Here is a 55,531-nt window from a genome sequence, read left to right as displayed (position 1 = left end):
TCGGCGGCGGCGGTCCTGTTCGCCGGCGCGCTCGCGGTCACCCTCGCACCGGGGCGCAACACCGCTCCGGTGGAACGGGTGTGCGCCACCGGTACCTCCCTGCACGGCGCGCTGCAGACGGTCCCGGGACAGCTCAACGCGGTGATCTTCCTGCTCCCGTGCCTGCTGCTCGTACTCGCCACCCGACGTCCGCTCACTTCTCTCGGCGTCACCTGCCTGGTCGTTCCCGGCGTGGAGGCCGCTCAGGCGCTGCTGCCGCTCGGGCGCAGTTGCACCTTCATCGACCTCGGCCTCAACTGCCTTGGTGCTGGGGCAGGTTGGGGCGCTGGTGCGCTTCTCCTCGTGGTACGTGATCGGGCCGGGGCCTTCCCCCGTTGCGAGGTCGTACGAGGCGCGGCCTTCACCGCGGGCGGGGCCCTGGCCGTACTGGCACTCTTCCACAGCGCGATCACCCCCGTCACGGGCCTCTCCGACGGCCAGGACCTGACCCCCGCCCAAGCCGACTGGGCCCGGGCGACCTCCACCGCCCTCTTCGGACCGCAGGCCCGCGTCATCAACGTCCAGCAGACTCCGCAGCTCGGCGAGCAGCCGTTGCGGATCGCCGTCTACACCGACAAGGGCCGAACCGAGCTGGACTGGGACCACCGCAGGATCTTCTCGGCCGAGTCCTACGATCACCAGGGCACCCGGGGCTCGCTGAACGTACGTCAACTGCGGGCACGAGCAGCGGAGTTCGGCGCACGCTGGTTTTCCGGGCAGACGCACGGGCTCCAGCCCCGGATCGAACCTCTCGGCCCGGGCAACGGCCCCGTACTGGCCAGCTACCGGCGTTACCGCCACCACGTCCTGATGCCGATGCGCCTCGACTTCACCCTCGCCCGGAACGGGAACCTCATGGCGCTCACCACCCGCTTCGCCCCCGACCCCGCCCTCCCCGCCCCGCGCCTCAGCCGCGCCGAGGCGCAGCGGCGTGCGGAGGCGGCGAGCGGGTGGACCGCCACCGGCCCGGGCTTCCTGCTGGCCGAGCAGGTGGGCGGTCTGTGGCGTCCGCTGTGGCTGGTGAACGTCGGCACGGGCGGCAGGGCCGAGCGGGCGGTACGGGTGGACACGGTGACCGGTGCGGTTGTCGTGCCCGACCCGCCCCGTGACTACTGAGCCGGGCTCGGGACAGTACGCGCTAGCGGAAGGTGTCAGCCTTCACCGCGGTGAGGAAGTCGCCCCAGGCGGCGGGGTCATGGAACTGGGTGTCCCGTACAGCCCGGCCCCCGTCGGCCGTCCGCGCGACCTCCACGCATTCGTCGGCAGAGGCTCCCCCGGAGTGGGTCGACTTCGCGAAGGGGGGTGACGATCTGCTGTTCGCTCACGTTTCCTCGTTCTCCGTGGCGATGCCGTTCATCAACTGCCGGATGAAGGTGAGACTCCGGTCCGGCGTCAGGGCCGCCGACCGCAGCGCCTCGTAGGCGTGCAGGTAGCCCGCCATGTCCTCGTGGTCTTCGAGGTTCACGCTGTTGGCCATGGTGTCCTGCACGACGGCCTCCAGGGCCGTACCCAGCGACGCGGGGTCGCCGAGATCGCCGCGCACGTCGGACTTCGACGCGAGGACTCCCCTACGTCAACCGAGATTGAGGTCAAGTGCCAGCCGGGGTCCCCGCAGGGCCGCCGCCTGACGGTCAGGCGGGCCGGACGATGTCCAGTCGTTCGGGCGACGGCTCGTATCCGGCGGCCCTGTACGTGGCGGCGGCACCCGCGTTCGAGCCCTCGGCGGCGACGAGCGCGCTGCACGCGCCCATCTCGCGCAGCGCCGCCGCGGCGGCGACGCTGATCGCCGTCCCGTGGCCGCGGCCGCGATGGTCGGCGTGCACGCCCATCGGCTCCAGCAGGCCGGGCTTTCCGGGGCCGGCCGACCAGACCGTCGCCGCGGCCACCGCGTCACCCCGGTCGTCGTAGCCGATCAGGCAGCGGGCGTCGGCGTACACCGGTCCGGCCGCCAGGACGTGCCAGACCTCCTCGGTGAACATCGGGCTGCCGAAGGCCGAGCGGTGCACCGCGGTCCGTGTCGCCGCCGTCCGCGGGCCGGCCACCTCGATGCGCAGCCCGGAGTCCTCCACCGGAGCGGTGAGGTCGCGGCGCAGCGGCGTCCACGGTGCGCCCGGATTCCAGCCCGCCTCCAGGAGGACCTCGCGGAGCAGGGCTCCGGTGGGGACCTCGAGACCGGCCTCTCCGGGCGGGAGCACTCCGCGCCCCGGGTCGCTGAAGTCCGCCAGCAGTTGCCGCGCCAGAGCCTCGTCCTGCCGCAGGTCCGGCGCGGTCGTCAGGCGCAGCACATCGGGGCCGTCCAGGTATCCGACGGCGACGATCCGCCCGTCCGCGCTCCAGGTACGGACGGCGGCGGCCACCTTCTCCGCGCCCAGCGCCCACGCCCAGCCGAGGTCTCCCGGGTGGAGCTGGAACGGCGTCCGGTCGTCCTGCCAGGCACGGAGCGCGTCCACGGCTTCGGTCAGCCCGTCGACGCCGGGTTCGTTCACAACGATCGTCATGACTCCGCACCCAACATCACCGGGACGCCCCGCGGCACCCGGTTTTCTCCGGCCGGTCGGCGCGGGAGGGTGTGCTCTAGGCGCACTGCCAGAGGAAGCGGCCCTCGCCTCCGTCCGGGGACAGGAACGCGTAACCGATGCCCGCGTCACCGAAGTCGACGTCCACCGGCAGGGCCGTCGCGTCGAGCTGGACCAGCAGGGTCCATGGTTCCCCCGCTTCCTCCCCCGGTGTCTCCTCGCCCTGGAGCCACAGGGGCTCCACGCCCGGACCGCCGAGGAACTGCCAGGTCTCCCCGTCCTCGTCCGGCTTTCCCGGTACGGCCAGGTGGTCGTCCCCGACGGAGGGGCCGGAGGTCAACTCCCGTACGCCTGCGACGAAGGGCGGCATCCGGCCGCCCGGCTGCACGACCACCGCGTTCTCCCCGCCGTCCGGGGCGAAGGTGTCCGAGGCGTCCCCGGTCATGAAGACGTACGCCAGGCGGTCGCCCGGCAGCTCGAACTGGCCGATGAATTCCATCGGTTCGCCGGACTCCGCGGAGAGCGGCCACTGGGGGGCGTCCAGCCACACCGGCCGGCCGCCCACCTTCGTGACCGGCTCCGCGACCGCCCGGCCCGCGGGCACGAACTCCACCGGAACCGGAACCGGATCTGCCACCACCACGAACCTCCCGCAAAGCGACGAAACGAGCGTTGTCGACCGACCATAGCGGTCGGGTCCGACAACGCCCGTTCCGAGCGGGTGGCGAGGCTACTCGCCGTCGCTCCCGAACATCACCCGCTCCACGTCCCCGTACCCCGCCCCGAAGTCCGTCAGGGCCTCCGAGACGACGCCCGGGCGCACCGTCAGCGTCAGGAGGAGGTGCTCTTCGCCGATGTACTTGTCGCCCCGGCCCAGCGCCACCCTCAGCGACTGCTCCAGCACCTTCTTCGCACCCGGGGTGAACGGCCGGTGGTCCAGCAGTGCCCGCCTGCGCCGCGTCCGGGGGCGGCGGGCGGGTTCGGCCTCGGGGGCGCCCGGGCCGAGCACGCCCGGCCCGTGCGTCTCCTCGACCTTGGCGACGATGGCGTCCACGTCGATCCCGAGGCCGGCGAGTGCGTCCGTGTCGGCCTTCGACATGCCGCCCCTGCGGCGGGCCGCCGCCAGTGCCGCTTCGATGTCGGTGCGGCGGTCGCGCACGCCGAGCGCCGTGAAGGCGAAGTAGGCGCGGCCTTCCGCCGTGTCGAGGAGGGAGAGGAGGAGGTGTTCCTCGGTGACCTGGGGGTGGTCGAGCCGCTCGGCCTGGGCGACCGCGCCGGTCACCGTACGGCGGGCGCTCTCCGTGAACCGTTCGAACATCATCGACCCCCATGCTTCTTGTGCACGGCCTGCTTGCTGACGCCCAGTTCGGCGGCGATCTCCTGCCAGGACCAGCCCTGGTTGCGAGCGCCCCGTACCTGTACGGCCTCCAGTTGCTCCAGCAGGCGTCGCAGGGCGACGACTGCGCGGAGCCCGACCTTGGGGTCCTGGTCTCCCGCCCTGGCGGCGAGATCGGTTGCTTCGCTCATATCCGTCAATGTACGTTGACGACCCTCTCCCGTCAACCCCAGTTGACAAGCCGCCCCGCACCTTCCTTCCGAGCCTCCTTGGGCACCGCAGCCGCCCTCCGCCCCCGCCCCCTTGGGCGACGGGGCCGCCCCAAGGGGGCGAGGGGGGTACCCCCTGCTCGAGCGAAGCCGAGAGCTTGGGGGAGGGCGGGCAAGGGGGCGGCCCCTTCCGCTCCCGGCCCACCCGGGTACCGCCCCCTGCGCAAGCGCCTGCGCCGGACGCGCGACCCTGCCAGAGCTGTGAATCCAACCCCGGTACCGGACGCCTCAGCCTCGTTCTGCTCAGGCAGAGAGGCCCCGGACCCGCCCCTTTCCCTAAAGCGCTCGCCGCGCGGCCAAGGGGAACGGTTCCGTGCAGGTGCGTCGTGGCTGGTCGCGCAGTTCCCCGCGCCCCTGAATGGGGCGCATCGCCGGGTAAGCCCGTGCGGGTGCGTTGGGGTTGGGGGCGTCGACGGTGTGCGGGGGCGCGGTGGTTATCGCTTCTGGACGGTCACCGTGACCTGGCCGCCCGGGAGGCCGTGCACGCGTACCCGCTCCGCCCGGCCCGGCGCGACCCCCCGTGTCGCCGTCCAGCCCCGGCCGCTCACCCGGACCCGCCAGCCCCTCGCGTCCGGCGGCACCGAGATCTCCGCGCCCGCGCCGCCGCGCGCGGACGGCTCGTAGGAGAAGGTGTACGTACCGTTCGCGTACGTCTCCGAGCGCGTCCGGCCCGCGACGGCCGCCGCGTACGGGGCCGCGGTCTGCTGCTTGTGGCCGCGCAGCCTGCCCGACGCGTCGACCGCGCAGTAGCCGCCGCCGTAGCACCAGACGTAGCCCGCCCAGCCGGAGCTGTAGCGGCTGAAGGAGGCGAGGGCGTCGCGGTAGAAGGCGCCCATGTTCGGGCCGTCGTTGTTCAGGGGGCCCCACTCGCCGACGACGACCGGGACGCCGTACCGCTTCGGGTACTGGGTGACGGCGGCCTCGTAGCGTTCGATCCAGCCGTCGGCCGGGTCGTAGTCCGCGCCCGCCTCCATGGCGGTGTTGTAGAAGTGCGGCGCGTACACGACCTTCTTCTTCGGGTCCTTGATCCGGCCGAGGCCCGTCGGCACGCCCTCGCCGACGATCGGGGTCGGTTCGACGAACAGCCACTTCTTCGCGTCCACCGAACGGACCGCCGCCGCGAGGCGGTTGTGCATCGGGGTGATCTGGTCGCGTTCGATACGGCGGGCGGCCGTGGGGAGGTCCTCGCCCTCCTTGAGCTCGCCCATGGGCTCGTTCAGGAAGTCGTAGCCGAAGACGGCGGGGTGGTCGCCGAAGCGGTCGGCGAGCAGCCGCCAGACCTTCGCCTGCGCCTGCTGGAGGTCCTCGTCCTCGTAGAGGTGGGTGAACGCGCGCTGCACGGCGGGCTGGAAGTACTCCGAGAACCAGTCGTCGGGGTTCGGAGTGAAGGGGAGGCCGTCCGTGCGGGTCGCCCATTCCGGGATGCCGCGGTGCCCGAAGGCGGGGCCGAAGACGTCCTGGTGGCCGTCGAGGAGGACCTTCACCCGGTACTTGTGGGCCCAGCCCAGGATGCGGTCGACCTTGCGGAGGTACGCCTCGCTGTACCTGCCGCGCACCGCCTCGATGTCGTCCCAATAGACGAGCAGGCGCGCGAAGTTGAAGCCCTGCGCGCTCATGTCGCGGAAGTGCTTCTCGGTGACGAGGGTGAGGGCCTGGTCGCCCCGGTTGGTCTTGTCCTCGACGTTCCAGCCGCGCAGGGTGATCGTGCGGCCCCGGTCGTCGGTGAGCCGGGGGACGGCGGGCTCGGCCGCCGGCTTCCGCTCCGCCGCGTGCGCGGCGGGGCCGGCCAGCAGGGCCGCACAGCTCGCACCGACAACAAGGGATCTTCCGTACGTGCTGCTGCGCATGGGGGCACTCCTCGGCCGTCCGGCGTCGCCGGTCACTCGCAAGTCAGGTGCCGGCGATCCAAACAGTGCCCCCGGGGACTCTCAAGACCCGGTGAGCACAATCTTTCCGAAGAGTTCGCCGCCCGCCATCCGCTCGAAGCCCTCCCGGGCGCGGTCCAGCGGCAGGACCCGGTCGATCACGGGACGTACACCGGTGGCCGCGCAGAAGTTGAGGAGGTCCTCCAGCTCGTCCTTCGACCCCATCGTCGAGCCGACGACCCTCAGCTCCAGGAAGAAGATCCGGTTCAGCTCGGCGTTGGACGGGGTCTGCCCGCTGGTCGCGCCCGAGATGACCAGTGTGCCGCCCGGGCGGAGGGACTTGACGGAGTGCGACCAGGTGGCCGCCCCCACCGTCTCGATGACGGCATCGACCCGCTGCGGCAGCCGCGCGCCCGGCTCGAAGGCGTCCACCGCGCCCAGCTCCACGGCCCGCTTCCGCTTGGCCTCGTCGCGGCTGGTGGCGTACATCCGCAGACCGGCGGCCTTCCCGAGGACGATCGCGGCGGTGGCGACGCCGCCGCCCGCGCCCTGCACCAGGACCGCGTCGCCGGGGCGCACGCCCGCGTTGGTGAACAGCATCCGGTACGCCGTCAGCCACGCGGTGGGCAGGCAGGCGGCCTCCTCGAAGCTGATGCCGCTCGGCTTGGGGAGGACGTTCCAGGTGGGCACGGTGACGCGCTCGGCGAAGGTGCCCTGGTACTTCTCGGTGAGGATCGAGCGCTTCTCGTACGGGCCGACGCCGTGCCCGGTCTCCCCGATGACGGAGTGGACGACGACCTCGTTGCCGTCCTCGTCGATACCGGCGGCGTCGCAGCCGAGGATCATCGGGAAGGCGTCCTCGGTGATGCCCACCCCCCGCAGCGACCACAGGTCGTGGTGGTTGAGGCTGGCGGCCTTCACTGTCACGGTGGTCCACCCGGGCCGCGCTTCGGGCTCCGGGCGCTCCCCCAGCTCCAGGCCGTTCAGCGGCTGGTCACGGTCGATGCGGGCTGCGTAGGCGGCGAACATGGGGTGACGATAGGCCCCGTCGGGGGCCCGGCGGAACCGCTCCCGGGTGTGACCCGCGCCGCGTCGCGCCGCTCCGACCGTCCTCGTCCGCCGTCGTCCGGCATCGTCCGCTGTCGTCCGTCTTCATCCGCTGTCGTACGGCGTCGTCCGCCGGGCTCGCGTGCTCTTCGCCCGGGCGGCCCGCCCGCCGTGCCCCCGCGCGGACACGGGCCGCGCCCGTGCCCCCCGCACCGGGGACACGGGCGCGGCCCATAACGTAACGCGGCTAGCGGCGCGCCACACCCTCCGCGCGGGCGGCGGCGGCGACGGCGGCCGTGACCGCCGGGGCGACGCGCTCGTCGAACGGGGAGGGGATGACGTAGTCGGCGGCGAGCTTGTCGCCCACGACGTCGGCCAGCGCGTTCGCGGCGGCGATCTTCATGCCCTCGGTGATCGTCGTCGCGCGCACCTGGAGGGCGCCCGCGAAGATGCCCGGGAAGGCGAGGACGTTGTTGATCTGGTTCGGGTAGTCCGAGCGGCCCGTGGCCACGACCGCCGCGTACTTGTGCGCGATGTCGGGGTGGACCTCGGGGTTCGGGTTGGCCATGGCGAACACGCAGGCGTTGGCCGCCATGGAGGCGACGGCGGGCTCGGGGACCGTACCGCCGGAGACGCCGATGAAGACGTCCGCGCCCGCGAGGGCGGACTCCAGGGAGCCGGACAGGTTCGCCTTGTTCGTCAGCTCGGCCAGCTCGCGCTTGACCGGGGTGAGGTCGTCCCGGTCGCGGCTCACGATGCCCTTGCGGTCGGCGACGGCGACGTCGCCGAGGCCGGCCTCCAGGAGGAACTTGGCGATGGCCACGCCCGCCGCGCCCGCGCCCGAGATGACGGCGCGCAGGTCGCTCAGCGAGCGGTTGGTGAGGCGGGCCGCGTTGCGCAGGGCGGCCAGGGTGACGACGGCCGTGCCGTGCTGGTCGTCGTGGAAGACCGGGATGTCGAGGGCTTCCTTGAGCCGGTCCTCGATCTCGAAGCAGCGGGGAGCCGAGATGTCTTCGAGGTTGACCCCGCCGAAGGACGGGGCGAGGCGGACGACGGTCTCCACGATCTCGTCCACGTTGGTGGTCGCCAGCGCGATCGGGACGGCGTCGACGCCGCCGAACTGCTTGAAGAGGATGGCCTTCCCCTCCATGACCGGGAGGGACGCCTCCGGGCCGATGTCACCGAGCCCGAGGACCGCCGTGCCGTCGGTGACGACGGCGACGACGTTCGACTTCCAGGTGTAGTCGTTGACCAGGTCCGGCTGCTCCGCGATCGCGGTGCACACCTTGGCGACACCGGGCGTGTAAGCGAGGGACAGGTCGTCCTTGTCGCGCACGGGGACGGTGGCCTGCACGGCCATCTTTCCGCCCCGGTGGAGCGCGAAGGCCGGGTCGAAGGGCTCATCCAGCCCTGCGCCCGTGCCGGTCTCGGAATTGACGATCTCCGCTGCCATGTTCTTCAGACCCCTTAAGTCTTCATCAGTTGAGGGTGGCCACTCCTGGTTGAGGAGGGGTGGGCGGGTCCGCGTCCGCGCCCTGTCAAGGGGGGCAGGTCCGCTCCGTGAAGAGCGGTCGGCCCCGCCCCGGCCAGGGGGAGGTGCGAACGCGCGGGCGCGCCGCACACGCGCCCTGGGCCCCGGATGAGGGGTGTAAGGATCCTTCTTACCGGACCGAACGCACCGACGACGAGTCCGATTCCGGGTCGGCCGCCCCGCTGTGGCCGATCGCGAGTGCGGCGCGAGGAGGTCTGGGGGGACTCGTACCACCATGTCGGACAAGTTCCGCGGAAGTCCAGGACATGTCCTGTTCTGCGACTTCTTTTGTGTCCGCATCGCGAGACTTGCCGCAGTTTCTCCGGCTGTACGGCCTCTGCTCCGCAGAAGGTCCGGCCTTCAGGTACCGGCCTGTTGAGGTTCGGGGATCACCCGTTATCTGATTTTGACATGGCCAGCCCCCTTCATGACCGGGTCCGAATGGCAAGATGCCGACATCACACCTGGTCGCGTCCGGGTCGTGCCACCCAGAGCCGCGTGCTCAGCCCTCGCGACCTGCCCGAATTCGTCCGGGCACCAGGCGTCCGGGGAAGACCCGGCCGCCCGCACGCTCACCCTCGTCTGCCGGAGGACCCCCATGACCGCTCGCACCCCCCGCCGCTCTGCCGCACGTTCCCGCATGGCCGCGGTCGGCGCCCTCGCGGTCGCCGGAGCCCTGGTACTGACCGGCTGCGGCGACCAGACCAAGGCCAAGGAGCCCGCCGCGGGCGGTGACGGCAAGACCTCCGGGGCCCCGCTGGCCAACCTGCTGCCCAAGGAGATAGCCGCCAAGGGCGTCATCAAGGTCGGCTCCGACATTTCGTACGCCCCGGTGGAATTCAAGGACAAGGACGGCAAGGTCGTCGGCATCGACCCCGACATCGCCGCCGCCCTGGGCAAGCAGCTCGGGGTGAAGTTCGAGTTCCAGAACGGCGACTTCGACGCCCTGGTGACGGGTCTGCGCGCCAAGCGCTACGACATCCTGATGTCGGCGATGACCGACACCAAGGACCGCCAGGAGGGCATGGAGAACGGCAAGAAGGTCGGCGAGGGCGTCGACTTCGTGGACTACTACACCGCCGGCGTCTCCCTGTACACGCAGAAGGGCAAGTCCAACGGCATCAAGACGTGGGACGACCTGTGCGGCAAGAAGCTCGTCGTGCAGCGCACCACCGTCTCCGAGGACCTGGCCAAGACCCAGTCCGAGAAGTGCGAGAAGGGCGGCAAGGGCGCCATCAAGATCGAGGCCTTCACCAACGACCAGCAGGCCCAGACCCGCCTGCGCTCGGGCGGCGCGGACGCCGGTTCCTCGGACTCCCCGGTGACGGCGTACGCGGTGAAGACCTCCGGCGGCGGCAACGACTTCGAGAAGGTCGGCGAGGACGTCGACGCGGCTCCGTACGGCATCGCGGTCTCCAAGCAGAACAAGGAGCTCACGAAGGCCATCGAGGCGGCGCTGAAGGCGATCATCGCCAACGGCGACTACAAGAAGGCGCTCGCGAACTGGGGCGGCGAGGGCGGCGCGATCACCGAGGTCAAGGTCAACGGCGGTTCCTGACCGTCGACGCGCGGGGGCGGTGAGCGGGTCGGGTCCGGGCGGGGCACGGGTCCGGGCGGGGCACGGGTCCGGGCGGGGCCCGGGTCCGGGCGAGGCCCGGGTCCGGGCCGGGCGCGGGCCCGGGCCAGGGTCCATCGGGCGCCCGGAGCTCGTCGCGTGAGCGGCTTCGGAACGACTTCGGAGCAGGCTTCGGAACGGCTTCGGACGCGTTACGGAGCGGCCGCGCGGATCGGGCCCGCCGAGGCCGGCCGCCCGGCCCCCGCCGGCCGGACCCGGCGTCCCGGTTCCGGTGACCGGAGCCGGCCGTTCCGGACCCGGCGTGATCGGAGCCGACCGCTGCGGAGCCGGCGTGACCGGTCCCGGCCGACCCGGACCACGCGTCCCGGGCCCCCCGGGCCCCGCGTTCCGTCGGCCCGGATCTCCCGCCGCCCACGACCCGGCACCGCCCGCGCCCCCCGCACCCCCGCGATCCCGCACCCCCGCACCACCCCGCGATCCCCGTACCACCCGCCCAACGTCCCGTTCGGCGCTGAGAGGCACAACCTGTGACAGCTGACATGAACAAGAAGGGCCCCGAGGACTCCGTACCGTCCCCGGGCGGCCCGGCCACCACCCCCGTGCCGCTGAAGGCGATCCCGGTCCGGCACTACGGGCGGTACGTCTCCGCGGTCGTCGCGCTCGCCCTGCTGGCGGCGATCGTCTCCGCGTTCGCCGGGGGCAGGATCAACTGGGGCGCGATCCCGGACTACTTCTTCGACGACCGGATCCTCAGCGGCATGGGCCAGACCCTGCTGCTGACCTTCCTGTCGATGGCGATCGGCATCGTCGGCGGCATCCTGCTCGCCGTGATGCGCCTGTCGAAGAACCCGGTGACCTCCTCCATCGCCTGGTTCTACATCTGGTTCTTCCGCGGCACGCCCGTCCTCGTACAGCTGATGGTCTGGTTCAACCTGGGCCTGGTCTTCGAGTACATCAACCTGGGTCCGATCTACAAGGACTACTGGTCGGTCTTCATGACCCCGCTGCTCACCGCGCTCCTGGGCCTCGGCCTGAACGAGGCGGCGTACATGGCGGAGATCTGCCGGGCCGGTCTGCTCGCGGTCGACGAGGGCCAGACGGAGGCGTCGCACGCGCTGGGCATGACCCACGCGAAGACGCTGCGCCGGGTGGTCATCCCGCAGGCGATGCGGGTGATCGTGCCGCCGACGGGCAACGAGGTCATCAACATGCTGAAGACGACCTCGCTCGTCTCGGCGGTCCAGTTCGCCGAGCTGCTGCGCCAGGCGCAGGACATCGGGCAGACCTCGGGCGCGGCGGTGGAGATGCTCTTCCTCGCGGCGACCTGGTACCTGATCCTGACCACCCTGTTCTCCATCGGCCAGTTCTACCTGGAGCGGTACTACGGGCGCGGCTCCAGCCGTGCGCTGCCGCTCACCCCGTTCCAGAAGGTCAAGGCGAACCTGGCCTCGCTGGGCAACCGCGCGGGAGCAATGCGATGACCACGACGAAGAACTCCACCGTCCCGATGGTGAAGGCCGAGGGCGTGCACAAGTCCTTCGGCGCCGCGCACATCCTCAAGGGCATCGACCTGGAGGTGGCCCCGCGCGAGGTGTTCTGCCTGATCGGCCCGTCCGGCTCCGGGAAGTCGACCTTCCTCCGCTGCATCAACCACCTGGAGAAGGTCAACGCGGGCCGGCTGTCGGTCGACGGCGAGCTGGTCGGCTACCGGCAGAAGGGCGACAAGCTGTACGAGCTGAAGGACAGCGAGGTCGCCCGCAAGCGGCGCGACATCGGCATGGTCTTCCAGCGGTTCAACCTGTTCCCGCACATGACGGCGATCGAGAACGTCATGGAGGCGCCGATCCAGGTCAAGGGCGAGACGAAGGCCGTCGCCCGGGCCCGCGCCGAGCGCCTGCTGGACCGCGTCGGGCTCTCCGACAAGGCGAGGAACTACCCCTCGCAGCTCTCCGGCGGCCAGCAGCAGCGCGTGGCGATCGCCCGCGCGCTCGCCATGGAGCCGAAGCTGATGCTCTTCGACGAGCCGACCTCCGCGCTCGACCCGGAGCTGGTCGGCGACGTGCTGGACGTGATGCGCGGCCTCGCCGAGGACGGCATGACGATGATCGTCGTGACGCACGAGATGGGCTTCGCCCGGGAGGTCGGCGACTCGCTGGTCTTCATGGACGAGGGCGTGGTCGTCGAGTCCGGCCACCCGCGCGACGTACTGACCAATCCGCAGCACGACCGGACGAAGTCGTTCCTGTCGAAGGTGCTGTAGCGCTCCGCCGGTGCCGGTGTACGAGGAGGGGTGGTGCGGGACCGGTCCCGTACCGCCCCTCCTCGCTGGTCCGACACGTCACCTGCGCGACCCGGGCGACGTGCCCGGCCTACTTGACCGCCAGCACCAGCGCGTCCGACGGCGACGCCCACACCGCCCGCGCCTCGGCGAAGCCGGCCGCGCGCAGGGTGGAGGCGTGCCACTCCGCCGAGGGGGTCTCACCGTCCGCGTGCTCACCGAAGACGGCGAACCGTTCGGCGGTCGGGACGGCCAACTCCGGGTCGGCGGCCGCCAGGCGCCACCAGCCCGCCCAGTCGGTCACGCCCGCGTCCCCCTTCGTGCGCTCCATGAGCGCGTGCCGCTGCGCCCGCTCGGCGGCGTTGATGCGCGGGGTGGTGAGGTCCTTCATGCGGTCCGCGTTCATGAACACCCCGCCCTCGCGCACGAGTTCGGCGACCTGTCCGTAGAGGGTCGCGAGCGGGCCGAGCCTCAGCCAGTGCAGGGCGGTGGCGGTGAGCACCGCGTCGTACCGGTCGTACGGCAGCTTGTCCCGCCACGCCGGGTCGGTGAGGTCGGCGCTCACGAACTCCGCGCGGGAGTCCCCCGCGAAGGTGCCGCGGGCGATGGCGAGCAGCGCCGGGTCGAGGTCGACGCCCGTGCTCCTCGCGTCCGGGAACCGCTCCAGCAGCCTGCCCGTGATACTTCCCGTACCGCATGCGAGGTCGAGCACCCGGGCCTCGCGCCCGACGAACGCCTCCACCATGTCGAGCATGACCCGGAACCGCTCCTCACGGTCCGGCATGTACCACTCCTGCTGCCGGTCCCAGCTCGCCTGCCACTCGCTCCAGCCCTGCGGAATCCGCCCCGCGTCCGCCCCGTCCACCACGAGAACCACCCCTCCGTAATACCCTAGCCTGACAATCGCCCATTACTTTGAGCGCTCGTATCGAGACTAAACCGCCCCGGTAAGGACTACAAGTGGAACTGGCCTATTACGCGGACTACGCCGTGCGCCTGGTGAACACGGAGGAACCCGCCCGCAACAAGGACACGCTCACCTCCGTCGAGGCGGTCCGCGAGCTCTTCGGCTCCAGCCAGCAGGCCGCCCGCCGGGCGACCGACGCCGACGTGACCCGTTTCCGCTCCGTACGCACCCGGCTGCGTGCGATCTTCGAGGCGGCCGACACGGGCGACGAGACCCTCGCCGTGGACCTCCTCAACTCCCTCCTCCTGGAATTCCCGGTGAGCCCGCAGATCTCCGGCCACGAGACCCGTACCTCCGACGGCCGTCCGGACTGGCACATGCATCTCGCCGACCACCCGTCGAACGCGACCGCGGGCTTCGCCGCGACGGCCTCGATGGGCCTGGCCTTCCACGTCACCGAGTACGGCCCGGACCGCCTCGGCCTCTGCCAGGCGGCGCCCTGCCGCAACGCCTACCTGGACACCTCCACCAACCGCTCCCGCCGCTACTGCTCCGACCGGTGCGCCACGCGCGCGAACGTGGCCGCCTACCGCGCCCGCAAGCGCCTGGAGAGCGACCGGTCCGCCCACACCGGCCGCACCGCCCCCGCCAGCCACGACAGCACCACCCCCACCGACCGCTGACGCCCGGCCCGCACGGGCCGGTACCGCGCCCGCACCCGCCCGAGCACCAGGGCGGGCGGCACCACCCCGAACGCCCGGGAGTCCGAGACCTCCTCGTCCTGGTTGTCCCCGAGCACCCACCACCCCCCTTCCCTGCGCTCCACCGCCCTCTTCACCACCAGCAGGTCCTGCCGCAACGGATGCCTCAGCACCACCACGTCACCCGCCCGCACCGCGGCGCCCCAGTGCACCAGCACCTGGTCCCGGTGCCGCAGCGTGGGCACCATGGACAGCCCGGTCACCTCGGCCCTCCCGAACGGCAGCAAGCTCGCGGGCAGCCCCTGCTCGCGCGGCTGCCCCTGCCCGTAGTCCGCCATCTGCGGCACCTCCTCGTCCCGATCCCTGACCGCCCCCGGTCCCATACTGACCCCGGACTTTTGACGTAGGCCCATGGGGGCACTCGCGAAAAGCCACCTTCCACGGAGTAATCTCCCCTCTTGAGAAGACGATCACGAGGAAGGATGCGATTTACATGCTCTCCCGCCTGTTCGCCCCCAAGGTCAAGGTCAGCGCGCACTGCGACCTGCCCTGCGGCGTGTACGACCCCGCCCAGGCCCGCATCGAGGCCGAGTCGGTCAAGGCCGTCCAGGAGAAGATGGCCGCCAACGACGACGCGCACTTCCAGGCGCGCGCCGTCGTCATCAAGGAGCAGCGCGCGGAGCTCGCGAAGCACCACGTCTCGGTGCTGTGGAGCGACTACTTCAAGCCCCCGCACTTCGAGAAGTACCCGCAGCTGCACCAGCTCGTCAACGACACCCTGAAGGCCCTCTCGGCCGCCAAGGCGTCCACGGACCCGAAGACCGGCGAGAAGGCCCTCGAGCTGATCGCCGAGATCGACCGGATCTTCTGGGAGACCAAGAAGGCCTGACGCCTCCCCTCGCCGGCCGGGTTCGCGCCCGGGCCCGGCCGTTTCCCGACCGCACCCGGTCCGCCGTCCGCCCCTCGGGGCGGGCGAGGCGGGCCGGGTGCGGTCGTTCCGGGGCCTTCGGATGTCGAGCCCGGGGCGACGGCCCGCCGCACCTGGCACCCCGGGGGCCGGGCTTGGGGGCCGTCAGGGCGTGGCCTTAGGTTTGCCGGGGGTGAGGCGGGTCCGGGCACGGGCCGCCTCCAGCAGGAGTCCGGGAATCCCACCGCCCGGCCGAGACGCGCAGCCGGACGTGGAGAGGATCGTCGTGGAGTCAGCGGTACGGAGCCCAGGGACCGGACGCATACCGGGGCCCCGGGCCGAGGACGGCCGGGGGGCGCGGGTGCGTGCCGCGCTGCGGACCCGGCTGCCCGGGGCGCGGGCCCTGGGCTGGTCCCTCACCGGGGTGTTCTTCGTGCTCTACTCGGTCGTCGCGGTCCTGCGTCACCGGCAGGGGCTCAACGGCGGCTTCGACATCGGGATATTCGAGCAGGCGGTGCGGGCGTACGCGCACGGGCGGGCGCCGGTCGTGGAGCTGAAGGGACCCGGGTTCAACCTGCTCGGGGACCACTTCCATCCGATCCTGGTGCTGCTCGCGCCCTTCTACCGGGTGTTCCCGAGCCCGTACACCTTGCTGGTGGCGCAGGCGGCGCTGCTCGCGCTCGCCTGTTGGCCGCTGACCCGGTGGGCGCACCGCGCCGTCGGGCCGGTGGCCGCGCTCGTGGTCGGGTGCGGGACGGGCGCCTCGTGGGGGATCGTCTCGGCGGCGGCCAAGGACTTCCACGAGATCGCGTTCGCGGTGCCGATGCTCGCCTTCGGCGCGGTGGCGCTGGGGCAGCGCCGGTGGTGGGCCGCGGTGCTGTGGACGGCGCCGTTGCTGCTGGTCAAGGAGGATCTGGGGCTGACGCTGGCCGCGGTGGGGGCGTACATCGTCTGGCAGGCGGTGCGCGGCGGGCGCAAGGACGCTCCGCTCGGGCTCGGGGTGGCCGTGATGGTGCTCGGGGTCGTCGGCAGCGCGGTGGAGATACTCGTGCTGCTTCCGGCGGTGAACCCGAGCGGCGCCTTCGCGTACTGGGGACAGCTGCCCGGTGAGGAGGGGGCGAGCGGCGGCGGACCGCTGTCGCTGGCGCTGGGGCTGGTGTGGCCGCCGATGAAGTGGCTGCTGGTGTTCATGCTGGCCGCGCCCGTCGCCTTCGTCGGGGTGCGCTCGCCGTTGCTGCTGCTGTGTGCGCCGACGCTGGGGTGGCGGTTCCTCGCGGGCAACGAGCACTACTGGACGCCGGGGTTCCACTACAGCGCGATCCTGATGCCGGTGCTCTTCGCGGGCTTCGTGGACGTGCTGAGCCGGCGCAAGGACCTGCTCCCGGCCCCGCGCAGACGGCGTGCGCTCGGCTTCTGCGCCGCCTTCACCGCCGTGTGCGCCGCCGTCTACCCGCTGCACGACCTGGTACGGCCGTCCGCCTGGCGCACCCCCGGGCACGTCGCCGTCGCCCGGCAGGTCCTGGAGCGCATCCCCGACGGCGACACCGTCGCCTCCTCCAACCGGCTGGCCCCGTTCCTCACCTCGCGGACCACCGTCAGTCTCGTCTGTTACGGGACCGGGCCCGACCCGAAGTCCCTGCCGACCGGCCTTCCGGCTCACCCGCCGCGCTGGGTGGTCTTCGACAGCACCGATCCGACCGTCAAGGTGCCGTGCCCCGTGGAGCGTTCGCGGCACATGCTCGGGCTGTACCGGCAGCACGGGTACGTCGAGGTCGTGCGCCAGGACGGGATCACCCTGCTGCGCAGGCCCTGACGTACGGAGCGCCGGGCCCCGGCGCGCAGCCGGCTCAGCGGGCCGGGGTCCGCCCGGTCACGCGCGCCGCGCACAGGCCCACCAGGGCGCAGGCCCCGCCGACGGCGAACCCCTCCTGCCACGTCCGTCCCATCAGGTCGTGCTGGAAGACCGCCATCAGCTCCACCAGCACGGCCAGCCACATCAGCAACCGCATTCCATTCGCCTTCATGACACTCGCGGCTACCCCGCACCCGGCGGGATCAACGGGCCGGGCGGGAGCGGGAAGTTCTCCGTCGAGCCGCGCATGACTCCGCCGGAGGCCGGGCACCTGCCTGTACGAGGGCCCCGCCACGTTCCCCCGTCGTGGCGGGGCCCCGTTCACGTACGCGCGGCGCCCACCCCGGTCCACGCCCCCACCAGCGGGCTCCCCGCCCGCTCCAGCCATTCCCGGTACCCGTGCGCCCGCAGCGCCGCGTCCCGGTAGGCGGCCTCCAGGTCGGCGTAGAGCAGCGGCAGTTCGGGGAGTCCCGGGCGGGCCGCGAGCAGCAGGCGTACGCCCAGGGGGTCGCCCCGCAGCGGGCGGATGGCCATGTCGTCGCGCGGGCCCGAAGTGGGCTGGCAGGGGGCGACGGCCTCGCCGATGACGATGAGGGAGGAGGCCGTGAGGTAGTCGCCGTGCAGGAGCGGCGGGTCGAGGCCCGCCTCGTTGAGGACCCGGCGCAGGCCGTCGCGTTCGCCGTCGACGCTCGGGTCGACCATCCAGCGGTCGCCCGCGAGGTCGGCGAGGTCCACGACCGGGGACGCGGCGGCGGGGTGGTCGAGGGAGAGGCAGACGAACTGCGGCTCGCGGTCCAGGAGGACCCGGAACTCCAGTTCGGGCGGCAGCCGCAGCGGGCAGCCCTCGACCTCGTGGACGAAGGCGACGTCCAGGGCGCCGGCGGCGACCATGGCGAGCAGGGCCTCCGCGGAGACGTCGACGTGCAGGGTGGGGTCGGCGTCGGGGAGTCTGAGTCTGAGTCTGCGCAGCCACAGCGCGACGACCCGGCTCGCGGTGGAGCCGATGCGCAGGACGGGACCGGAACCGAGCGCGCGGGCGGACTCGGCGCGGATCTCGGTGATGAGCTCGCTCATGCCGTCGACCAGGGGGCGGGCCCGGCTCAGCAGGGACTGGCCGAGCGGGGTGGGGCGGCAGCCGGTGCGCCGGCGGGAGAAGAGCTGTGCGCCGACCGCGTTCTCGATGCGGCGCAGTTGGGTGGTCAGGGAGGGCTGGCTCATGCCCAGGGCGCGGGCGGCCTTGTGCAGGCTGCCCGCGTCGGCGATCGCGACGAGTGCACGAAGGTGGCGGACTTCGAGCTCCATGGGGGCGAGAGTAGAGCGGAGGCACCCCGGACACCAGAGGTTCCCCTTCCGTTTGGACCCCCGACTGGCTCGATTCGACCGTCCGCCGGGCGGCGGACGGCGGGGTGATGTCATGGCGCTATCGGCGGTTGACATCATGCGCGGCCCGCTCCCGCTCCCCCACACTCTCCCCAGTCCCATCCGATCCCCACCAGCACCCGGTCCCGCCGGGTCACCGGACAGCAGGGAGAACCCCCCACCATGAGACACCCCCGTGCCTTCTTCGCCGCCGCCCTGGGCCTCGGCCTGGCCGCCGTCGGCGTGGCGCCCGCCGCGAACGCCACCGCGCCCGCCCCGGCGGCGTCGAGCTACGTGGCGTACCAGCAGTCCCCGGAGAACGCGGCGGCCACCAAGGCCTTCCAGGAGGCCGTGTGGAAGGAGGTGCGCAAGCAGCGTGCCGCCAACCCCGGCATCCAGGTCGTCACCGTCCGGTACAACGCCTCCAGCGCGCCCACCTTCCGGACCCAGATAGCCCGTTCCACGCAGATCTGGAACAGCTCGGTGAACAACGTCAAGCTCCAGGAGTCCACCACCGGGGCGAGCTTCTCGTACCGCGAGGGCAATGACTCGCGCGGCTCGTACGCCAGCACGGACGGGCACGGGCGCGGCTACATCTTCCTGGACTACCGGCAGAACCAGACCTACAACTCCACCCGTGTCACCTCCCACGAGACCGGACACGTCCTGGGCCTGCCGGACCGCTACTCCGGCCCGTGCAGCGAGCTGATGTCGGGCGGCGGCCCCGGCCCGTCCTGTCAGAACGCCGTCCCGAACGCCACCGAGCGCGCCCGCGTGGACCGCCTCTGGGCGAACGGACTCGCTGGCTGACCTGCCGCGCGGCCGCGTCCGCGCTTCGGCGTCGCTCACGTGGAGACGCCCGTACGGTCGCTTTCCCGACCGTACGGGCGTCTTCGCGCGCCCGCCGCGACGAGGAGCGGCGGGGCGGCTCAGGCCGTCGAGGCCCGCGGTGGCTGGAAATCGCCCTGCACGGGCAGCAGTTCCACCCGTGGCGGCGGGAAGGGGCCGCGGTTTCCGGTGCCCGGTCCCTCGGCGGGCCTGCGCTCGAAGTCGGGGCAGCGGTGGGTCTCCTGGACGGGACCGGAGCTGCGGTCCCAGATGCCGAGGAGGGCGGCGGCGTCCCCGGCCTCGCGGTAGGCGTCCTTGGCGTCCCGGAAGCAGGCCAGGCCGCCGAAGAGGCCGGGGCCGGACGCCGGGTAGTAGTCGGAGAAGGCGCAGGAGAGACAGGACTTGAGGTAGGAGCCCTCGGGGAGCTGCCGCTGGATCTCGGCGAGGGCGCCCTCGAAGTCGTTCTCGGCGTGGCCGGAGGTGAACAGCGCGCCGTCGAAGTGCAGGGCGAGGGCCAGGTGCAGGCGCTCCGGGTCGCCGTCGGGCGCGCCGGGGGCCGGGCGGCCCAGCGAGAGCAGGCAGCGCAGGGCGGCACGGTGCACGATGCCGTCGTCGTACACCGGCATCGGTATGTCCCACTCCAGGACGCAACCGCACAGCGCGCCCGCGGGGGTGAGGGTGAAGGCGCCGTCGTCCGGGGGGACTTCGGGGTCGGGGAAGAGGCCGGTGAAGGTCTCGCCGGTGAGCTCGTGCCCCCGGATGCGGGCGCGCAGCCGCCGCCCGTCGGTGCTGAGGGTGAGGGCTTCCGTACCGGCGCGATCGCGGTACCAGCCGACCCATGACTCTCCTGTCATGGGCGGGACTTTAGTGCGTCCGGGGGACCCGCCGATCAAGGGCGGCCACCGCGGGGTGGCCGCCCCGGGGCCCGGTCACCGGATCTTGCGGTACGTCGAGACGATCGCGCCGTTGTCGAAGCTGCGGACGGACGTCAACTCGTAGCGGCGCAGGGCGAATCCGGCGGACGCCATGGGGATTCCGGAGCCGACGAGGACCGGGTAGGTCTTGATGACCAGCTCGTCGATCTCCTCGACGAGCTGCCCGGCGATCTCTCCGCCGCCGCAGAGGTAGATGTCGAGCTCGCTGTCCTCCGCCTTCAACTCCCGCACCTTTTCCACCAGATCGCCCTGGATCAGCTCGATCGCGGGGTCGGGGGACTCGGTGAGGCTGCGGGAGGCGACGTACTGGCGCAGGTGCGCGTACGGGCTGGTGATGCCCATGTCGTACGCAACCTGGTTGCTCCTGCGGCCCTGGACGACGGTGTCGAAGCGGGTCAGCGGGGCGTCCGCGATGCCCAGGTGCGCACGGCCGAACGCCGGGACGGTGTCGCCGTACTCACCGAGCAGGAAGGCGTGGAAGTCGCCGGACGCGAACTGTTCGAAGAACGAGCCGTCGCCGGTCTCCGGGTGGCCGATGAAGCCGTCGATGGAGGTGGCGATGTAGTAGATCAGCTTGCGCAAGCGGGTCAGCCCTTCAGCCGCGAGTAGGTGAGCACGACGGTGCCGTTGTCGAACGTCCGCGTGGAGTCGAGCGAGAAGGAGTGCACGCCGAACGCGGCGGTGAAGACGCGGACGCCGTCGCCGAGGACGACCGGGTAGACCTTGAGGACGAGTTCGTCGATCTCGTCCAGGAGTTGGCCGGCGACCTCCGCGCCGCCGCCGAGGTAGATGCCGAGCCCGCCCTCCTCGGCCTTCAGCTCCCGTACCTTCGCGACCAGGTCGCCGGAGATCAGCTCGACCGCCGGGTCGGGGGACTCGGTGAGGCTGCGGGAGACGACGTACTGGCGCAGGTGCGCGTACGGGCTGGTGATGCCGATGTCGAGGGCGGCCTGGTAGGTGGTGCGGCCCTGGATCATCGTGTCGAAGTGCGTGTTGGGCGCCGCGTCGGCACCGAGCGCGGCGCGGACGTGCGTGGGCAGGCACTCCGGGTAGGCGCCGACCAGGAAGTCCTTCAGGAACTCCTCGCTGATCGGATAGGCGTCGATCGAGAGGTCCGGTGCGGCGATGAAGCCGTCGAGGGACATGCCGACGTAGTACGTGAGCTTGCGCAAGCGGGGTCCTCTTTCCAAGGGGTCGTGGTGGGCCTGCTGCCGCAACCACGACAGCTATAGTGCTTCAGGTGTAGTGGTTGCGCAAGCCTTTCGCGGTACGAGATCTGAGAAGGAAGAGAACCCATGGCCAGGAACCCCGAGCGCCGAACCGCCCTGCTGGACGCCGCCATTGACGTACTCGCCGACGAGGGCGCCCGCGGGCTCACCTTCCGCGCCGTCGACGCGCGCGCCAGGACCCCCACCGGCACGGCCTCCAACTACTTCGCCGACCGGGACGCCCTGCTCGCCCAGGTGGCGGTGCGGGTCAACGAGCGCATGACGCCCGACCCGGCGCACGTGGCACGCCTGATGGCCCCCGAACCGTCCCGGGAGCTGATCGTGGACCTGATGCGGGACCTGGTGCGCCGGGTGGTCGCCGAACGCTCCGGATATCTGGCGATGCTGGAACTGCGGCTGGAGGCCACCCGGCGGCCCGCGCTCCGCAAGGAGCTGAACCGGACCGTCCGGGAGACCTTCGACGACAACCTCCGGTTCCACCTGGAGGCCGGCCTGCCGGGCGACGCCGACGACATGCGGGTCCTCTACCTGGCGATGTCCGGCCTGCTGGTGGAGCACTTCACGCTGCCGGAAATGCTCTCCGACACCCCCGAGGCGCTGGACGAGCTGGTGGCGGTCATGGTGGAGCGGATCTTCCCGGAAGCCTGATCCGCTCCGGCCTGATCCGCCCTGGCCTGCTCCGCCCTGACGACTTGATCCGCCCTGGCGGCTTGGTCCGCCCTGACGACTTGATCCGTCCTGGCGGCTTGACCCGCTCCGGCCGCTTGATCCGCTAGAGCCGCGGCTCCGTCTGCGGGTCGCGCCACATCGGGTACATCAGCGGTCCCCCGTCGGGCAGCCGCAGCGGCTCCCCCAGGTCCGTGAAGCCGCTGCGCAGATACAGCTCGCGGCTGCGCGCGCTGCTGGCCTCCAGGTAGGCGGCGGCGCCCTCCCGGTCGCAGCGCTCCAGCACCGGCGCCATCAGCGAGGAGCCGAGGCCCTCGCCCTGCCGCTTCGGGTCCACACCGATGATCCACAGATACGCGTGTTCCCGGTGGTGCGGGTGGTTCGCCGCGGTCAGCGCGCCGACCGTCTCGATGCGGTCGTTGTCCGGGTCGACGGCGGCACGCAACTGCGCGGGCCCGTCGTCGGGTTCCGGTTCGCCCTCGGGCGTGGGCAGCCACATCGCGACGGCCGACAGGTCCTCGGTGACGTCCACCCAGCCGTGCTCCAGGCACAGGTCGAAGAAGGCCCCCATCATCTGCGCGTGGACCCGGTCGTAGCGCGCCGGGTCCGGGAAGATCCAGTTGCTCACCGGGTCGTCCCGGAAGGAGTCGTCCACCACGCGCAGCACCGCGTCGCGGTCCGCCTTCGTCGCCTGCCGTATCCGTACGCCCATGATCGTCTCCGTGTTCCGCGCCCGCTCCGCTGTGGCGGACGTACGTGATCAACGTACGTCCATGATCGCAGAGTTGGGGGTACGGGGCGGGGCCCGCCGGTGGATTCCGGCGGGCCCCGCCCCGTACGCGAAACACCTCCGCCGACGGGCTCTCCCCCTCCGGTCAGCGCGTCCTGCGCGTCACGAACTCGGCGAGCGCGAGCAGGTCGTCGGCGGCGGCCAGGTCCGGGACCGCCCGTGCGAGGTGGTCCACCGCCCTGGCCATGCGGTCGGCGGCCTGGCTCTGCGCCCAGTCCCGACCGCCGGCCCGTTCCACGGCGTCGGCGGCCAGACGCACCGTGGCGGCGTCCATGGCGGGTGCGCGGTAGAGCTCCGCCAGTTCGGCGGCGGCCGGGGAGCCGGAGGCCATCGCCGCCACGACGGGCAGCGACTTCTTGTGCGCGGCCAGATCGGCGCCGGCCGGCTTGCCGGTGTGGGCGGGGTCGCCCCAGATGCCGATCAGGTCGTCGATGAGCTGGAAGGCGAGGCCGGCCTCGCGGCCGAAGGCGTCCATCGCCTCGACCTCCTCCGGCGCGGCCCCCGCGTACAGCGCGCCGATCGCGCACGCGCAGCCCAGCAGGGCACCGGTCTTCGCCTCGGCCATGGTCAGGCACTCGGCGATGGTGACGTCCTGCGGCGCCCGGTTCTCGAAAGCGCAGTCGGTCTGCTGGCCCGCGCACAGCTCGATGACGCAGGCGGCGAGCCGGGCGGAGGCCGGCTGGGCGGCCGGGTGCGGGTCCTCGGCGAGCACCCGCAGGGCCAGTGCGCACATCGCGTCGCCCGCGATGACCGCGTCCGGAATGCCGAACACCGTCCAGGCCGTGGGCCGGTTCCGGCGGGTCGGGTCCTCGTCGATCACGTCGTCGTGCAGCAGGGTGAAGTTGTGCGCCAACTCCACCGCGGCGGCGGCGTGTTCGGCCTCGCCCGGGTCGCCGCCGAGCGCGTGCGCGGCGGCCAGGACGAGGGCGGGCCGGATCGCCTTGCCCGCGTGCGCCTGCGTCGCCGTGCCGTCGGCCCGCTCCCAGCCGAAGTGGTAGCGGGCGATCCGGCGGAGCTGACCCGGCAGCGAGTCGACCGTCTCCCGCAGCCGCGGGTCGACGGCGGTCCTGGTACGGGCGAGGAGTGCGGCGGCCCCCTGCGGGCCGCCCGTGTCGCCTGCCGCCCGGGTCGTGGTCATCGTCAATGCCAACTCCCTCCGTACCGGGGGGCGCCGGCGCTCCCGCGCGACCGCGCCCCCGTCCTCCCCTTACCCCCTCGGGCCGTCCCCTCCTCCCGCCGGCGGTCAGTGCCAGCGGCCGATCTCGACGTTCTCCAGCACGCCCAGCGCGTCCGGCACCAGAACGGCGGCCGAGTAGTAGGCGGTCACCAGGTAGGAGATGATGGCCTGCTCGTCGATGCCCATGAAGCGCACCGAGAGGCTGGGCTCGATCTCGTCCGGCAGCCCGGTCTGGTGCAGGCCGACGACGCCCTGCTCCTCAAGTCCCGTACGCATGCACAGGATCGAGGTCGTCCGGGCGTCGGTGACCGGGATCTTGTTGCACGGGAAGATCGGGACGCCGCGCCAGGCGGGGATCTGGTTGCCGCCGATGTCGACGCTGCCGGGCACCAGGCCGCGCCGGTTGAACTCGCGGCCGATCGCGGCGATGGCGCGCGGGTGGGCCAGGAAGAACTTGTTGCCGCGCCGCCGGGAGAGGAGTTCGTCCAGGTCGTCGGGGCTGGGGACGCCGTCGTGCGGCTGGAGGCGCTGCCCGTAGTCGCAGTTGGCGAGGAGGCCGAACTCCTTGTTGTTGATCATCTCGTCCTCCTGCCGTTCGCGGAGGGCCTCGACGGTGAGCCGCAACTGCTGCTCGGTCTGGTTCATCGGCTGGTTGTAGAGGTCCGCGACCCGGGTGTGGACCTTCAGGACGGTCTGCGCGACGGAGAGTTCGTACTCGCGCGGAGCGGCGTCGTAGTCCACGAAGGTGTGCGGGACCAGGGCCTCGCCGACGTGGCCCGCCGACAGGTCGATGGGGGCCTCGCCGAACTCGTTGGTGCGCCGGCGCGGCAGGTCGCGGACGGCCGCGAGATGGCCGCGCAGGGACTCCGTGCGGTCCGCGAGCGTCAGGACGTCGTTCCTGGTCAGGGCGAGGACCGTGCACGCGGTGGCGGCCTTGGCGGTGTACCCCCAGGTGGCGTCCTCCTCGACGAGGGCCTGGTCGCCGAAGTAGGCGCCGTCCGCGAGGACGCCGAGCACCTGCTCCTCCTCGTAGGGGCCGGAGCCGATCTTCTCGACGCGGCCGTGCGCCAGCAGGTACACGGTGTCCGCGCTGTCGCCCTCACCGGCGATGACGTCCCCGGGGGCGAACTCGCGCTGCTCGCAGCGCTGCGCCAGTTCGTGCAGCACGTCCTGGTCGTCGTACGTCCGCAGGGCGGGCAGCTCGCCCAGCTCGCCCGGGATGACGGCGACCCGGCTGCCGGTCTGCACGAACTCCACCCGCCCGTCGCCGACCGCGTAGCTCAGCCTCCGGTTGACCCGGTAGGCGCCGCCCTGGACCTGCACCCAGGGGAGCATCCGCAGCAGCCAGCGGGAGGTGATCTCCTGCATCTGCGGCGCGGACTTGGTGGTGGTCGCCAAGTTCCGCGCGGCGGCCGTGCCGAGACTCTGCTGCGGCTGCGGCTGCACTTGCTGATCGCGGACTTCGGGACCTGCCTCGACCGACATCTGACTTCCTCTCACGGCATCTGTGCTGACCTGCGGCAGAAGCCTTTCAGCACGGCCCGTGGCAGCGCCATTACACAAAAGAGTGTGACTAGATCACCGGCGAAGGGGGAATCCCGCGCGCCGGGTTGACCGGGCGGGACGGCCGGGGCGCGCGGAACGTCCGCACGCCTGAGTCGCATCCGAAATGCAACTCACTCAGCGTGACGTCATGCGGCTGACGAGATTCACCGACCTGGCACCGCGCGCGCTGATGCGCCTGGCCGTCGAGAAGGACGGACCGCCCACCACCCGGGGGATGGCGACGGCCATGGAGATCCCGTGCACGCAGACCGCCAAGGTGGTCTCCCGGCTCCAGCACCTGGGCCTGGTCGAGGCCCGCCGGGGCCGCGGCGGAGGGCTCGCGCTCACCGCGGCGGGCCGGACGGCGTCGGTCGGCACGGGGGTGCGGGAGCTGGAGGGGTCCGGCGACGTCGTCGACCGCGAGGGCGGGACGGCGTGCCCGCTGCGGTCGGCGTGCACCCTGCGCGGGGCGCTGCGGCAGGCCCAGGAGGCGTTCTTCGCCGCGCTGGACCCGCTGACGGTGGACACGCCGACCGGCGCGCCGACGGGGCCGCTGCTGCTGGGCCTCTCGGCGACCCGCCGGGCGGACCGAGCCGCGCGGGCCACGCCCGCACCGGCCATTTCCGGCCGTTTCGGGGACGTACGACCCGATGGCATACGACCCGATGACGCAGGACCCGTCGGCATGCGGCCCGGTGACGACCCATCAGCCATGGCCGACGCCTCTCGCCCCGCCTTTGACTACGACTCTCATATACCAATGAGCCTCGCGAGGAGCCCGCCATGCTCTCCGCCACCGCGACCGTCCGCGCCACCCTTCCCGCCGTCGGTGCGGCGATCGAGGACATCACCGCGCTCTTCCACGACAAGCTCTTCGCGGCCCGCCCGGAGCTGCTGCGCGACCTCTTCAACCGGGGCAACCAGGCGGCCGGCACCCAGCGCCGGGCACTCGCCGGGTCGGTCGCCGCCTCCGCGGCGCACCTCGTGGACCGGCCCGACGGGCGGCCGGACGCGATGCTCTCCCGGATCGCGCACAAGCACGCGTCACTGGGAGTGACGGCGGGCCAGTACCGGGTGGTCCACCAGCACCTCTTCGCGGCCCTCGCCGAGGTGCTCGGGGACGCGGTGACGCGGTGACGCCCGAGGTCGCGGCGGGCCGGGACGAAGTGTGCTGGCTGACGGCGAACGCGCTGACCGCCGTCGAGGACCGGCTGTACGCGCAGCACGGCGTCCTGAAGGGCGACACCTGGCGGGGCTGGGAGCCGGCCGGGCGCACCGAGGGGAGACGGCCGAGGTCGCCGTCTTCCGGCTGCGGCCGGCGGACGGGGGCCGATGCCCGCCGCCGAGCCGGGCCAGTACGTCTCCGTGCAGGTGGAGCTCGCGGACGGGGCGCGGCAGACCCGCCAGTACAGCCTCTCCCCAGCACCCGGCACCCGGCGCCGCGCTGCGCTCGATCGCCGTCAAGCGGATCGGCGACGGCGAGATGTCGTCCCACCTGCACGCGCACGTGCGCGAGGGCCACCGGCTGCGGGTCTCCGCGCCGTACGGCGACCTGGTCGTCGCCGACGGCGACGCGCCCCTCCTGCCGGCCTCGACGGGCATCGGCTGCACTCCGATGATCGCGACACTGGAGCACCTGGCGGCGACCGGGCACGGCGCCCCGGTGACGGTGGTCCACGGCGACCGCTCCCCCGCCGCCCACCCGCTGCGCGCCGACCACGGGCGGCCGGCCGAAAAGCTCCCGGCGGCCACGGCCCACTTCTTCTACGAGCACCCGGAGCCCGGCCACCCGGCCGACCGCACCGGCCCGGTGGACCTCTCGGGCGTCGAGGTCGCCCCCGGCACCCGCGCCCCCCTCTGCGGACCGCCGCCGTTCATGCGGGCGGTGCGCGCCCGGCTCCTCGCCAAGGGCCTGCCCGCGGCGGACGTCCACTACGAGGTGTTCGGCCCCGACCTGTGGCCGGCGACGACCTGAGGGACGCCTGGGATGTCCGGAACGGCTCGCACACCGTGCGAACGGGCTGTCACGGACGGTGATCTTCCGGTACAAGCGGTAGGAGCGATTCCGCTCTGATTCCGTACGGAGGCCCCCATGGCCCGCCCCCTCTCCGCCGACGCCTTCCTGTCCGCACTGCGCGCCGAGGGGGTGACCGTGGTCGAGGTCGGCAACTGGCGCACCCACAACCGGCACGGCCACGGCCCCTGGGGCCCGGTGCACGGCGTGATGATCCACCACACGGTCACCCGGGGCACCGCGGCGACGGTCGCCCTGTGCCGCGACGGCCACGCGAACCTGCCGGGCCCGCTCTGCCACGGGGTGATCGCCAAGGACGGCAGGGTCCACCTGGTCGGCTACGGCCGGGCCAACCACGCGGGCCTCGGCGACGACGACGTCCTGCGCGCGGTGATCGCCGAGAAGCGGCTGCCCCCGGACAACGAGGCCAACACCGACGGCAACGCCCGCTTCTACGGCTTCGAGTGCGAGAACCTCGGCGACGGCAAGGACCCCTGGCCGGCCGCCCAACTGGAGGCGATCGAGCGCGTCTCGGCGGCGATCTGTCGCGCCCACGGCTGGGGCGCGGCCTCGGTGCTGGGCCATCTGGAGTGGCAGCCGGGCAAGGTCGACCCGAGGGGCTTCAGGATGGACTGGATGCGGGGCCGGATCAGGGACCGGCTGAAGTGACCCGCGGACCGGGGGGAGGACGGCTGCGCAGCAGCCCCTGCCAGCGGCGCGGGGAACTGCGCGACCGGCCACGACGCCCCCGCACGGACCCGGGACCGCCGCCCTTCCGCACGGACCCGGGGCCGCCCACAACGCATCCGCACGGACTCACGACCAGCCACGACGCACCCACCGGACCCGCGACCCGCCCGCACAGAACCGGGACCAGCCACGCCCCCCGGCCCCCTCACCCGGACGGGACCCGCAGGACAATGACCCGGTGCCCCCCGACCTGCGCCCCCGCCTCCCCTCCCCCCTGACCCCCGTCCGGGACCCCCGCTTCGACAGCCACGGCGTACGCCTCCTCCTCAAGCGGGACGACCTGATCCACCCGGACCTCCCGGGCAACAAATGGCGCAAGCTCTCCCCCAACCTCCGCGCCGCCGCGGGCCGCCCCCTCCTCACCTTCGGCGGGGCCTACTCCAACCACCTGCGCGCCACCGCCGCCGCCGGCCGCCTGCTGGGCATCCCCACCGTCGGCGTCGTCCGCGGCGACGAGCTCGCCGCACGCCCCCTCAACCCGTCCCTCGCCCGGTGCGCGGCGGACGGCATGCGGCTGCACTTCGTCTCCCGTACGGACTACCGCCGGCGCCACGACCCGGCGTACCTGGCCGCGCTCCTGCCCGCCGTCTCCCTCCCGGACCTCCCCGAGCCGTACGTCGTTCCCGAGGGCGGCAGCAACGCCCTCGCCGTCGAGGGCTGCACGCGGCTCGGGCGGGAGCTGCACGGGGTGACGGACGTGGCGGCGGTGGCCTGCGGCACCGGCGGCACCCTGGCCGGGCTCGCGGCGGGCCTGGCCCCCGGCCAGCGGGCGCTCGGCGTCCCGGTCCTCAAGGGCGGCTTCCTGGAGCAGGAGGTCGTACGCCTCCAGGAAGCGGCCTTCGGCGGACGGCGGGGCGAGTGGTCCCTCGCCGACGGCTTCCACTGCGGCGGCTACGCCCGCACCACCCCGGAGCTGCTCGCCTTCGCCGACGACTTCGAGGCCCGGCACGGTCTGCCGGTCGAACGCCTGTACGTCGCCAAGACGCTGTACGCCCTGACCGTCCTGACCGCACAGGGCGCGTTCCCGCCCGGCACCCGGCTGACGGCGGTCGTCACCGGATGCCCGTAGGACCGGACGGCAGGAGTCCTCACTCCTCCTCCCGCCACCCGGCCGCCTCCTCCAGGTCCAGCCGCCGCAGCAGGGTGCGCAGCATCTCGTCGTCGATCCGGCGGGTGTCCCGCAGCTCCACGAAGACCGCCCGCTCCGCGTCGATGAGCTCCCGGGCCACCCGGCGGTACGTCTCGTCCGCCGACTCCCCGGTCTCCTCGTTGACCGCCCCGAGCCGCTCCCACACCGCGTTCCGCCGCCGTTCCAGCACGGTCCGCAGGCGGTCCTCCAGGGGTTTCGGCAGGGCGTTGGCCGGGTCCGCCAGCAGCTCCCGCAGCCGTGCCTCGGCCGCCGCCGACGCCTCGTTCTGCGCCTGCGCCTCCGCCAGGGTCGCCGCGTACCGGTCCCGCCCGGTCACCTTCAGCGCGCGGATCAGCGGCGCCAGCGTCAGCCCCTGCACGCCGAGCGTGCCGATCACGGTCGTGAAGGTGAGGAAGAGGATCAGGTTCCGCCCCGGGAAGGGCTCCCCCTCGGCCGTCAGCGGGATCGAGAAGGCGATCGCGAGCGACACCACGCCCCGCATGCCCGCCCACCCCACGATCAGCGGCGCGGCGACGGTGGTGTCCGGCTCGCGCGTCCTGATCCGCTCCGACAGCCACCGCGGCAGGTACGTCGCCGGGAAGACCCACACGAACCGCACCACCACCACCAGCAGGAACACCACGACCGCCCACCAGAGGACCTCCTTGCCGCCGTACGGTCCCAGCCCCGCCAGCACCACCGGCAGTTGCAGCCCGATCAGCGCGAAGACGGCCGACTCCAGCACGAAGGACACCATCTTCCACACGGCCGCCTCCTGGAGCCGCGTCGCGAAGTCCACCTGCCAGGAGCGGTGGCCGAGGAAGAGGGCGACCACCACGACCGCGAGCACCCCGGACGCGTGCACGTACTCGGCGGCCGCGTACGCGACGAAGGGGATGAGCAGCGACAGCGTGTTCTGGAGGATCGCCTCTTTCAGCCGGGTCCGCAGCCAGTGCAGCGGCACCATGAGCAGCAGCCCCACCCCGACCCCGCCGACCGCCGCCACCAGGAACTCCTGCACGCCCGCGGTCCAGCTCGCCCCCTCCCCGACCGCCGCCGCGAGGGCGACCTTGTACGCGGTGATGGCGGTGGCGTCGTTGACCAGCGACTCCCCCTGGAGGATCGCCGTGATCCTGGGCGGCAGCCCCAGCCTGCGGGCGACCGCGGTGGCCGCCACCGCGTCCGGCGGCGCGACCACCGCCCCCAGCACCAGCGCCGAGGCCAGCGGCAGCCCCGGAACGAACAGATGGACCAGCCACCCCACCAGCACGGTCGCGAACAGCACGTACCCGACCGACAGGAGCGCCACCGGCCGCAGGTTCGCCCGCAGGTCCAGGTACGAGCTCTCCAGCGCGGCGGTGTGCAGCAGGGGCGGCAGCAGCAGCGGCAGCACGATGTGCGGGTCGAGGGTGTACGCGGGCACCCCCGGCACGAAGGACGCGGCGATCCCCACCGCGACCAGCAGGAGCGGTGCGGGCACGGGGGTGCGCCGGGCCAGCCCGGCGACCGCCGCGCTCACCGCGATCAGCGCCAGTAGCGCGGTTGCGTCCATCGGCTCGGGGCCCGTCCCTCCGGTTCGGCGTCACGTCGTCCACCCATGACGTCATGAACAATGGTCTCCATGAACGCATGCCCGCACGTCGAAGAGCTGCCGCGGCCCGCTCCCGAGCCGCTCGGCGACACCTGTCCGGAGTGCCTGGCCGCCGGCACGCACCCGGTACAGCTGCGCCTGTGTCTGAGCTGCGGTCATGTGGGCTGCTGCGACTCCTCGCCGGGCCGGCACGCCACCGCGCACTTCGAGGACGCCGGCCACCCGGTGATGCGCAGCTTCGAGCCGGGCGAGAGCTGGCGCTGGTGCTTCGTCGACGGTTCGATCGTCTGAGACGTGGGTAGCTCAACCCCTCGTCGGTGGCGTCCAATTGGGCCCCGCACACCCCTAGCCACTGTGCGTGCGCATGGGCTTACCATGTGTGACATCTCGCCGGGCAGGGGGTCCGGCGACACGGAGCGGCGGATCGCGATAGCGTCACCGGCGATAGACGTGAACGACGTACCGCTTGTGCCACCTTGGAGGTGAGGGTGTCCCCTATCGCAGGCGAGCCCGGGAACCAGGACTTCGTGGAGGTCCGGCTGCCCGCTGCGGGTGCCTACCTGTCGGTGCTGCGTACGGCCACGGCCGGCCTCGCAGCGCGTTTGGACTTCACCCTCGACGAGATCGAGGACTTGCGCATCGCGGTGGACGAGGCGTGCGCGATCCTGCTCCAGCAGGCCGTGCCCGGCTCCGTCCTCAGCTGTGTGTTCCGGCTGGTGGACGACTCACTGGAAGTGACGGTCTCGGCGCCCACCACCGACGGCCGCGCCCCCGAACGCGACACGTTCGCGTGGACGGTGCTCTCCGCGCTCGCCGGCAAGGTCGACGCGACCGTCGCCGACGACAAGACGGTCAGCATCAGTCTGTACAAACAGCGCGGCGCGGGGCCCGGTCCGGTATGAGCGGGGACGGGCCGGTGCGGGACGAGGAGCGCAGCAGGCGGGCGCTGAACGGGATTCCTGAGCAGCAGGCCCGCCCGCACCCGGCGGAAGAGGCTCAGGCGGCAGAGCGGGCGGCGGACCAGATGAGCGACGACAGGCGCGACACCGAGAAGCGCGACAGCGGGCACCGCGACGAGAACACCTCGCAGGAGGTCCACTCCGGCGGCGGGACCGCCGGGGCGGCCCACGCCGGGGTGTCCGAGCCGCACGCCGGGACGACGGACGCGTCCGAGCCGCATTCCGGCGCGTCGGACGCACCCGAGCCCCACCGGGAGCGCGCCGAGGCCCCCGACCCCCGGGACCGCTCGGGGGCGCGGCTGCTCTTCGTCGAGCTGCGCGGGCTGCCCGACGGCTCCCCGGCCAGGGCCGAGCTGCGCAACCGTCTCGTACGGATGCACCTGCCGCTGGTCGAGCACCTGGCGCGGCGCTTCCGCAACCGCGGGGAGCCGCTGGACGACCTCACCCAGGTCGCCACGATCGGGCTGATCAAGTCGGTGGACCGGTTCGACCCGGAGCGCGGCGTGGAGTTCTCGACGTACGCCACTCCGACGGTCGTCGGCGAGATCAAGCGGCACTTCCGCGACAAGGGCTGGGCGGTACGGGTCCCCCGCCGCCTCCAGGAGCTGCGGCTCTCGCTGACCTCGGCGACGGCGGAGCTCTCCCAGCAGCACGGCCGCTCACCGACCGTGCACGAGCTGGCGGAGCGCCTGGCGATCTCCGAGGAGGAGGTCCTGGAGGGGCTGGAGTCCGCCAACGCGTACTCCACGCTGTCCCTGGACGTCCCCGACACGGACGACGAGTCCCCGGCGGTCGCCGACACCCTGGGCGCGGAGGACGTGGCGCTGGAGGGCGTCGAGTACCGCGAGTCGCTGAAGCCGCTGCTGGAGGACCTGCCGCCGCGCGAGAAGAAGATCCTGCTGCTGCGCTTCTTCGGCAACATGACCCAGTCGCAGATCGCCCAGGAGGTCGGCATCTCCCAGATGCACGTCTCCCGGCTGCTGGCCCGCACCCTGGCCCAGCTCCGCGAGAAGCTCCTGGTTGAGGAGTAGCCGGTCCGTCGCGCACGGACCGTGCGGAGCGGGGCCCGCCCGGCGCTCAGGCGCCGCCGCGGGCCCCGTTCGCGTTCTCCGGGGCGGCTCAGGCGCCGCGCGGGCCGCGCTTGATGCCCAGGGCGTCCACGACGGCCGGGTTCAGCAGCAGCACCAGCGAGACGACGGCGACCGCGCCGAGCAGGATGCCGGCCGGGATCGAGAAGGCGCCGTCGGTGGTCATCAGGGTGTAGGCGACCGGCAGCGCCATGAGCTGGGTGATCACGGCGGGCCCGCGGCTCCAGCTCCGGCGGGTCCGCAGCCCGTTCGCGGCGACCAGCGGCAGCACGGCGAGCGCGACGAGGGTCAGCCCGCCCATCTCCGCCTGCTCGGGCCGGTCCGGGGTGCCCAGCAGTCCCATCACCAGCAGGTACAGCCCGACGGCGACCAGCGCGAGGCCCTCGGCCGCCACCAGCGCGGCGGCGGCCCCCAGGCGCGCGGGCCGGGGCTCGCGCGGGTGCGGCACGGCCGGCGAATCGGGCAGCGGCTGCGCGTCCTCGGCCGGGGGCCGGGTCCCGGACGGGGCGACCGGCTTGCGCGCGGACTTCGCGGCGGATTTCCGTACCGACTTTTTACTCACTCCTGCAGGGTAACGAGACACCCCGTGACCCCGTACTCGAACCCCTCGCTCCGAGCTTCCCCTCCCCGCCCCGGTAACCTGCACCGCATGCGCGCACTTCTCGTGGTCAATCCGGCAGCAACCACCACCAGTGCCCGCACCCGGGACGTCCTGATCCACGCCCTGGCCAGCGAGATGAAGCTGGAGACGGTCACCACCGAGTACCGCGGGCACGCCCGCGACCTCGGCCGGCGGGCCGCCGACAACGCCGACACCATCGACCTGGTGGTCGCGCTCGGCGGCGACGGCACCGTCAACGAGGTCGTCAACGGACTGCTGCACGCGGGCCCCGACCCCGAACGCCTGCCCGGATTCGCGGTCGTCCCCGGCGGTTCCACGAATGTCTTCGCCCGCGCGCTCGGCCTTCCCAATGACGCCGTGGAGGCGACGGGCGCGCTTTTGGACGCGCTGCGTACCGGAAGCGAACGCACAGTGAGCCTCGGCCTCACAAAAGGCGTACCGGGAACGGAGGACGAAGCCGTCCCGGAACGCTGGTTCACCTTCTGCGCCGGTCTGGGATTCGACGCCGGCGTCATCGGCCGGGTCGAACAGCAGCGGGAGCGCGGAAAGCGCTCCACGCACGCCCTCTATCTGCGCCAGGTGGTCCGCCAATTCCTGGAGGAACCCCACCGCAGACAGGGTGTGATTTCTCTGCAGAGGCCCGGTGAGGACCCGGTGACCGACCTGGTTCTGGCGATAGTCTGCAACACCTCCCCCTGGACCTACCTGGGGAATCGCCCGCTGTACGCCTCCCCGGAGGCGTCTTTCGAGACCGCCCTCGACGTGCTGGGCCTCAGCCGTCTTTCCACTCCGGCGGTCACCCGGTACGCCACGCAGTTGCTCACTTCCACCCCGGAGCGCGGCCCGCACGGGAAGCACGCCGTGACCCTCCACGACCTGACGGACTTCACCTTGCATTCGAAGGTGCCACTGCCCCTTCAAATGGACGGCGACCACCTCGGGTTGCGTACGAGCGTCGCGTTCACAGGCGTTCGCCGTGCACTGCGTGTGATTGTGTGAGTGGAAGGGCCCAAAGTCCTTTATCTCGAACGTACGGACTGCCATCCACCCCATGGAAGTACGGCTGTGACCTAGCCGACACCGAGGAATCAAAAAAAACTTTCCGGAAGGGGTTGTATCCGCCGACGAGGTTTGCGAGTCTCTTCATGGCGATCGGGACGGCCCGCAACACCGGCCTCCCTGAGAACCAGAATCCCTCCTCACACTCAGGACCACAACCAGTGTTCGCTGGAAGTCGGCCCTTCCCCTGTGAGGGGATTCGTGAAAGCGTTCACATTCACAAGCAACGTGCATGTCACAAGGAGAGGTAGCAGCCATGGACTGGCGTCACAACGCCGTTTGTCGTGAGGAAGACCCGGAGCTGTTCTTCCCCATCGGCAACACCGGTCCTGCGCTGCTGCAGATCGAGGAAGCCAAGGCCGTCTGCCGCCGCTGCCCCGTCATGGAGCAGTGCCTGCAGTGGGCGCTCGAGTCCGGCCAGGACTCGGGTGTCTGGGGTGGCCTCAGCGAGGACGAGCGCCGCGCGATGAAGCGCCGCGCCGCTCGCAACCGGGCGCGCAACGCGACCGCCTGAACCACCCTGCTTCGAGCCTGAGCTCGGCGGCGCATACAGCGCGTATGCAGTCACCGCCCCCGAAATCGCAGCGCGCAGTACCCCCCAATGCGCAGTAACGCGTGAGCAGTTGAGCCCCGGACCGTCACCTCGGTCCGGGGCTCTTCGCTGTCGTGGCAGGCCGCGCCCGCCGTCGGTCCGGGGCGCGGGGGCTACTTCTGCGGCCGCACGGGGACGTCCAGGACCACGCGCGTCCCGCGCTCGGGGCCGCGGACCATGTCGAAGGTCCCGCCCAACTCGCCCTCCACCAGGGTCCGCACGATCTGGAGCCCCAGGTTGCCGGCCTTCTTCGGGTCGAAGCCCTCGGGCAGACCCCGGCCGTCGTCCAGCACGGTGAGCAGCAGCCGGGCCTCGGCGGAGGTGCCGCCGCGCACGGCGGAGACCTCCACCGTGCCCTCGTCGCCGGGGGCGAAGGCGTGCTCCAGGGCGTTCTGCAGGACCTCCGTCAGCACCATGGAGAGCGGAGTGGCGACTTCCGCGTCCAGGATGCCGAAGCGGCCGGTCCTGCGGCAGGTCACCTTTCCGGGCGAGATCTCCGCGACCATGGCCAGGACGCGGTCGGCGATCTCGTCGAACTCGACGCGCTCGTCCAGGTTCTGGGACAGCGTCTCGTGGACGATCGCGATCGAACCCACGCGCCGCACGGCCTCGTTGAGGGCCTCGCGCCCCTGGTCCGAGTCCATCCTGCGGGACTGGAGTCTCAACAGGGCGGCGACCGTCTGGAGGTTGTTCTTCACCCGGTGGTGGATCTCCCGGATGGTGGCGTCCTTGGTGATCAACTCCCGCTCGCGGCGGCGCAGTTCCGTGACGTCCCGGCAGAGCACCAGGGAGCCGATCCGGGTGCCCTTGGGCTTGAGCGGGATGGCGCGGAGCTGGATCACTCCCCCGCTGCCCTCCACCTCGGTCTCCCGGGGCGCGTACCCGCTGGCCAGCTTGACCAGGGCCTCGTCCACCGGGCCCCGGGAGGGCGCGAGCTCGGCGGTGGCCTGGCCGAGGTGATGGCCCACCAGGTCGGAGGCGAGGCCGAGGCGGTGGTAGGCGGAGAGCGCGTTGGGGCTGGCGTACTGGACGATCCCGTCGGCGTCGAGCCGGATGAGCCCGTCCCCCACCCGCGGGGAGGCGTCCATGTCGACCTGCTGCCCGGGGAAGGGAAACGATCCGGCGGCGATCATCTGGGCCAGGTCGGAGGCGCTCTGGAGGTACGTCAGCTCCAGGCGGCTCGGCGTACGGACCGTCAGCAGGTTCGTGTTGCGGCCGATGACGCCGAGCACCCGCCCCTCGCGCCGCACGGGGATGGACTCGACCCGGACCGGGACCTCCTCGCGCCACTCCGGGTCGCCCTCGCGCACGATGCGGCCCTCGTCCAGGGCGGCGTCGAGCAGCGGGCGGCGGCCGCGCGGGACCAGGTGGCCGACCATGTCGTCGTGGTACGAGGTGGGACCGGTGTTCGGGCGCATCTGCGCCACGGAGACATAACGGGTGCCGTCGAGGGTCGGGACCCACAGCACGAGGTCGGCGAAGGACAGGTCGGAGAGCAACTGCCACTCCGAGACCAGCAGGTGGAGCCACTCGAGGTCGGACTCGCTGAGGGCGGTGTGCTGGCGTACGAGATCGTTCATGGAGGGCACGCGTCGAACATACCCGTAACCTGTGGGACAACCGGCGGTGCGCAGGCGTAGACAGGGGTTAGTGGTCTAGTCCACAATGGCCGGGCAAAGCTTCATCCTCCCCGCACAGGAGGGTGAAACCGAGGGACGCGCGCTCTCTGCCCTGACTGCGCCCGCCCCTCCTGACGGCCGGAGGCACCGCACACCGCCGGCCGATGCAACTCCGGGCTGCGGTGCCGGGCGGGCTGAGGGTCCCGCCGGGCGCCGTGGCCCGCGGGTGTCTCTACGGCCCTTCCTCGGGCGGCCAGGCGCGCATCGCCAGTTCCGCCACCGCCTCCAGCTCCGCCCGGTCCGCCCCGTCGCGGGCCTGCTGCGACATGCCCTGGAGCACGGCGCCCGAGAAGCGGGCCAGGGCCTCGGGGTCGGTGCCGGACGGGAGCCGGCCGGCCGCCACGTCGGCCCGGACACGGGAGGCGAAGGCGGCGATGTTGGCGTTGCGGCGGGCCCGCAGGGACTCCTCGACCTCGGGGGTCGTGCAGTTGGTCGCGGCGGTGATCACCAGGCAGCCACGGGGGTGGGCGGGGTCGGTGTACTCCGCCGCCGCCTCGTGGAGCAGCCGGCCGACGGCCGCCCGTGCCGTGCCCTCCTCCTCCAGGGCGCGGGCGCCGAAGGCGCCGTGGGTGGCGGCGTACCGGGCGACGACCTCCGCGAAGAGGGCCCGCTTGTCGCCGAAGGCGGCGTAGAGGCTGGGGGCGGCGATGCCCATCAGGCGCGTGAGGTCGGCGACCGAGGTCGTCTCGTACCCGCTCTCCCAGAAGGCCAGGGTGGCCTTCTCCAGGGCCGCCCCCCGGTCGAAGGACCGGGGCCGGCCGCGCTGTCCGGTTGCCATGCCGGGATTCTATAGCGTCCGCTAGCTATTTCAGCGCCCGCCGGGTGTCTCCGGTCAGCGGGTCTCGGTGACCTTGGCGAGGGCCCGGGGGGCGTCGGGGTCCTGGCCACGGGCGAGGGTCACCTCGTACGCGAGGAGCTGGAGGGGGAGGATGTCCAGGACGGGCTGGAGTTCCTCGGGGACGGACTCCGTGGGGACGGCGAAGCCCGAGGACGCCCGGGCGACCTGGGACGCGGGGCCGACCACGAAGAGGTCGGCGCCCCGGCCGCGCAGCCGGTCCAGGACGGGCTGGAGGGCCTCGCCGCCCCTGCCCGAGGTGACCACGGCGATGACCGGGGAGATGTTGTCGACCATGGCGAGCGGGCCGTGCAGCAGGTCGGCGCCGGAGTAGGAGAGGGCGGGGATGTAGCTCGTCTCCATGAGCTTGAGGGCGGCCTCCTTGGCCGTGGGGTAGCCGTAGCCGCGCGAGGTGATCACCATGCGTTCGGCGAAGCGGTAGCGGGCGGCCAGGGCGCGGACCTCCTCCTGGCGGGCCAGGATTCCCGCGGCCAGGTCCGGCAGTCCGGCGGCCGTCGCCGTGCCGTCCCGCGACTGGAGGCCCTGGACGAGGAGGTAGAGGCACAGGAGGGAGGCCGTGTAGGTCTTCGTCGCGGGCAGGGCCCTCTCGGGGCCGGCCAGGACGTCGATGTGGTGCTCGGAGACCGCCGCGAGGGGGGAGTCGGGGTTGTTGGTGACCGCGAGGGTCAGGGCGCCGGCCTCGCGGGCCGCGCGCGTGGAGGCCACCAGGTCCGGGGAGCCGCCCGACTGGCTGACCGTGACGACCAGGACGTCGCGCAGGGAGGGGCGGGCGCCGTAGGCCGTCGTGGTGGACATGGAGGTGAGGCCGCAGGGCAGCCCGAGCTGGATCTCCAGCAGGTACTTGGCGTACAGGGCCGCGTTGTCGGAGGTGCCGCGCGCGGTGAGGAGCACGAAGCGGGGGCTCTTGGCGGCGATCGCCTGCGCCGTCGCGAAGATCCGCGGGGCCGCCTCGTCCAGGATCCGGCGCAGCACGGCCGGCTGCTCCGCCGTCTCGGCGGCCATCAGGCGGCCCGGGCGCTCCGCGAAGGGGGCCGTTGGGAGGGAGGGGACGCTCATCCCCTGCGCCGGTCGTTCCACGGGCGACATGACGGACCTCCCGGACCTGCCTGGCACGGCTGCTCGAGGTGACGGATGCTCGGGGCCAGTCGACCATGGGAGTTCACGGGGCCGCCAGTGGAAGGACGCTGCGGACCCGCGGAAGACCGGGTGCGCGGACCTCCGCTCTGCTAGATTGGTCTATACCACAGATCGTCCGGCCCCGCAGGACCTCGGCGGACGGTCTCCGCACTCCCACACAGACAGGCAGGCATCAGCGTGGAAGTTGTCATCGTTCCGGACGCCAGGGCGGGCGGCGAGCTCATCGCGCAGAGCATCGTGGACCTGCTGGGCAGCAAGCCCGACGCCCTGCTCGGTGTCGCCACCGGTTCGTCCCCGCTGCCCATCTACCAGGCCCTGGCCGCCAAGGTGGCCGCCGGTGAGGTGGACGCGTCCCGGGCCCGGATCTGCCAGCTCGACGAGTACGTGGGCCTGCCCGCCGGGCACCCCGAGTCCTACCGCGCGACCGTCCTGCGCGAGGTCGTGGAGCCGCTGGGCCTGACCGAGGCGTCCTTCTTCGGCCCCGACGGGTCCGCCGAGGACGTCCAGGCCGCGTGCGAGGCGTACGACAGGGCGCTCGGCGAGGCCGGCGGCGTCGACCTCCAACTGCTGGGCATCGGCACCGACGGGCACATCGGCTTCAACGAGCCCTGCTCCTCGCTCGCTTCACGCACCCGGATCAAGACGCTGACCCAGCAGACCATCGACGACAACGCGCGCTTCTTCGACGGCGACACCGCCCAGGTCCCGCGCCACGTCATCACCCAGGGCATCGGCACCATCCTGGACGCCCGCCACCTGGTCCTGCTGGCCACCGGCGAGGGCAAGGCCGAGGCCGTCGCGCAGACCGTCGAGGGCCCGCTCTCCGCGCTCGTCCCGGCCTCCGCGCTCCAGCTCCACCCGCACGCGACCGTCGTCGTCGACGAGGCCGCCGCCTCCAAGCTGAAGCTGGCTGACTACTTCCGGCACACCTACGCCAACAAGCCGGTGTGGCAGGGGCTGTAACCACCGCGAGTACGCACGGAAGGCCGGGCCCCCGCGGTGGGGCCCGGCCTTCCGGGTGCTCCGGACACGGCTCTCCGCGCCCTCCGGGTACGGGTCTTCCGGTGCGGGAGGGCTCAGCGGCCGGTGACGGCCTCCGCCGCCGCCGCGCCGCAGACCCGGGCCGCGCCGTGCGTCGCCACGTGCAGCGCGCCGCGCGGGGTCGCCTGGGGTACGCCCATCTCGACCACGACCGTGTCCGGGCGGGCCGCGAGGAGCGCGTCCAGGGCGGCCGCCATCCACGGGTGACGGTGTTCGTCCCGTACCACCGCGACGATCCGGCGGCCGCCCGCGGCCGTCACCACGGCCTCCGCCGTGCCCGTCTCCGCCGTGAACGTGCCGGTCGCGGTGCCCGGGAGCAGGCGCGCCAGGTCGGCGGCGACGCCCCACGGGGTCTCGTCGCCCACCGCGATGTTCGCGACCGGGGTGAAGGCGGCGACGTACGGGGCGGACATGACAGGAGTGGCGCCCGGCGCGCGGGTGACGGTGACGGCACGGCGGGCGGCGACCAGGCCGATGGTCTCGTTGCCGGGCGCGGTCCCCTCCTGCACTTCCGCGCCCGGCCCCGAAGCCTCGCGGGCCGCCGACGTCCACGAGGCGAGGGAACGCACCCTCGCCGCCGCGTCGGCCAGCCGCTCCTCCGGCAGTTCACCGGAGCGGACCGCCGCCACCAGCGCGTCGCGCAGGCGCAGCACGGTCTCCTCGTCGGCGAGGCCGCCGCCGACGCAGATCGCGTCGGCGCCCGCGGCGATCGCCAGGACGGAGCCGCGCTCGATTCCGTACGTCGCGGAGATGGCCCGCATCTCCATGCCGTCCGTGATGATCAGCCCCTGGTAGCCCAGCTCCTCCCGGAGCAGACCGGTCAGGATCTGCGGGCTGAGAGTCGCGGGACGGGTGGGGTCGAGCGCAGGGAGAAGAATATGCGCACTCATGACCGATTTGGAACCGGCGGCGATCGCGGCCCGGAAAGGCACCAGCTCACGGGCGTGCAGTGTGGCGAGGTCCACATCGATGCGGGGCATGTCGTGGTGCGAGTCGACATTGGTGTCGCCGTGCCCCGGGAAGTGCTTGGTGCAGGCGGCGACCCCGGCGGCCTGGAGGCCCTCGACGTACGCGGCCGTGTGCCGGGCGACGAGCGCCGGGTCCGCGCCGAAGGACCGTACGCCGATGACCGGGTTGCCCGGGTCGGAGTTGACGTCGGCCGACGGCGCCCAGTTGAGGTTCACCCCGCACTCGGCCAGGCGTCGGCCCAGCTCGCGGGCGACGTCACGTGTCAGGTCCACGTCGTCGACGGCGCCGAGGGCGAGGTTGCCGGGGAAGGAGGAGCCGCCGCGCACTTCGAGGCGGGTGACGTCGCCGCCCTCCTCGTCGATGGCGACCAGCACGTCCTCGCGCTCGGCGCGCAACTGGGCGGTGAGGGCCGCGAGCTGCTCGGGGGAGGCGATGTTGCGCCCGAACAGGCCGACGGACGACAGCCCCTCACCGACGCTGCGCAGCAGCCAGTCGGGGGCGGAGGTGCCGGTGAAACCGGGCTGGAGGACGGCGAGGGCGTCCCGGGTGACGGTGTCCGTGCGGGTGATGAGCGTCGTCATGGGTGCTTATCCCTTCACCGCGCCGTCGGTCAGACCACTGACCGCCTTGCGCTGGAGGAAGACGAAGAGGATCAGGATCGGGATCGCGAAGAGCGAGGACGCCGCCATCGTGGCACCCCAGTCGTCGCCGAACTGGGTCTGGAACTGGGTCAGCCACAGCGGCAGGGTCTGGAACTCGGCCTGCTTGTTCAGGACGAGCACCATGGGGACTTCGTTCCAGGCGGTGATGAATCCGAACAGCGAGGTCGACATCAGGCCGGGGGCCAGCAGCGGCAGGATCACCTTGACGAAGGCCTGGCGGCGGGTGCAGCCGTCGACCATCGCGGACTCCTCCAGCTCCTTGGGCACGGCGGCGACGAAGCCGCGCAGCGTGAGGAGGGTGAAGGGCAGCACCATGACCATGTAGAAGGCGGTCAGCGGGATCAGGCTGTTGAGCATGTCGGCGTCGCGCACGATGAAGTAGATCGCGATGACCATGACTTCCCAGGGCGCCATCTGCGCCACCATGAAGCCGATGATGAAGCCGCGCCGCCCCTTGAACCGCATCCGGGCGAGGGCGAAGGAGCCGGCCAGGGCGAGGATCAGGGAGAAGACGACCGCGAGGATCGTGACGGTGAGCGAGTTGCGCACCATGGTGCCGAAGTTCTCGGCGTCGATCGCGGTCTTGAAGTGCTCGAAGGTGATGTCCGTCGGGAACCAGACGGGCGTCTCGGAGACGATGTCCGGCGTCTTCTTGAAGGCCGTCGCGAACATCCAGTAGACGGGGAAGACGAGGCCGATGACGAGCAGGACCGCCGTCGCGTTGGGCCAGATGCGGCCGGGCAGGGAGCGCTTCATCGCTCGTCCTCCTCTTGCTTAAGAACGATCCGCAGGTAGTACGCGGTGAGCAGCAGCAGGATCAGGATGGTCAGGACGGAGATCGCCGAGCCCATGCCGAAGTGCTGGTTGCCCATGCCCTCGATGTAGGCGTAGACCGGCAGGATCTCGGTGAGCCGGTCCGGGCCGCCCGCGTTGATCGCGTACACCTGGACGAACGCCTTGAAGACCCAGATGATCTCCAGGAACGTCGTCGCGAAGAGGAAGGGCTTCAGGAACGGCAGGGTGACCTGGGTGAAGCTCTTCCAGGCGCCGGCGCCGTCCAGCGCGGCGGCCTCGTACAGCTCCTTGGGGATGGTCGTGCTCGCGGCGTACAGGTTGAGCGCCACGAAGGGGATCGACTGCCAGACGATCAGAACCATGATCACGAAGAACGTGGAGAGCTGGCTGCCGGTCCAGTTGTAATCAGCCATCGAGTGGAAGCCGAGTGCGTCCAGCACCCAGTTGACGACGCCGAAGCGCTGGGCGAACAGCCACTGGTAGACGGTGGTCGCGGCGACGACGGGCATCGCCCAGGCGAGTACCAGGCCGATCATCAGGACGACCCGCATGCGCTTGCCGAGGCGAACCAGCAGCAGGCCCACCAGGGTGCCGATCACCATGATCAGCACGACGTTGGCGGCCGTGAAGGCGATCGAGCGCCCCGTGACGTTCCAGAACTCCTCACTGCTGAGGACGTCACCGTAGTTGTCGGTGCCGTTCCACTCGGTGAGGTGCTGGATCAGCTGCCTCATGTTGAGGTTCTGGAACGAGATGAGGACGTTCTTGACCAGGGGCCAGCCCAGGAAGACCAGGACGGCTGCCACCGGGGGCAACAGCAGCAGATAAGGGGTGAGCGATCCCGCTCTGCGGGGCTTCCTGCCCGGATCGGCCGGCTCGGACCCGGCCCCCTTGAGGATCTCCGTCGGACCGGAGGGCGGTCGTTCGGTCTGCACGGTCATGCTCGCCATCTCTTCCTAGGCGCACTGCAGGACGCAGTGAGGGCACTGCGGGACACAGCCGGGCGGGGAGACACACGGCTGACTGCCGGGTTCCGGCCCCCTCGGTGCCGCGGAGGGGGCCGGAACCCGGCAGGAGGGTTACTGCTTCTGCGCGAGGCGCTTGTTGAGCTCGGGCTCGACCTGCTTGGCGGCTTCCGCCGGGGTCTTGCCGTTCAGGACCGCCGTCAGGTAGGTCTTGATCGGGTTCGGGTTGTTCTCGACCGCGGCCCACTCCGGGATCAGCGGCGTGGTGCCACCGAACTTGGCGGACGGCGCGGCGGCCTCGGCGACCGGGTTGCCGGTCAGGTTGGAGTTGAGCGACTCCTTGTTCGGGATGACGCCGGACTCCTTGGCGAGCGCGCCCTCGAACTTGTCGGACAGCGCGAGCTTCAGGAACTCCTTGGCGAGCTCCTGCTTCTTGCTGCCGGCGGCGACGGCGAAGTTGGAGCCGCCGAGGAAGACGCCCTCGGGCTTGTCGGCGGTCTCACCGGGGATGGTGAAGTAGCCGATCTCCTTCTCGATGGCCGGGTTGGCCTTGATGGCGGTGCCGGCCTCCCAGCCCATGCCGATGAAGGCGCCGGTCTTGCCCTTGGCGAAGACGTCGGCCTGCTGCGGGGTCGCCTCGTCCTTGTCCTTGGGGGCCTTGGAGTAGGACTGGTACTTCTTGTACAGCTCGGCGGCCTCGCCGATCTTCGGGTCGGCGAGGTTGGAGACCCACTTGTCGCCGTCCTTCTTGATCAGGTCCGCACCCTTGCCGATGGTGAGGCCGTCGAAGAAGTACCAGTTCTGGCCGGGCAGGTAGAGCGGCTCGGCCGCGCCCTTGGCCTTGATCTTGTCGAGCGCCTTGAAGAAGTCGTCACGGGTCTTGGGGACCTCGGTGACACCGGCCTCCTTGAAGACCGACTTGTTGTAGACCACGACGCGGTTGGCGAACCACCACGGGGCGGCGAACTGCTTGCCGTCGACGACCGAGGCCTTGTTGAAGTTCTCGGCCCAGTCCGCGCCGATCTCCTTCTTCAGGTCGTCCAGCTCCGCGAGACCGCCGGTCTTGGCGTACGCGGCGGTCTGCGTGTTGCCGATCTCGAAGACGTCGGGGGGGTTCTCCTCGGACAGGGCGGTCGTCAGCTTCTGCTGGATGCCCTCCCACTTCTGGACCTCGAACTTGAGCTTCGCGCCGGTCTTCTTCTCGAACTCGGCGGTGAGGTCCTTGGTCCAGTTCGGCGGGGTCGAGCCGTCCATGGCCCAGACGGTGAGCGTCTCGCCCTTGAACCCGTCGGCACCGGCCTTCTTGCCGCCGTCCTTGGTGTCCGAGCCGCCACACGCCGCAACGCTGACCAACATGCCGGCGACGCCAATCGCCGCGATGAGCTTGCGCTTCATTACGCCACTCTCCTGCTCAGGGATGCCTGCAACCCCCTGCCCACCGCGAGGACAACGCACGAAGTACGGCCTGTGGGACTGGGACCTGGTCTTTAATGGTTTAGACCAGTAGCTGGAGCTTGGCCTAGACCTTTTGGGGTGTCAAGGGTGTGTCAGACCACTCGTCGGGTCCGTTATCGGACCGACACCTCGCCCCGCGCGGGACCGTACAACAGCCCCTGTGTCCACGGCGTTCCCACGCGTCGCGGTGTATAAGAAGGAATCGCGCGGAGCCCGAGCCCCGCGCGGCGGACCGTGCCACCATCCATGTGAGCCGCGACAGACGGAGGAGCCGGTGACGGCAGCAGCGCAGGAGCCGGAAGGGCGGACCATGATCACCGACGGGGGACGCACGGAGACCAGCACGGGGGGCACGGTCACCGAGCCGGCGGCGCCCGCCCGCACCGCCCGCGTCCCGAAGTACTACCGCCTCAAGCGGCATCTGCTCGACATGACCGAGACCCTCCCCCCGGGCACCCCGGTGCCGCCGGAGCGGACGCTGGCCGCCGAGTTCGACACCTCGCGCACCACCGTCCGCCAGGCCCTCCAGGAGCTGGTGGTCGAGGGGCGCCTGGAGCGCATCCAGGGCAAGGGCACCTTCGTCGCCAAGCCGAAGGTCTCGCAGTCCCTCCAACTCACCTCGTACACCGAGGACATGAGGGCCCAGGGCCTCGAACCCACCTCCCAGCTCCTGGACATCGGGTACGTCACGGCCGACGACACCCTCGCCGGACTGCTGGACATCACCGCCGGCGGCCGCGTCCTGCGCATCGAACGCCTCCGCCTGGCCAGCGGCGAGCCGATGGCGATCGAGACGACCCACCTGTCCGCCAAGCGGTTTCCGGCCCTGCGGCGGTCACTGGTGAAGTACACCTCGCTCTACACCGCGCTCGCCGAGGTCTACGACGTACGCCTCTCCGAGGCCGAGGAGACCATCGAGACCTCCCTCGCCACCCCCCGCGAGGCGGGGCTGCTCGGCACGGACGTCGGGCTGCCGATGCTGATGCTGTCGCGCCACTCGCTCGACAAGGACGGCGAGCCGGTGGAGTGGGTCCGCTCGGTCTACCGCGGCGACCGCTACAAGTTCGTGGCCCGCCTGCGGCGCCCGAACGACTGACGGCCGGACGCCCGTCGCCCCCGGGGGCCGCCGGTCGACAGTGGTACCCCCGCTGACCTGCGGTGGTCGGGCCGTGTCCGTACCGATATGCGGACAGGGGGTTACGCGGCCCGGTCGCAGCCCCTAGATTTCGCGCACGTTGTGACAGTGAAGATCGCGCGAGGGGACGGATCGCCATGGCAGAGCCGAGACCGACAGCCGAGACCGAGCAGGCCGGGTCGCCCCCGGGCCCCGCCCGGCGGAAGCTGTCGCCCAAGTCCGTGGCGATCTGGACCCTGGTCGCGATCGCCGGCGCGGCGGGCTGGGCGGTGCTCGCGCTCTCCCGCGGCGAGGACGTCTCGGCCGTGTGGATGCTGGCCGCGGCCCTCGGCTCGTACGCCATCGCCTACCGCTTCTACTCCAAGTTCATCGCCCACCGCGTACTGAAGGTCGACAAGACCCGCGCCACCCCGGCCGAACTCAACGACGACGGCGTGGACTTCCACCCCACCGACCGCCGGGTGCTCTTCGGCCACCACTTCGCGGCCATCGCGGGCGCGGGCCCGCTGGTCGGGCCGGTGCTGGCGGCCCAGATGGGGTACCTGCCGGGCACCATCTGGATCGTCGCGGGCGTGATCTTCGCGGGCGCGGTGCAGGACATGGTGACGCTGTTCTTCTCGACGCGTCGCAACGGCCGTTCGCTCGGCCAGATCGCCCGGGACGAGATCGGCCCGGTCGGCGGCGCGGCGGCGCTGATCGCCGTGTTCGCCATCATGATCATCCTGCTCGCGGTGCTCGCACTGATCATCGTGAACGCGCTGGCGGAGTCCCCCTGGGGCGTCTTCTCCATCGGCATGACCATCCCGATCGCCCTCTTCATGGGCGTCTACCTGCGCATCCTGCGGCCCGGCCGGGTCACCGAGGTGTCGTTGATCGGCGTCGCGCTGCTGCTGCTCGCGATCGTCGCGGGCGGCTGGGTCGCCGAGTCCTCCTGGGCGGAGACCTTCACGCTGGAGCCGGGCACGCTGGTCATCTGGATGGTGGTCTACGGGTTCCTCGCCTCGGTGCTCCCGGTGTGGCTGCTGCTCGCGCCGCGCGACTACCTGTCGACGTTCATGAAGGTCGGCACGATCGCGCTGCTCGCGGTGGGCGTGCTGATCGCGCTGCCGACGCTGAAGATGGACGGCATCACGCAGTTCGCGACCAGCGGGACCGGTCCGGTCTTCGCGGGCTCGCTCTTCCCCTTCGTGTTCATCACCATCGCGTGCGGCGCGCTCTCCGGGTTCCACTCCCTCATCTCCTCGGGCACCACCCCGAAGATGATCCAGAAGGAGACCCAGATCCGCACGATCGGCTACGGCTCCATGCTGATCGAGTCGTTCGTCGCGATCATGGCGCTGATCGCCGCCTGCATCATCGACCCGGGCCTCTACTTCGCCGTCAACGCGCCCGCGGGCGTGGTCGGCGACACCGTCCAGGCGGCCTCGCAGGCGGTCGGGAACCTCGGCTTCACCATCACCCCCGAGCAGTTGGCGCAGGCCGCCAAGGACGTCGAGGAGGCCAGCCTGCTGCACCGCACGGGCGGTGCGCCGACCTTCGCGCTGGGCCTGTCCGAGATCTTCTCGGCGGCCTTCGGCGGGGCCGCGATGAAGGCCTTCTGGTACCACTTCGCCATCATGTTCGAGGCGCTGTTCATCCTGACGACGCTGGACGCGGGCACCCGGGTCGGCCGCTTCATGCTCCAGGACATGCTGGGCAACGTCTACAAGCCGTTCAAGAACGTCAGCTGGAAGCCCGGCGTCTGGATCGCCAGCGCGATCGTCGTCCTGGCCTGGGGCTACTTCCTGTGGGTCGGCGTGCACGACCCGCTCGGCGGCATCAACCAGCTCTTCCCGCTGTTCGGCATCGCCAACCAGCTCCTGGCGGCCGTGGCGCTCGCCGTCTGCACCACCCTCCTCATCAAGTCCGGGCGTCTCAAGTACGCCTGGGTGACGGCCGCTCCGCTGCTGTGGGACGTCGCGGTCACGCTCACCGCGAGCTGGCAGAAGATCTTCTCCGCCGACCCCAAGGTGGGCTTCTTCGCCCAGCGCGACGTCTACCAGAGCGCCCTCGACAAGGGCCTCGACAAGGTCGGACTCGCCAAGAACCGCGAGCAGATGGAGACCATCGTCACCAACTCCACGGTCGACGGCGTCCTGTCCGTCCTGTTCGCGGTGCTGATCCTGGTCGTCCTCTTCGAGGCCTGCCGCGCCTGCCTGAAGGCGGTCCGCAACCCGGCCGGGGTCGAGCTCAGCGAGACCCCGTACGTCGAGTCGAAGCTCGTCGCCCCGGCCTCCCTGTTCGCCACCAAGGAGGAGAAGGCCGAGCTGGCCGCCGCGGGCCTGGGCCCGGACGGCCGCCCGCGCAAGGAGGAGAGCACGGTATGACCACGGGCGCGGTGCGCACGGCAGGGCTGCGGCACTGGCTGTCCCGGCTGCGCTGGTACGTCCGCGAGGTGACCGGCGAGGCGGCGTACGACCACTACGTCGCCCACGCCCGCGCGCACGACCCGGACGCCGCGGTCATGACCCGCCGCGCCTTCGAGCGCAGCCGCACCGACGCCCGCGAGGGCGACCCCCGCGACGGCTTCCGCTGCTGCTGAACCGGTCGGAGCGACCGCGGTACGGCCCGGTGTCCCGCCCCTCGACACGGGGTGGGACGCCGGGCCCCCGCCGTTGCACACTGCCCGGCATGGACATGCGCATCCGCATCGCGGAACCCCCCGAATACCCGGCCGTGGGCGAGATCACCGCCCGCGCCTACCTCGACGACGGCCTCCTCGACGGCGGCGAGGACAACACCTACGCGACCACCCTGCGCGACGCCGCCTCCCGCGCCGCGAAGGCCGACCTCCTGGTCGCCGTGGACGCCGACGACACCCTCCTGGGCACCGTCACCTATGCTCCCCAGGGCAGCCCGCTCCAGGACATCGGCGTCCCCGGCGAAGCCGAGTTCCGCATGCTCGCGGTCGCACGGGCGGCCCGGGGGCGCGGGGCGGGCGAGAGCCTCGTGCGGGCCTGTGTCGCCCGCGCACGGGCCGAGGAAGGGGTCGTCCGGCTGGTGATGTCGACCCAGCCGACGATGCTGGGGGCACACCGGATCTACGAGCGCCTCGGCTTCGTACGGACGCCCGAGCGGGACTGGCAACCGGTGCCCGGACTGGGCCTGCTGACGTACGCACTGGCGCTCCAGCCCGGTGCGCGCGGAGGCTCAGGACCCCGGTGAAATGGGGCCCGTACCCCCTTTAGCGGGGGAAGCGCAACGGCGCGCGACACAACATGTGGTGGGTTCCCCAACGGGGACCCACCACATGTATGCTCGTCCTCGCTGTCGCCGCAGGGGAATCCGGTGAGAATCCGGAACTGTCCCGCAACGGTGTGTCATGTACGCATTTGCGTACCGCCAAGTCCGAGGACCTGCCGACGGTGTGATCCGGCTCGACCGAACCGGATTCCGATACGTCCGGGCTTCGAGGATGAGCCGGTGGACGCCAGGCGACGTGCGCCCTTCTTCCGGGGCGGACGCCTGCTCGCGCGCCCCCGCTTTGCCCCGTGGCCCCGCGCCGAGCGAGGGAGAGCCCCCACGTGACCATCGCGCCAGTCGACCCGGCCACCGCCGAGCAGAGTCAGGACAGTCAGGACGCCCCCGGCACCGCGCTGCTGCGCACCCTGACCGACCTGACCGCCGACCTCACCGACACCGACCCCGGCCGGGTCGCCGCCGCCGCCCTGCGGGGGCGCAACGCGCGCTCGGACGCCGCCGAGCTCCGGGAGCTGGCCACCGAGGCCGCCGCAGGGCTCATCTCCGAGGACCCCGCCTACTCGCGCCTCGCCGCGCGCCTGCTCGCCCGTACGATCCGGGACGAGGCCGCCTCCCAGGGGGTGGGCTGCTTCTCCGGGTCCGTCGCCGTCGGCCACCGCGAAGGGCTCATCGCGGACCGCACGGCCGAGTTCGTCGCCAAGCACGCGGCGGCGCTGGACGAGCTGATCGACCTCGAGGGCGACGACCGCTTCGAGTACTTCGGCCTGCGCACGGTCTACAGCCGCTACCTGCTGCGCCACCCCATCACCCGTCAGGTGATCGAGACCCCGCAGCACTTCATGCTGCGCGTGGCCTCCGGCCTGGCGGCGGACGACAGCGAGCGGGCTCTCGCCGAGGTCGCCTCGCTGTACCGGCTGATGAGCCGCCTGGACTACCTGCCGTCCTCGCCGACGCTCTTCAACTCCGGCACCCGCCACCCGCAGATGTCGTCCTGCTACCTCCTCGACTCCCCGATGGACGAGCTGGACTCGATCTACGACCGCTACCACCAGGTCGCGCGCCTGTCCAAGCACGCCGGCGGCATCGGTCTGTCGTACTCGCGCATCCGCGCCCGCGGCTCCCTGATCCGCGGCACCAACGGCCACTCCAACGGCATCGTCCCGTTCCTGAAGACGCTCGACGCCTCCGTCGCGGCCGTCAACCAGGGCGGCCGCCGCAAGGGCGCGGCCGCCGTCTACCTGGAGACCTGGCACGCGGACATCGAGGAGTTCCTGGAGCTCCGCGACAACACCGGCGAGGACGCCCGCCGCACCCACAACCTCAACCTCGCCCACTGGATCCCGGACGAGTTCATGCGCCGCGTGGACCAGGACGGCCAGTGGTCGCTGTTCTCCCCCGCCGACGTCCCCGAGCTGGTGGACCTGTGGGGCGACGACTTCGACGCCGCCTACCGCAGGGCGGAGGCGCAGGGCCTGGCCAAGAAGTCCCTGCCGGCCCGCGAGCTGTACGGTCGCATGATGCGCACCCTCGCGCAGACCGGCAACGGCTGGATGACCTTCAAGGACGCCTCCAACCGCACCGCCAACCAGACGGCGGAGCCGGGCCACACGGTCCACTCCTCCAACCTGTGCACCGAGATCCTCGAAGTCACCGATGACGGCGAGACGGCCGTCTGCAACCTCGGCTCGGTCAACATGGGCGCCTTCGTCCTGGACAGCGGCGAGATCGACTGGGACCGCCTGGACCGGACGGTCCACACCGCCGTCACCTTCCTGGACCGCGTGGTGGACATCAACTTCTACCCGACCGAGCAGGCCGGCAACTCCAACTCCCGTTGGCGGCCGGTCGGCCTGGGCGCGATGGGCCTCCAGGACGTCTTCTTCAAGCTGAAGCTCCCCTTCGACTCCCCGGAGGCGGCGGCGCTCTCCACCCGCATCGCCGAGCGGATCATGCTCGCCGCGTACGAGGCGTCCTGCGACCTCGCCGAGCGCAGCGGACCCCTCCCCGCCTGGGAGAAGACCCGCACCGCGCGCGGCGTCCTGCACCCCGACCACTACGGCGTCGAGGTCACCTGGCCGGAGCGCTGGGAGGCGCTGCGCGCCCGCGTCGCGAAGACCGGCATGCGCAACTCGCTCCTGCTGGCCATCGCCCCGACGGCCACCATCGCCTCCATCGCGGGCGTCTACGAGTGCATCGAGCCGCAGGTCTCCAACCTCTTCAAGCGCGAGACCCTCTCCGGCGAGTTCCTCCAGGTCAACTCGTACCTGGTGCGCGACCTCAAGGAGCTCGGCGTCTGGGACGCCCAGACCCGTGAGGCGCTGCGCGACGCGTCGGGCTCGGTCCAGGGCTTCAACTGGATCCCCCAGGAGGTCCGCGACCTCTACCGCACCGCCTGGGAGATCCCGCAGCGCGGCCTGATCGACATGGCCGCCGCCCGCACCCCGTACCTCGACCAGTCCCAGTCGCTCAACCTCTTCCTGGAGACGCCCACCATCGGCAAGCTCAGCTCGATGTACGCGTACGCCTGGAAGAAGGGCCTGAAGACGACGTACTACCTGCGCTCGCGCCCCGCCACCCGGATCGCCCGCGCCGCCGGCTCGCAGACCGCTGCCGCCGCCCCCGTCCCCCTCCCCGTGCAGCAGACGACCGACGCCGAGGCGCTCGCCTGCTCCCTGGAAAACCCCGAGTCCTGCGAGGCCTGCCAGTAATGAGCACCAACAGCGAAAAGAACCTGCTCGACCCCGGCTTCGAGCTGACGCTGCGCCCGATGCGCTACCCGGACTTCTACGAGCGCTACCGGGACGCGATCAAGAACACCTGGACCGTCGAGGAGGTCGACCTCCACTCGGACGTCGCGGACCTCGCGAAGCTGACGCCGGGCGAGCAGCACATGATCGGCCGCCTGGTCGCGTTCTTCGCCACGGGCGACTCGATCGTCTCCAACAACCTCGTGCTGACCCTGTACAAGCACATCAACTCCCCCGAGGCGCGGCTGTACCTCTCCCGCCAGCTCTTCGAGGAGGCCGTGCACGTCCAGTTCTACTTGACGCTCCTGGACACCTACCTCCCCGACCCGGACGACCGCGCCGCGGCCTTCGACGCGGTCGAGGAGATCCCCTCCATCCGCGAGAAGGCGCAGTTCTGCTTCAAGTGGATGGACTCGGTCGAGAAGATCGACCGCCTGGAGACGAAGGCCGACCGCCGCCGCTTCCTGCTCAACCTGATCTGCTTCGCGGCGTGCATCGAGGGCCTGTTCTTCTATGGCGCCTTCGCGTACGTCTACTGGTTCCGCTCGCGGGGCCTGCTGCACGGCCTCGCGACCGGGACGAACTGGGTCTTCCGGGACGAGACCATGCACATGAACTTCGCGTTCGAGGTCGTGGACACCGTCCGCAAGGAGGAGCCGGACCTCTTCGACGACGAGCTGGAGCAGCAGGTCACCGACATGCTGAAGGAAGCGGTCGCCGCGGAGCTCCAGTTCGGCCGCGACCTGTGCGGCGAGGGACTGCCGGGCATGAACACGGAGTCCATGCGCGAGTACCTGGAGTGCGTCGCCGACCAGCGCCTGGAGCGCCTCGGCTTCCCGAAGGTGTACGGGTCGTCCAACCCGTTCTCCTTCATGGAGCTCCAGGGCGTCCAGGAGCTGACGAACTTCTTCGAGCGCCGGGTCTCCGCGTACCAGGTGGCCGTCGAGGGCACGGTCGGCTTCGACGACGACTTCTAGCCGAGGGCCGCACCCCGGGGCGGGGGGACGCGGGACCGCGCCGTGACGGCACAGGGCTGTCGCGTGTCCGCATCCCCCCTGCTCCGGGGCGTCCTCACCGTGCCGCTCCCCCACTGGCCGAGGTGAAGCCGTCAGAGGCGGAGCTGCCAGAGCTGAAGCCGTCAGAGGTGGAGCGGCATCTCCAGCACGACGGAGGTCGTGCCGGAGGCCGGGCTGTCGACGCCGAGCGTGCCGTCCACCGCCGCCAGCCGCTCCCGCAGCCCCGACAGCCCGCTGCCCCTGCCGAGCCCGGCGCCTCCGACGCCGTCGTCGTGGACGGTGATCCGCAGCTTCATCCCCTTGGGCTTCCTGATCCTGGGCTTCTTCCCCCAGGGCTTCTTCCCCCTGCGCTCCTCGCCCACGACGCGGACGTCCACCGACGCCCGGGTCGCTCCGCTGTGCTTGGCGACGTTGGTGAGCAGCTCCGCCACGCAGAAGTACGCGACGCGCTCGACGGCCGGGTCCGGCTGCTGCTCCACGTCCACCCGCAGGGACACCGGCACCCCGGCCCGGCCCGTCAACTGCGGCAGGGCGTCCAGCAGTCCGCGGTCGAGCGCGGCGGGACTGATCCCGTCGATGAGGCGGCGCAGTTCGGCGATCGCGTCGTCGGTCTGGGCGCGGGCCCGGGCGACGAGCGTGCGGGGCCGCTCCCAGGGCGCGTCGCCGGTCGCCCCCCGTACGTCGTCGGACAGCGCGTCGGCGGTCAGGGACAGCGTCATCGCGAGCGCGACGAGCTGCGCCTGGGTGCCGTCGTGCAGATCGCGTTCGACCTGGCGCAGGCCGCGGTCGCTCTCGGCCAGGGCCGCGCCGCGCGCCCGTTCCAGGGTCCGCACCCGCAGTTGGGAGGCGCTGGGGCCGAGCAGGGCGCGAGCCAGCGAACGGTGCAGCCGCGCCCACGTGCGGAACACCACAGGGGCGAGCACCAGCACGGCCAGCGCGAACAGGACCGCGGCGGCCACGACCCACCACTCCTGGCCGCCGGCCGCCGCCCACACCGCCGACCAGACGCCGAACAGCGGCAGCCCGAGCGCCACCACGAGGCCGAGCAGGTCGAGCGGCAGTCTGAGCAGCAGATAGAGCAGGCCGCGCCACGCGGTGACGTCCGACAGACTGCCGCGCACCCAGGCGATCGTGCCGTCGGCCGCGGGCGGGGGCGCGGGGCTCTCGATCACCTCGTCGAGCAGCACCCGGACCAGCCGCAGGTGGACCCGGACCAGGTGGCGCGCGCCCCGCAGCCCGAGCGCCAGCAGCGGCAGCCCGACCAGGGTGAGCGCCAGCAGGCCGCCGACGTACAGGACCAGCAGAACGTAGGCGGCGCCCAGGAGCGAGAGCGGCAGAGCGGCGGCGAGGTATCCGGCGGCCCGGAGCGCCGGGCGGCGCGGGGCGCCGGGCGCGTCGGCCGGAGTTCCGCCGTCCGCGTCGCGGAGGTGATGTTCCGTCACTGTGCCGCCGCCTCGGAGGTGTTCAGCCGCGAGGTGGCCCGCGCCCCGGTGACCAGCACGGTCAGCACGGTCAGCGCCACCGCCCCGAGCACCACGGGGCCGAATGACCCGAGCGGCACCACCGGCAGCGCGCTGCCCGTGGCGGCCAGCGCGAACGCGCAGCTCATGGGTGCCGCGACCAGCAGCCCGAGCAGCACCCCCGCCCCCGCGGTCAGCACCGCCTCACTGCCGAGCATCCGCATGAGCTGCCGCCGCGTCGCCCCGGTCAGGGCGAGCAGGGCGTACTCGCGCCGCCTCGCGGCGGTCAGCGAGACGAGCGTGTTCACCGTGGCCACCGCGCCGAAACCGGCCAGCATGGCGAGTTCCACCCCGCGCAGCCAGACGTCGCTCTCGGCCTGTGCTCCCGGCGGCGCGACCTGCTGAAGGGTGCCGGTGACGGCGGCGAAGGTGGTGGAGAGCCCGACCAGCAGCGCGATCGGAATCAGCGCGGACGACAGCCGGTGGGCGTTCCCCCGGAGGTTCTGCGCGGCGAGCGCGCCCCCGCCGTCACCCCGGTGCCCGGCGCCCGCCAGCCGGAACGGCAGACCGAGCAGCGCCACGGCGGGCCGCGCCAGCGCGGGGCCGAGCAGCCCGGCCACGATCATGCAGAGCAGCGAGCCCAGCAGCGCCGACTGCGCCGCCTTCTCCACCGGTTGGCGGGCCGTGAGCAGCAGGAGGGGCACGGTCCCCCCGAGGGCGAGCACCCCGGCGAGCCCGCGCAGCAGGCCCAGCCGGTCCGCCCCGGCCGTCCGCGCCATCGCCGCGGCGGGCCGGTCGACGACCGTCCGACGGGCGGCGATCTTCGACGCACCGGCCCCGACGAGCAGCGTCACCGCCGTCCCGGCCAGCGGGGGCCACGGCGACCACGGCACGACCGCGTCCACCGGAGCGAGGTCCCGGGCGGCCAGCTCCGCCAGGAACCACCGCGCACCCCAGCCGCCGAGCAGCCACCCGGGTGGCGAGACGAGCAGGGTCAGCAGCAGCACCTCGTACCGGACCAGCCGCTTGACCTGCACCGGCGTCGCTCCGCTGGTCCGCAGCAGCACCATCTCCCGGGCCTGCTGCCGTACCGAGAACGACAGGGTGTTGGCCACCACGAACAACGCCATCAGCATCGCGATCTCGCCGAACGCCCCGCCGATCATCGCCAGCCGTTCGTCACCGCCTCCGTCGGCCGCCGTCAGGACGAGCGAGCC

At 71.9% G+C, this 55,531-nt stretch carries 52 protein-coding genes, 3 pseudogenes and 1 riboswitch (2 of these 56 cut by a window edge); of the genes and pseudogenes, 25 read left to right on the top strand and 30 right to left on the bottom strand.

What is annotated here, in order from left to right:
* Positions 1–1,155, top strand: partial view of a hypothetical protein gene (locus ACZ56L_RS21970; protein WP_471065701.1) — the 3' portion only. Its footprint begins 123 nt before the window's first position; 1,155 of the gene's 1,278 nt are visible here — the last part of the coding sequence; its start codon lies beyond the left edge, outside the window; it ends in the stop codon at positions 1,153–1,155.
* 22 nt (positions 1,156–1,177) lie between these two features.
* On the opposite strand, the pseudogene ACZ56L_RS21965 reads toward ACZ56L_RS21970, so the two are convergent.
* From ACZ56L_RS21965 to ACZ56L_RS21925, 9 genes and pseudogenes are all read right to left on the bottom strand, one after another.
* Positions 1,178–1,321: pseudogene (locus ACZ56L_RS21965) on the bottom strand (DUF397 domain-containing protein); the annotation flags it as partial.
* Between the two features lie 39 nt (positions 1,322–1,360).
* Positions 1,361–1,582, bottom strand: a complete 222-nt coding sequence (locus ACZ56L_RS21960) for a Scr1 family TA system antitoxin-like transcriptional regulator (protein ID WP_468691426.1) — start codon at positions 1,580–1,582, stop codon at positions 1,361–1,363.
* Between the two features lie 88 nt (positions 1,583–1,670).
* Positions 1,671–2,537 (bottom strand): GNAT family N-acetyltransferase, encoded by an 867-nt coding sequence (locus ACZ56L_RS21955; protein ID WP_471065699.1) that lies wholly within the window; start codon positions 2,535–2,537, stop codon positions 1,671–1,673.
* Between the two features lie 76 nt (positions 2,538–2,613).
* On the bottom strand, positions 2,614–3,192 hold the full coding sequence (locus ACZ56L_RS21950) for a YwqG family protein (protein ID WP_345228469.1): 579 nt from the start codon (positions 3,190–3,192) through the stop codon (positions 2,614–2,616).
* A gap of 93 nt (positions 3,193–3,285) precedes the next feature.
* The gene (locus ACZ56L_RS21945) at positions 3,286–3,873 is read right to left on the bottom strand and encodes a Clp protease N-terminal domain-containing protein (protein ID WP_471065730.1); all 588 of its coding nucleotides are present in this window, start codon (positions 3,871–3,873) and stop codon (positions 3,286–3,288) included.
* Positions 3,873–4,082, bottom strand: a complete 210-nt coding sequence (locus ACZ56L_RS21940; protein WP_345228470.1) for an RNA polymerase sigma factor sigma-70 region 4 domain-containing protein — start codon at positions 4,080–4,082, stop codon at positions 3,873–3,875. The genes ACZ56L_RS21945 and ACZ56L_RS21940 overlap by 1 nt, the downstream gene beginning before the upstream one ends.
* A 512-nt stretch (positions 4,083–4,594) precedes the next feature.
* A complete protein-coding gene (locus tag ACZ56L_RS21935; protein WP_471065697.1) occupies positions 4,595–6,007 on the bottom strand; it encodes a glycoside hydrolase family 5 protein in 1,413 nt (470 codons plus the stop codon).
* Between the two features lie 81 nt (positions 6,008–6,088).
* On the bottom strand, positions 6,089–7,054 hold the full coding sequence (locus ACZ56L_RS21930; protein ID WP_401756029.1) for a zinc-binding dehydrogenase: 966 nt from the start codon (positions 7,052–7,054) through the stop codon (positions 6,089–6,091).
* A 265-nt stretch (positions 7,055–7,319) separates the two neighbouring features.
* Entirely contained in the window at positions 7,320–8,525 is a 1,206-nt protein-coding gene (locus tag ACZ56L_RS21925) for an NAD(P)-dependent malic enzyme (protein WP_345228473.1), read from the bottom strand.
* Between the two features lie 676 nt (positions 8,526–9,201).
* Here ACZ56L_RS21925 and ACZ56L_RS21920 point away from each other — a divergent pair.
* The 3 genes from ACZ56L_RS21920 to ACZ56L_RS21910 all read left to right on the top strand — a co-directional run bounded on the left by ACZ56L_RS21920 (position 9,202) and on the right by ACZ56L_RS21910 (position 12,439).
* Positions 9,202–10,161 carry an ABC transporter substrate-binding protein gene (locus ACZ56L_RS21920; protein WP_468691434.1) on the top strand — a complete coding sequence of 320 codons (960 nt, stop codon included), beginning with the start codon at positions 9,202–9,204 and terminating at the stop codon, positions 10,159–10,161.
* Positions 10,162–10,718: 557 nt separating this feature from the next.
* Complete coding sequence (locus ACZ56L_RS21915; RefSeq protein WP_471065728.1) at positions 10,719–11,660, top strand: amino acid ABC transporter permease; 942 nt, start codon at positions 10,719–10,721, stop codon at positions 11,658–11,660.
* Positions 11,657–12,439 carry an amino acid ABC transporter ATP-binding protein gene (locus ACZ56L_RS21910; RefSeq protein WP_401756034.1) on the top strand — a complete coding sequence of 261 codons (783 nt, stop codon included), beginning with the start codon at positions 11,657–11,659 and terminating at the stop codon, positions 12,437–12,439. The genes ACZ56L_RS21915 and ACZ56L_RS21910 overlap by 4 nt, the downstream gene beginning before the upstream one ends.
* A gap of 109 nt (positions 12,440–12,548) precedes the next feature.
* On the opposite strand, the gene ACZ56L_RS21905 is transcribed toward ACZ56L_RS21910, so the two are convergent.
* Complete coding sequence (locus ACZ56L_RS21905) at positions 12,549–13,334, bottom strand: class I SAM-dependent methyltransferase (RefSeq protein ID WP_471065694.1); 786 nt, start codon at positions 13,332–13,334, stop codon at positions 12,549–12,551.
* An 83-nt stretch (positions 13,335–13,417) separates the two neighbouring features.
* On the opposite strand from ACZ56L_RS21905, the gene ACZ56L_RS21900 reads away from it, so the two are divergent.
* A complete protein-coding gene (locus tag ACZ56L_RS21900; RefSeq protein WP_345228477.1) occupies positions 13,418–14,047 on the top strand; it encodes a CGNR zinc finger domain-containing protein in 630 nt (209 codons plus the stop codon).
* Here ACZ56L_RS21900 and sodX read toward each other — a convergent pair.
* On the bottom strand, positions 13,951–14,403 hold the full coding sequence (sodX, locus tag ACZ56L_RS21895) for a nickel-type superoxide dismutase maturation protease (protein WP_345228478.1): 453 nt from the start codon (positions 14,401–14,403) through the stop codon (positions 13,951–13,953). The genes ACZ56L_RS21900 and sodX overlap by 97 nt on opposite strands.
* A gap of 155 nt (positions 14,404–14,558) precedes the next feature.
* On the opposite strand from sodX, the gene sodN reads away from it, so the two are divergent.
* Together sodN and ACZ56L_RS21885 are read left to right on the top strand one after the other, a co-directional pair.
* On the top strand, positions 14,559–14,954 hold the full coding sequence (gene sodN, locus ACZ56L_RS21890) for a superoxide dismutase, Ni (RefSeq protein ID WP_189820622.1): 396 nt from the start codon (positions 14,559–14,561) through the stop codon (positions 14,952–14,954).
* A gap of 379 nt (positions 14,955–15,333) precedes the next feature.
* Entirely contained in the window at positions 15,334–16,785 is a 1,452-nt protein-coding gene (locus tag ACZ56L_RS21885; RefSeq protein ID WP_468691438.1) for a DUF2079 domain-containing protein, read from the top strand.
* A gap of 34 nt (positions 16,786–16,819) precedes the next feature.
* On the opposite strand, the gene ACZ56L_RS21880 is transcribed toward ACZ56L_RS21885, so the two are convergent.
* Both ACZ56L_RS21880 and ACZ56L_RS21875 read right to left on the bottom strand, forming a co-directional pair.
* Positions 16,820–16,996, bottom strand: a complete 177-nt coding sequence (locus ACZ56L_RS21880) for a hypothetical protein (RefSeq protein WP_345228480.1) — start codon at positions 16,994–16,996, stop codon at positions 16,820–16,822.
* A gap of 149 nt (positions 16,997–17,145) precedes the next feature.
* A complete protein-coding gene (locus ACZ56L_RS21875) occupies positions 17,146–18,126 on the bottom strand; it encodes a LysR family transcriptional regulator (protein WP_471065690.1) in 981 nt (326 codons plus the stop codon).
* 240 nt (positions 18,127–18,366) lie between these two features.
* Between ACZ56L_RS21875 and snpA the strand changes: the two genes are divergently transcribed.
* Entirely contained in the window at positions 18,367–18,993 is a 627-nt protein-coding gene (snpA, locus tag ACZ56L_RS21870) for a snapalysin (protein ID WP_345228482.1), read from the top strand.
* 119 nt (positions 18,994–19,112) lie between these two features.
* Here the strand turns inward: snpA and ACZ56L_RS21865 are convergent, their stop codons facing one another.
* The 3 genes from ACZ56L_RS21865 to ACZ56L_RS21855 form a co-directional block, all read right to left on the bottom strand.
* Positions 19,113–19,865, bottom strand: coding sequence for a DUF6304 family protein (locus ACZ56L_RS21865; protein ID WP_471065687.1), 753 nt, complete (start codon positions 19,863–19,865; stop codon positions 19,113–19,115).
* A 75-nt stretch (positions 19,866–19,940) separates the two neighbouring features.
* Positions 19,941–20,528: a dihydrofolate reductase family protein gene (locus ACZ56L_RS21860; RefSeq protein ID WP_471065685.1), complete on the bottom strand. Its 588-nt coding sequence runs from the start codon at positions 20,526–20,528 to the stop codon at positions 19,941–19,943.
* Positions 20,529–20,533: 5 nt separating this feature from the next.
* Entirely contained in the window at positions 20,534–21,118 is a 585-nt protein-coding gene (locus ACZ56L_RS21855) for a dihydrofolate reductase family protein (RefSeq protein ID WP_345228485.1), read from the bottom strand.
* A gap of 123 nt (positions 21,119–21,241) precedes the next feature.
* Here ACZ56L_RS21855 and ACZ56L_RS21850 point away from each other — a divergent pair, with 123 nt between their 5' ends.
* Positions 21,242–21,823 (top strand): TetR/AcrR family transcriptional regulator, encoded by a 582-nt coding sequence (locus ACZ56L_RS21850; protein ID WP_471065683.1) that lies wholly within the window; start codon positions 21,242–21,244, stop codon positions 21,821–21,823.
* 124 nt (positions 21,824–21,947) lie between these two features.
* Here the strand turns inward: ACZ56L_RS21850 and ACZ56L_RS21845 are convergent, their stop codons facing one another.
* The 3 genes from ACZ56L_RS21845 to ACZ56L_RS21835 all read right to left on the bottom strand — a co-directional run bounded on the left by ACZ56L_RS21845 (position 21,948) and on the right by ACZ56L_RS21835 (position 25,293).
* Positions 21,948–22,553 carry a GNAT family N-acetyltransferase gene (locus ACZ56L_RS21845; protein ID WP_471065681.1) on the bottom strand — a complete coding sequence of 202 codons (606 nt, stop codon included), beginning with the start codon at positions 22,551–22,553 and terminating at the stop codon, positions 21,948–21,950.
* 163 nt (positions 22,554–22,716) lie between these two features.
* A complete protein-coding gene (locus tag ACZ56L_RS21840; RefSeq protein WP_468691448.1) occupies positions 22,717–23,769 on the bottom strand; it encodes a family 2 encapsulin nanocompartment cargo protein polyprenyl transferase in 1,053 nt (350 codons plus the stop codon).
* 105 nt (positions 23,770–23,874) lie between these two features.
* Positions 23,875–25,293: a family 2B encapsulin nanocompartment shell protein gene (locus ACZ56L_RS21835; RefSeq protein WP_345228489.1), complete on the bottom strand. Its 1,419-nt coding sequence runs from the start codon at positions 25,291–25,293 to the stop codon at positions 23,875–23,877.
* Positions 25,294–25,501: 208 nt separating this feature from the next.
* Here ACZ56L_RS21835 and ACZ56L_RS21830 point away from each other — a divergent pair.
* The 4 genes and pseudogenes from ACZ56L_RS21830 to ACZ56L_RS21815 form a co-directional block, all read left to right on the top strand.
* A pseudogene (locus ACZ56L_RS21830) lies at positions 25,502–25,939 on the top strand (RrF2 family transcriptional regulator); the annotation flags it as partial.
* 197 nt (positions 25,940–26,136) lie between these two features.
* Positions 26,137–27,328: pseudogene (locus ACZ56L_RS21825) on the top strand (FAD-binding oxidoreductase).
* A 117-nt stretch (positions 27,329–27,445) separates the two neighbouring features.
* Positions 27,446–28,036, top strand: a complete 591-nt coding sequence (locus ACZ56L_RS21820; RefSeq protein WP_345228491.1) for an N-acetylmuramoyl-L-alanine amidase — start codon at positions 27,446–27,448, stop codon at positions 28,034–28,036.
* 259 nt (positions 28,037–28,295) lie between these two features.
* The gene (locus ACZ56L_RS21815) at positions 28,296–29,186 is read left to right on the top strand and encodes a 1-aminocyclopropane-1-carboxylate deaminase/D-cysteine desulfhydrase (protein ID WP_471065678.1); all 891 of its coding nucleotides are present in this window, start codon (positions 28,296–28,298) and stop codon (positions 29,184–29,186) included.
* Between the two features lie 19 nt (positions 29,187–29,205).
* Here the strand turns inward: ACZ56L_RS21815 and ACZ56L_RS21810 are convergent, their stop codons facing one another.
* Entirely contained in the window at positions 29,206–30,798 is a 1,593-nt protein-coding gene (locus ACZ56L_RS21810) for a Na+/H+ antiporter (protein WP_345228493.1), read from the bottom strand.
* 69 nt (positions 30,799–30,867) lie between these two features.
* Between ACZ56L_RS21810 and ACZ56L_RS21805 the strand changes: the two genes are divergently transcribed.
* From ACZ56L_RS21805 to ACZ56L_RS21795, 3 genes are all read left to right on the top strand, one after another.
* Positions 30,868–31,128 carry a UBP-type zinc finger domain-containing protein gene (locus tag ACZ56L_RS21805; protein WP_345228494.1) on the top strand — a complete coding sequence of 87 codons (261 nt, stop codon included), beginning with the start codon at positions 30,868–30,870 and terminating at the stop codon, positions 31,126–31,128.
* 197 nt (positions 31,129–31,325) lie between these two features.
* Positions 31,326–31,739 carry an ATP-binding protein gene (locus ACZ56L_RS21800; RefSeq protein WP_345228495.1) on the top strand — a complete coding sequence of 138 codons (414 nt, stop codon included), beginning with the start codon at positions 31,326–31,328 and terminating at the stop codon, positions 31,737–31,739.
* On the top strand, positions 31,736–32,827 hold the full coding sequence (locus ACZ56L_RS21795) for an RNA polymerase sigma factor SigF (protein ID WP_345228496.1): 1,092 nt from the start codon (positions 31,736–31,738) through the stop codon (positions 32,825–32,827). The genes ACZ56L_RS21800 and ACZ56L_RS21795 overlap by 4 nt, the downstream gene beginning before the upstream one ends.
* Positions 32,828–32,915: 88 nt before the next feature.
* On the opposite strand, the gene ACZ56L_RS21790 is transcribed toward ACZ56L_RS21795, so the two are convergent.
* A complete protein-coding gene (locus ACZ56L_RS21790; protein ID WP_471065675.1) occupies positions 32,916–33,446 on the bottom strand; it encodes a hypothetical protein in 531 nt (176 codons plus the stop codon).
* A gap of 87 nt (positions 33,447–33,533) precedes the next feature.
* Between ACZ56L_RS21790 and ACZ56L_RS21785 the strand changes: the two genes are divergently transcribed.
* Together ACZ56L_RS21785 and ACZ56L_RS21780 are read left to right on the top strand one after the other, a co-directional pair.
* Entirely contained in the window at positions 33,534–34,505 is a 972-nt protein-coding gene (locus tag ACZ56L_RS21785; protein WP_345228497.1) for a diacylglycerol/lipid kinase family protein, read from the top strand.
* A 316-nt stretch (positions 34,506–34,821) separates the two neighbouring features.
* Positions 34,822–35,079 carry a WhiB family transcriptional regulator gene (locus ACZ56L_RS21780; RefSeq protein ID WP_004937597.1) on the top strand — a complete coding sequence of 86 codons (258 nt, stop codon included), beginning with the start codon at positions 34,822–34,824 and terminating at the stop codon, positions 35,077–35,079.
* Positions 35,080–35,270: 191 nt separating this feature from the next.
* Here the strand turns inward: ACZ56L_RS21780 and ACZ56L_RS21775 are convergent, their stop codons facing one another.
* The 3 genes from ACZ56L_RS21775 to ACZ56L_RS21765 all read right to left on the bottom strand — a co-directional run bounded on the left by ACZ56L_RS21775 (position 35,271) and on the right by ACZ56L_RS21765 (position 38,748).
* Positions 35,271–36,737 carry a sensor histidine kinase gene (locus ACZ56L_RS21775; protein ID WP_345229150.1) on the bottom strand — a complete coding sequence of 489 codons (1,467 nt, stop codon included), beginning with the start codon at positions 36,735–36,737 and terminating at the stop codon, positions 35,271–35,273.
* 271 nt (positions 36,738–37,008) lie between these two features.
* The gene (locus ACZ56L_RS21770; protein ID WP_401756070.1) at positions 37,009–37,614 is read right to left on the bottom strand and encodes a TetR/AcrR family transcriptional regulator; all 606 of its coding nucleotides are present in this window, start codon (positions 37,612–37,614) and stop codon (positions 37,009–37,011) included.
* A 54-nt stretch (positions 37,615–37,668) separates the two neighbouring features.
* On the bottom strand, positions 37,669–38,748 hold the full coding sequence (locus ACZ56L_RS21765) for an SIS domain-containing protein (RefSeq protein WP_380837324.1): 1,080 nt from the start codon (positions 38,746–38,748) through the stop codon (positions 37,669–37,671).
* A gap of 258 nt (positions 38,749–39,006) precedes the next feature.
* Between ACZ56L_RS21765 and nagB the strand changes: the two genes are divergently transcribed.
* The gene (gene nagB / locus ACZ56L_RS21760) at positions 39,007–39,792 is read left to right on the top strand and encodes a glucosamine-6-phosphate deaminase (RefSeq protein ID WP_468691462.1); all 786 of its coding nucleotides are present in this window, start codon (positions 39,007–39,009) and stop codon (positions 39,790–39,792) included.
* Positions 39,793–39,905: 113 nt separating this feature from the next.
* On the opposite strand, the gene ACZ56L_RS21755 is transcribed toward nagB, so the two are convergent.
* From ACZ56L_RS21755 to ACZ56L_RS21740, 4 genes are all read right to left on the bottom strand, one after another.
* Positions 39,906–41,420: a glycoside hydrolase family 3 protein gene (locus ACZ56L_RS21755; protein WP_401756076.1), complete on the bottom strand. Its 1,515-nt coding sequence runs from the start codon at positions 41,418–41,420 to the stop codon at positions 39,906–39,908.
* A 6-nt stretch (positions 41,421–41,426) separates the two neighbouring features.
* Positions 41,427–42,257: a carbohydrate ABC transporter permease gene (locus ACZ56L_RS21750; RefSeq protein ID WP_401756079.1), complete on the bottom strand. Its 831-nt coding sequence runs from the start codon at positions 42,255–42,257 to the stop codon at positions 41,427–41,429.
* Positions 42,254–43,237 (bottom strand): carbohydrate ABC transporter permease, encoded by a 984-nt coding sequence (locus ACZ56L_RS21745; RefSeq protein ID WP_345228501.1) that lies wholly within the window; start codon positions 43,235–43,237, stop codon positions 42,254–42,256. Before ACZ56L_RS21745 ends, ACZ56L_RS21750 begins: the two co-directional genes overlap by 4 nt.
* Before the next feature lie 138 nt (positions 43,238–43,375).
* Positions 43,376–44,656, bottom strand: a complete 1,281-nt coding sequence (locus ACZ56L_RS21740) for an extracellular solute-binding protein (RefSeq protein WP_345228502.1) — start codon at positions 44,654–44,656, stop codon at positions 43,376–43,378.
* 370 nt (positions 44,657–45,026) lie between these two features.
* Here ACZ56L_RS21740 and ACZ56L_RS21735 point away from each other — a divergent pair, with 370 nt between their 5' ends.
* The 6 genes from ACZ56L_RS21735 (at position 45,027) to ACZ56L_RS21710 (ending at position 52,815) form a co-directional block, all read left to right on the top strand.
* The gene (locus ACZ56L_RS21735; protein ID WP_345229152.1) at positions 45,027–45,812 is read left to right on the top strand and encodes a GntR family transcriptional regulator; all 786 of its coding nucleotides are present in this window, start codon (positions 45,027–45,029) and stop codon (positions 45,810–45,812) included.
* Positions 45,813–45,988: 176 nt separating this feature from the next.
* Complete coding sequence (locus ACZ56L_RS21730) at positions 45,989–48,217, top strand: carbon starvation CstA family protein (protein ID WP_471065671.1); 2,229 nt, start codon at positions 45,989–45,991, stop codon at positions 48,215–48,217.
* Entirely contained in the window at positions 48,214–48,432 is a 219-nt protein-coding gene (locus ACZ56L_RS21725; RefSeq protein ID WP_345228504.1) for a YbdD/YjiX family protein, read from the top strand. Before ACZ56L_RS21730 ends, ACZ56L_RS21725 begins: the two co-directional genes overlap by 4 nt.
* Positions 48,433–48,521: 89 nt before the next feature.
* Entirely contained in the window at positions 48,522–49,055 is a 534-nt protein-coding gene (locus ACZ56L_RS21720) for a GNAT family N-acetyltransferase (RefSeq protein ID WP_468691468.1), read from the top strand.
* 89 nt (positions 49,056–49,144) lie between these two features.
* Positions 49,145–49,268, top strand: a riboswitch (cobalamin riboswitch).
* A 146-nt stretch (positions 49,269–49,414) separates the two neighbouring features.
* Positions 49,415–51,799 (top strand): ribonucleoside-diphosphate reductase subunit alpha, encoded by a 2,385-nt coding sequence (locus ACZ56L_RS21715; RefSeq protein WP_345228506.1) that lies wholly within the window; start codon positions 49,415–49,417, stop codon positions 51,797–51,799.
* Complete coding sequence (locus ACZ56L_RS21710; protein ID WP_401756092.1) at positions 51,799–52,815, top strand: ribonucleotide-diphosphate reductase subunit beta; 1,017 nt, start codon at positions 51,799–51,801, stop codon at positions 52,813–52,815. Before ACZ56L_RS21715 ends, ACZ56L_RS21710 begins: the two co-directional genes overlap by 1 nt.
* Positions 52,816–52,976: 161 nt before the next feature.
* Here ACZ56L_RS21710 and ACZ56L_RS21705 read toward each other — a convergent pair whose 3' ends face one another.
* Both ACZ56L_RS21705 and ACZ56L_RS21700 read right to left on the bottom strand, forming a co-directional pair.
* The gene (locus ACZ56L_RS21705) at positions 52,977–54,296 is read right to left on the bottom strand and encodes a sensor histidine kinase (protein ID WP_471065668.1); all 1,320 of its coding nucleotides are present in this window, start codon (positions 54,294–54,296) and stop codon (positions 52,977–52,979) included.
* Positions 54,293–55,531 carry the 3' portion of an FtsX-like permease family protein gene (locus ACZ56L_RS21700; protein WP_471065666.1) on the bottom strand. The gene runs 99 nt beyond the window's last position, so the window shows 1,239 of its 1,338 coding nt (coding positions 100–1,338); its start codon lies off the right edge, out of view; the stop codon is at positions 54,293–54,295. The genes ACZ56L_RS21705 and ACZ56L_RS21700 overlap by 4 nt, the downstream gene beginning before the upstream one ends.

The sequence above is a fragment of the Streptomyces sp. NPDC039736 genome (genome assembly GCF_055596485.1).
Note: the sequence above shows the minus strand (reverse complement) of the source record. Positions and strands in the feature narration are given on the sequence as shown.

Bases quoted from the DNA above. Each gene is read 5' to 3' on its own strand.
- ACZ56L_RS21955 (WP_471065699.1), bottom strand. From the start codon at position 2,537: ATGACGATCGTTGTGAACGAACCCGGCGTCGACGGGCTGACCGAAGCC.
- ACZ56L_RS21945 (WP_471065730.1), bottom strand. From the start codon at position 3,873: ATGTTCGAACGGTTCACGGAGAGCGCCCGCCGTACGGTGACCGGCGCG.
- ACZ56L_RS21940 (WP_345228470.1), bottom strand. From the start codon at position 4,082: ATGAGCGAAGCAACCGATCTCGCCGCCAGGGCGGGAGACCAGGACCCC.
- ACZ56L_RS21935 (WP_471065697.1), bottom strand. From the start codon at position 6,007: ATGCGCAGCAGCACGTACGGAAGATCCCTTGTTGTCGGTGCGAGCTGT.
- ACZ56L_RS21930 (WP_401756029.1), bottom strand. From the start codon at position 7,054: ATGTTCGCCGCCTACGCAGCCCGCATCGACCGTGACCAGCCGCTGAAC.
- ACZ56L_RS21925 (WP_345228473.1), bottom strand. From the start codon at position 8,525: ATGGCAGCGGAGATCGTCAATTCCGAGACCGGCACGGGCGCAGGGCTG.
- ACZ56L_RS21920 (WP_468691434.1), top strand. From the start codon at position 9,202: ATGACCGCTCGCACCCCCCGCCGCTCTGCCGCACGTTCCCGCATGGCC.
- ACZ56L_RS21915 (WP_471065728.1), top strand. From the start codon at position 10,719: ATGAACAAGAAGGGCCCCGAGGACTCCGTACCGTCCCCGGGCGGCCCG.
- ACZ56L_RS21910 (WP_401756034.1), top strand. From the start codon at position 11,657: ATGACCACGACGAAGAACTCCACCGTCCCGATGGTGAAGGCCGAGGGC.
- sodX (WP_345228478.1), bottom strand. From the start codon at position 14,403: ATGGCGGACTACGGGCAGGGGCAGCCGCGCGAGCAGGGGCTGCCCGCG.
- sodN (WP_189820622.1), top strand. From the start codon at position 14,559: ATGCTCTCCCGCCTGTTCGCCCCCAAGGTCAAGGTCAGCGCGCACTGC.
- ACZ56L_RS21880 (WP_345228480.1), bottom strand. From the start codon at position 16,996: ATGAAGGCGAATGGAATGCGGTTGCTGATGTGGCTGGCCGTGCTGGTG.
- ACZ56L_RS21875 (WP_471065690.1), bottom strand. From the start codon at position 18,126: ATGGAGCTCGAAGTCCGCCACCTTCGTGCACTCGTCGCGATCGCCGAC.
- snpA (WP_345228482.1), top strand. From the start codon at position 18,367: ATGAGACACCCCCGTGCCTTCTTCGCCGCCGCCCTGGGCCTCGGCCTG.
- ACZ56L_RS21865 (WP_471065687.1), bottom strand. From the start codon at position 19,865: ATGACAGGAGAGTCATGGGTCGGCTGGTACCGCGATCGCGCCGGTACG.
- ACZ56L_RS21850 (WP_471065683.1), top strand. From the start codon at position 21,242: ATGGCCAGGAACCCCGAGCGCCGAACCGCCCTGCTGGACGCCGCCATT.
- ACZ56L_RS21845 (WP_471065681.1), bottom strand. From the start codon at position 22,553: ATGGGCGTACGGATACGGCAGGCGACGAAGGCGGACCGCGACGCGGTG.
- ACZ56L_RS21840 (WP_468691448.1), bottom strand. From the start codon at position 23,769: ATGACCACGACCCGGGCGGCAGGCGACACGGGCGGCCCGCAGGGGGCC.
- ACZ56L_RS21835 (WP_345228489.1), bottom strand. From the start codon at position 25,293: ATGTCGGTCGAGGCAGGTCCCGAAGTCCGCGATCAGCAAGTGCAGCCG.
- ACZ56L_RS21820 (WP_345228491.1), top strand. From the start codon at position 27,446: ATGGCCCGCCCCCTCTCCGCCGACGCCTTCCTGTCCGCACTGCGCGCC.
- ACZ56L_RS21810 (WP_345228493.1), bottom strand. From the start codon at position 30,798: ATGGACGCAACCGCGCTACTGGCGCTGATCGCGGTGAGCGCGGCGGTC.
- ACZ56L_RS21805 (WP_345228494.1), top strand. From the start codon at position 30,868: ATGAACGCATGCCCGCACGTCGAAGAGCTGCCGCGGCCCGCTCCCGAG.
- ACZ56L_RS21795 (WP_345228496.1), top strand. From the start codon at position 31,736: ATGAGCGGGGACGGGCCGGTGCGGGACGAGGAGCGCAGCAGGCGGGCG.
- ACZ56L_RS21785 (WP_345228497.1), top strand. From the start codon at position 33,534: ATGCGCGCACTTCTCGTGGTCAATCCGGCAGCAACCACCACCAGTGCC.
- ACZ56L_RS21780 (WP_004937597.1), top strand. From the start codon at position 34,822: ATGGACTGGCGTCACAACGCCGTTTGTCGTGAGGAAGACCCGGAGCTG.
- ACZ56L_RS21775 (WP_345229150.1), bottom strand. From the start codon at position 36,737: ATGAACGATCTCGTACGCCAGCACACCGCCCTCAGCGAGTCCGACCTC.
- ACZ56L_RS21770 (WP_401756070.1), bottom strand. From the start codon at position 37,614: ATGGCAACCGGACAGCGCGGCCGGCCCCGGTCCTTCGACCGGGGGGCG.
- ACZ56L_RS21765 (WP_380837324.1), bottom strand. From the start codon at position 38,748: ATGAGCGTCCCCTCCCTCCCAACGGCCCCCTTCGCGGAGCGCCCGGGC.
- ACZ56L_RS21755 (WP_401756076.1), bottom strand. From the start codon at position 41,420: ATGACGACGCTCATCACCCGCACGGACACCGTCACCCGGGACGCCCTC.
- ACZ56L_RS21750 (WP_401756079.1), bottom strand. From the start codon at position 42,257: ATGAAGCGCTCCCTGCCCGGCCGCATCTGGCCCAACGCGACGGCGGTC.
- ACZ56L_RS21745 (WP_345228501.1), bottom strand. From the start codon at position 43,237: ATGACCGTGCAGACCGAACGACCGCCCTCCGGTCCGACGGAGATCCTC.
- ACZ56L_RS21740 (WP_345228502.1), bottom strand. From the start codon at position 44,656: ATGAAGCGCAAGCTCATCGCGGCGATTGGCGTCGCCGGCATGTTGGTC.
- ACZ56L_RS21735 (WP_345229152.1), top strand. From the start codon at position 45,027: ATGATCACCGACGGGGGACGCACGGAGACCAGCACGGGGGGCACGGTC.
- ACZ56L_RS21730 (WP_471065671.1), top strand. From the start codon at position 45,989: ATGGCAGAGCCGAGACCGACAGCCGAGACCGAGCAGGCCGGGTCGCCC.
- ACZ56L_RS21725 (WP_345228504.1), top strand. From the start codon at position 48,214: ATGACCACGGGCGCGGTGCGCACGGCAGGGCTGCGGCACTGGCTGTCC.
- ACZ56L_RS21720 (WP_468691468.1), top strand. From the start codon at position 48,522: ATGGACATGCGCATCCGCATCGCGGAACCCCCCGAATACCCGGCCGTG.
- ACZ56L_RS21710 (WP_401756092.1), top strand. From the start codon at position 51,799: ATGAGCACCAACAGCGAAAAGAACCTGCTCGACCCCGGCTTCGAGCTG.